The organism is Variovorax sp. PvP013 (genome assembly GCF_050435945.1).
GTDB lineage: Bacteria > Pseudomonadota > Gammaproteobacteria > Burkholderiales > Burkholderiaceae_C > Variovorax.
Genome location: NZ_JBNDLF010000001.1, coordinates 221717 through 277313, shown reverse-complemented (window position 1 = coordinate 277313; position 55597 = coordinate 221717). Strand labels below are relative to the sequence as shown.

Annotated in this window: 58 protein-coding genes, 1 pseudogene and 1 riboswitch (2 of these 60 cut by a window edge); of the genes and pseudogenes, 29 read left to right on the top strand and 30 right to left on the bottom strand. The window is 63.6% G+C overall.

Going from position 1 to position 55597, the window contains the following annotated elements; all coding sequences use genetic code 11:
- A protein-coding gene (locus ABID77_RS01410; protein ID WP_429589772.1) for a malto-oligosyltrehalose synthase crosses the window boundary here: on the top strand, positions 1-4308 show its 3' portion. Its footprint begins 885 nt before the window's first position; 4308 of the gene's 5193 nt are visible here — the last part of the coding sequence; its start codon lies off the left edge, out of view; it ends in the stop codon at positions 4306-4308.
- A gap of 4 nt (positions 4309-4312) precedes the next feature.
- On the opposite strand, the gene ABID77_RS01405 is transcribed toward ABID77_RS01410, so the two are convergent.
- The 3 genes from ABID77_RS01405 to ABID77_RS01395 all read right to left on the bottom strand — a co-directional run bounded on the left by ABID77_RS01405 (position 4313) and on the right by ABID77_RS01395 (position 5560).
- Complete coding sequence (locus ABID77_RS01405) at positions 4313-4732, bottom strand: type II toxin-antitoxin system VapC family toxin (protein ID WP_429589769.1); 420 nt, start codon at positions 4730-4732, stop codon at positions 4313-4315.
- The gene (locus ABID77_RS01400; protein ID WP_429589766.1) at positions 4729-4998 is read right to left on the bottom strand and encodes an antitoxin; all 270 of its coding nucleotides are present in this window, start codon (positions 4996-4998) and stop codon (positions 4729-4731) included. The genes ABID77_RS01405 and ABID77_RS01400 overlap by 4 nt, the downstream gene beginning before the upstream one ends.
- 97 nt (positions 4999-5095) lie before the next feature.
- Complete coding sequence (locus ABID77_RS01395) at positions 5096-5560, bottom strand: CBS domain-containing protein (protein WP_429589763.1); 465 nt, start codon at positions 5558-5560, stop codon at positions 5096-5098.
- A gap of 149 nt (positions 5561-5709) precedes the next feature.
- Between ABID77_RS01395 and ABID77_RS01390 the strand changes: the two genes are divergently transcribed.
- On the top strand, positions 5710-7020 hold the full coding sequence (locus tag ABID77_RS01390; protein ID WP_429589760.1) for an O-acetylhomoserine aminocarboxypropyltransferase: 1311 nt from the start codon (positions 5710-5712) through the stop codon (positions 7018-7020).
- Position 7021: 1 nt separating this feature from the next.
- Positions 7022-7834, top strand: coding sequence for an alpha/beta fold hydrolase (locus ABID77_RS01385; protein ID WP_429589757.1), 813 nt, complete (start codon positions 7022-7024; stop codon positions 7832-7834).
- Here the strand turns inward: ABID77_RS01385 and ABID77_RS01380 are convergent.
- On the bottom strand, positions 7802-8215 hold the full coding sequence (locus ABID77_RS01380; protein WP_429589754.1) for a thioredoxin family protein: 414 nt from the start codon (positions 8213-8215) through the stop codon (positions 7802-7804). The two genes, ABID77_RS01385 and ABID77_RS01380, sit on opposite strands and share 33 nt — an antisense overlap.
- A 162-nt stretch (positions 8216-8377) precedes the next feature.
- Here ABID77_RS01380 and ABID77_RS01375 point away from each other — a divergent pair, with 162 nt between their 5' ends.
- The 7 genes from ABID77_RS01375 to ABID77_RS01345 all read left to right on the top strand — a co-directional run bounded on the left by ABID77_RS01375 (position 8378) and on the right by ABID77_RS01345 (position 14515).
- Entirely contained in the window at positions 8378-8797 is a 420-nt protein-coding gene (locus tag ABID77_RS01375) for a DUF2069 domain-containing protein (protein WP_429589751.1), read from the top strand.
- Positions 8794-10263, top strand: coding sequence for an FAD-binding oxidoreductase (locus tag ABID77_RS01370; protein WP_429589748.1), 1470 nt, complete (start codon positions 8794-8796; stop codon positions 10261-10263). Before ABID77_RS01375 ends, ABID77_RS01370 begins: the two co-directional genes overlap by 4 nt.
- A complete protein-coding gene (locus tag ABID77_RS01365; protein WP_429589746.1) occupies positions 10260-10979 on the top strand; it encodes a thymidylate synthase in 720 nt (239 codons plus the stop codon). Before ABID77_RS01370 ends, ABID77_RS01365 begins: the two co-directional genes overlap by 4 nt.
- Before the next feature lie 351 nt (positions 10980-11330).
- Positions 11331-12170 (top strand): hypothetical protein, encoded by an 840-nt coding sequence (locus tag ABID77_RS01360; RefSeq protein WP_429589743.1) that lies wholly within the window; start codon positions 11331-11333, stop codon positions 12168-12170.
- Positions 12167-13309: a hypothetical protein gene (locus ABID77_RS01355; protein ID WP_055839801.1), complete on the top strand. Its 1143-nt coding sequence runs from the start codon at positions 12167-12169 to the stop codon at positions 13307-13309. Before ABID77_RS01360 ends, ABID77_RS01355 begins: the two co-directional genes overlap by 4 nt.
- The gene (locus ABID77_RS01350) at positions 13306-13977 is read left to right on the top strand and encodes a hypothetical protein (RefSeq protein WP_236698427.1); all 672 of its coding nucleotides are present in this window, start codon (positions 13306-13308) and stop codon (positions 13975-13977) included. Before ABID77_RS01355 ends, ABID77_RS01350 begins: the two co-directional genes overlap by 4 nt.
- 343 nt (positions 13978-14320) lie before the next feature.
- Positions 14321-14515 (top strand): hypothetical protein, encoded by a 195-nt coding sequence (locus ABID77_RS01345; RefSeq protein ID WP_055839804.1) that lies wholly within the window; start codon positions 14321-14323, stop codon positions 14513-14515.
- A gap of 88 nt (positions 14516-14603) precedes the next feature.
- Here ABID77_RS01345 and ABID77_RS01340 read toward each other — a convergent pair whose 3' ends face one another.
- Both ABID77_RS01340 and ABID77_RS01335 read right to left on the bottom strand, forming a co-directional pair.
- Positions 14604-15248: a hypothetical protein gene (locus tag ABID77_RS01340; RefSeq protein ID WP_156362720.1), complete on the bottom strand. Its 645-nt coding sequence runs from the start codon at positions 15246-15248 to the stop codon at positions 14604-14606.
- A 512-nt stretch (positions 15249-15760) separates the two neighbouring features.
- Positions 15761-16141 carry a hypothetical protein gene (locus tag ABID77_RS01335; RefSeq protein ID WP_156362722.1) on the bottom strand — a complete coding sequence of 127 codons (381 nt, stop codon included), beginning with the start codon at positions 16139-16141 and terminating at the stop codon, positions 15761-15763.
- 58 nt (positions 16142-16199) lie between these two features.
- On the opposite strand from ABID77_RS01335, the gene ABID77_RS01330 reads away from it, so the two are divergent.
- Positions 16200-16592 (top strand): helix-turn-helix domain-containing protein, encoded by a 393-nt coding sequence (locus ABID77_RS01330; RefSeq protein WP_156362724.1) that lies wholly within the window; start codon positions 16200-16202, stop codon positions 16590-16592.
- Between the two features lie 310 nt (positions 16593-16902).
- Here the strand turns inward: ABID77_RS01330 and ABID77_RS01325 are convergent, their stop codons facing one another.
- Positions 16903-19110: a sigma factor-like helix-turn-helix DNA-binding protein gene (locus tag ABID77_RS01325; RefSeq protein ID WP_429589741.1), complete on the bottom strand. Its 2208-nt coding sequence runs from the start codon at positions 19108-19110 to the stop codon at positions 16903-16905.
- Positions 19111-19414: 304 nt separating this feature from the next.
- Between ABID77_RS01325 and ABID77_RS01320 the strand changes: the two genes are divergently transcribed.
- Positions 19415-19957, top strand: a complete 543-nt coding sequence (locus ABID77_RS01320; RefSeq protein ID WP_156362728.1) for a hypothetical protein — start codon at positions 19415-19417, stop codon at positions 19955-19957.
- A 543-nt stretch (positions 19958-20500) separates the two neighbouring features.
- On the opposite strand, the gene ABID77_RS01315 is transcribed toward ABID77_RS01320, so the two are convergent.
- The 3 genes from ABID77_RS01315 to ABID77_RS01305 all read right to left on the bottom strand — a co-directional run bounded on the left by ABID77_RS01315 (position 20501) and on the right by ABID77_RS01305 (position 25222).
- The gene (locus ABID77_RS01315) at positions 20501-20806 is read right to left on the bottom strand and encodes a hypothetical protein (RefSeq protein WP_429589738.1); all 306 of its coding nucleotides are present in this window, start codon (positions 20804-20806) and stop codon (positions 20501-20503) included.
- Positions 20807-20873: 67 nt separating this feature from the next.
- Entirely contained in the window at positions 20874-22805 is a 1932-nt protein-coding gene (locus ABID77_RS01310) for an FTR1 family protein (protein ID WP_429589735.1), read from the bottom strand.
- Between the two features lie 101 nt (positions 22806-22906).
- A complete protein-coding gene (locus tag ABID77_RS01305; protein ID WP_429589733.1) occupies positions 22907-25222 on the bottom strand; it encodes a heavy metal translocating P-type ATPase in 2316 nt (771 codons plus the stop codon).
- An 86-nt stretch (positions 25223-25308) separates the two neighbouring features.
- Between ABID77_RS01305 and cadR the strand changes: the two genes are divergently transcribed.
- On the top strand, positions 25309-25752 hold the full coding sequence (gene cadR / locus ABID77_RS01300; protein ID WP_429589731.1) for a Cd(II)/Pb(II)-responsive transcriptional regulator: 444 nt from the start codon (positions 25309-25311) through the stop codon (positions 25750-25752).
- A 142-nt stretch (positions 25753-25894) separates the two neighbouring features.
- Here the strand turns inward: cadR and ABID77_RS01295 are convergent, their stop codons facing one another.
- Positions 25895-27193 carry a Y-family DNA polymerase gene (locus ABID77_RS01295; RefSeq protein ID WP_068629683.1) on the bottom strand — a complete coding sequence of 433 codons (1299 nt, stop codon included), beginning with the start codon at positions 27191-27193 and terminating at the stop codon, positions 25895-25897.
- Between the two features lie 18 nt (positions 27194-27211).
- On the bottom strand, positions 27212-27652 hold the full coding sequence (locus ABID77_RS01290) for a LexA family protein (protein WP_429589730.1): 441 nt from the start codon (positions 27650-27652) through the stop codon (positions 27212-27214).
- Between the two features lie 28 nt (positions 27653-27680).
- Here ABID77_RS01290 and ABID77_RS01285 point away from each other — a divergent pair, with 28 nt between their 5' ends.
- Both ABID77_RS01285 and ABID77_RS01280 read left to right on the top strand, forming a co-directional pair.
- Complete coding sequence (locus tag ABID77_RS01285) at positions 27681-27905, top strand: hypothetical protein (protein WP_082754867.1); 225 nt, start codon at positions 27681-27683, stop codon at positions 27903-27905.
- Positions 27866-28591: an SOS response-associated peptidase gene (locus ABID77_RS01280; RefSeq protein ID WP_068629681.1), complete on the top strand. Its 726-nt coding sequence runs from the start codon at positions 27866-27868 to the stop codon at positions 28589-28591. The genes ABID77_RS01285 and ABID77_RS01280 overlap by 40 nt, the downstream gene beginning before the upstream one ends.
- Before the next feature lie 83 nt (positions 28592-28674).
- On the opposite strand, the gene ABID77_RS01275 is transcribed toward ABID77_RS01280, so the two are convergent.
- Positions 28675-28890 carry a hypothetical protein gene (locus ABID77_RS01275; RefSeq protein WP_082754865.1) on the bottom strand — a complete coding sequence of 72 codons (216 nt, stop codon included), beginning with the start codon at positions 28888-28890 and terminating at the stop codon, positions 28675-28677.
- On the opposite strand from ABID77_RS01275, the gene ABID77_RS01270 reads away from it, so the two are divergent.
- Complete coding sequence (locus ABID77_RS01270; RefSeq protein WP_135148873.1) at positions 28880-29197, top strand: DUF6691 family protein; 318 nt, start codon at positions 28880-28882, stop codon at positions 29195-29197. The genes ABID77_RS01275 and ABID77_RS01270 overlap by 11 nt on opposite strands.
- A gap of 7 nt (positions 29198-29204) precedes the next feature.
- Here ABID77_RS01270 and ABID77_RS01265 read toward each other — a convergent pair whose 3' ends face one another.
- On the bottom strand, positions 29205-30566 hold the full coding sequence (locus tag ABID77_RS01265) for a chloride channel protein (RefSeq protein WP_236698428.1): 1362 nt from the start codon (positions 30564-30566) through the stop codon (positions 29205-29207).
- Positions 30536-31486 (bottom strand): LysR family transcriptional regulator, encoded by a 951-nt coding sequence (locus ABID77_RS01260; protein ID WP_055839817.1) that lies wholly within the window; start codon positions 31484-31486, stop codon positions 30536-30538. Before ABID77_RS01260 ends, ABID77_RS01265 begins: the two co-directional genes overlap by 31 nt.
- 120 nt (positions 31487-31606) lie before the next feature.
- Here ABID77_RS01260 and ABID77_RS01255 point away from each other — a divergent pair, with 120 nt between their 5' ends.
- The 9 genes from ABID77_RS01255 (at position 31607) to ABID77_RS01215 (ending at position 38728) form a co-directional block, all read left to right on the top strand.
- Entirely contained in the window at positions 31607-32722 is a 1116-nt protein-coding gene (locus tag ABID77_RS01255; protein ID WP_055840464.1) for a YeiH family protein, read from the top strand.
- Between the two features lie 66 nt (positions 32723-32788).
- Positions 32789-33841, top strand: a complete 1053-nt coding sequence (locus tag ABID77_RS01250) for a YncE family protein (protein ID WP_082448433.1) — start codon at positions 32789-32791, stop codon at positions 33839-33841.
- On the top strand, positions 33786-33917 hold the full coding sequence (locus ABID77_RS01245; protein ID WP_429589728.1) for a substrate-binding domain-containing protein: 132 nt from the start codon (positions 33786-33788) through the stop codon (positions 33915-33917). Before ABID77_RS01250 ends, ABID77_RS01245 begins: the two co-directional genes overlap by 56 nt.
- Before the next feature lie 36 nt (positions 33918-33953).
- Complete coding sequence (locus ABID77_RS01240) at positions 33954-35225, top strand: molybdopterin-dependent oxidoreductase (protein ID WP_055839820.1); 1272 nt, start codon at positions 33954-33956, stop codon at positions 35223-35225.
- A gap of 9 nt (positions 35226-35234) precedes the next feature.
- Positions 35235-35915: a c-type cytochrome gene (locus ABID77_RS01235; RefSeq protein ID WP_429589726.1), complete on the top strand. Its 681-nt coding sequence runs from the start codon at positions 35235-35237 to the stop codon at positions 35913-35915.
- Between the two features lie 66 nt (positions 35916-35981).
- Positions 35982-36302, top strand: a complete 321-nt coding sequence (locus ABID77_RS01230; RefSeq protein WP_055839826.1) for a high-potential iron-sulfur protein — start codon at positions 35982-35984, stop codon at positions 36300-36302.
- On the top strand, positions 36299-36703 hold the full coding sequence (locus ABID77_RS01225; protein ID WP_201781860.1) for a DUF305 domain-containing protein: 405 nt from the start codon (positions 36299-36301) through the stop codon (positions 36701-36703). The genes ABID77_RS01230 and ABID77_RS01225 overlap by 4 nt, the downstream gene beginning before the upstream one ends.
- A gap of 31 nt (positions 36704-36734) precedes the next feature.
- Positions 36735-38129 (top strand): beta-propeller fold lactonase family protein, encoded by a 1395-nt coding sequence (locus tag ABID77_RS01220; RefSeq protein WP_055839832.1) that lies wholly within the window; start codon positions 36735-36737, stop codon positions 38127-38129.
- A complete protein-coding gene (locus ABID77_RS01215; protein WP_156362734.1) occupies positions 38126-38728 on the top strand; it encodes a hypothetical protein in 603 nt (200 codons plus the stop codon). The genes ABID77_RS01220 and ABID77_RS01215 overlap by 4 nt, the downstream gene beginning before the upstream one ends.
- Here the strand turns inward: ABID77_RS01215 and ABID77_RS01210 are convergent.
- The 15 genes from ABID77_RS01210 to ABID77_RS01140 form a co-directional block, all read right to left on the bottom strand.
- On the bottom strand, positions 38701-39537 hold the full coding sequence (locus ABID77_RS01210; RefSeq protein WP_055839838.1) for an anti-sigma factor family protein: 837 nt from the start codon (positions 39535-39537) through the stop codon (positions 38701-38703). The genes ABID77_RS01215 and ABID77_RS01210 overlap by 28 nt on opposite strands.
- 1 nt (position 39538) lies before the next feature.
- On the bottom strand, positions 39539-40063 hold the full coding sequence (locus tag ABID77_RS01205; protein ID WP_055839841.1) for an RNA polymerase sigma factor: 525 nt from the start codon (positions 40061-40063) through the stop codon (positions 39539-39541).
- Positions 40064-40099: 36 nt separating this feature from the next.
- The gene (locus ABID77_RS01200) at positions 40100-40477 is read right to left on the bottom strand and encodes a COG4315 family predicted lipoprotein (protein ID WP_055839844.1); all 378 of its coding nucleotides are present in this window, start codon (positions 40475-40477) and stop codon (positions 40100-40102) included.
- 79 nt (positions 40478-40556) lie between these two features.
- Positions 40557-41282, bottom strand: a complete 726-nt coding sequence (locus tag ABID77_RS01195) for a 2,3-bisphosphoglycerate-dependent phosphoglycerate mutase (protein ID WP_429589724.1) — start codon at positions 41280-41282, stop codon at positions 40557-40559.
- A 185-nt stretch (positions 41283-41467) separates the two neighbouring features.
- Positions 41468-42259: an ABC transporter permease gene (locus ABID77_RS01190; RefSeq protein WP_055839847.1), complete on the bottom strand. Its 792-nt coding sequence runs from the start codon at positions 42257-42259 to the stop codon at positions 41468-41470.
- Positions 42256-42897, bottom strand: coding sequence for an ABC transporter ATP-binding protein (locus tag ABID77_RS01185; RefSeq protein ID WP_429589723.1), 642 nt, complete (start codon positions 42895-42897; stop codon positions 42256-42258). Before ABID77_RS01185 ends, ABID77_RS01190 begins: the two co-directional genes overlap by 4 nt.
- Positions 42898-42905: 8 nt before the next feature.
- Positions 42906-43265, bottom strand: coding sequence for a DUF190 domain-containing protein (locus ABID77_RS01180; protein ID WP_055839853.1), 360 nt, complete (start codon positions 43263-43265; stop codon positions 42906-42908).
- Between the two features lie 57 nt (positions 43266-43322).
- Entirely contained in the window at positions 43323-43763 is a 441-nt protein-coding gene (locus ABID77_RS01175; RefSeq protein WP_429589720.1) for a hypothetical protein, read from the bottom strand.
- Positions 43763-44191: a hypothetical protein gene (locus ABID77_RS01170; RefSeq protein ID WP_201781861.1), complete on the bottom strand. Its 429-nt coding sequence runs from the start codon at positions 44189-44191 to the stop codon at positions 43763-43765. Before ABID77_RS01170 ends, ABID77_RS01175 begins: the two co-directional genes overlap by 1 nt.
- 29 nt (positions 44192-44220) lie before the next feature.
- A complete protein-coding gene (locus ABID77_RS01165; RefSeq protein ID WP_429593212.1) occupies positions 44221-45525 on the bottom strand; it encodes a voltage-gated chloride channel family protein in 1305 nt (434 codons plus the stop codon).
- A gap of 81 nt (positions 45526-45606) precedes the next feature.
- A riboswitch (Fluoride riboswitch) is annotated at positions 45607-45679 on the bottom strand.
- A gap of 584 nt (positions 45680-46263) precedes the next feature.
- Positions 46264-47097, bottom strand: a complete 834-nt coding sequence (locus ABID77_RS01160) for a thymidylate synthase (protein ID WP_429589717.1) — start codon at positions 47095-47097, stop codon at positions 46264-46266.
- Between the two features lie 16 nt (positions 47098-47113).
- Positions 47114-47542, bottom strand: coding sequence for a hypothetical protein (locus tag ABID77_RS01155; protein ID WP_429589714.1), 429 nt, complete (start codon positions 47540-47542; stop codon positions 47114-47116).
- Positions 47539-49419, bottom strand: a complete 1881-nt coding sequence (locus ABID77_RS01150; RefSeq protein WP_429589711.1) for a site-specific integrase — start codon at positions 49417-49419, stop codon at positions 47539-47541. Before ABID77_RS01150 ends, ABID77_RS01155 begins: the two co-directional genes overlap by 4 nt.
- Positions 49420-51519 (bottom strand): hypothetical protein, encoded by a 2100-nt coding sequence (locus ABID77_RS01145; RefSeq protein WP_429589709.1) that lies wholly within the window; start codon positions 51517-51519, stop codon positions 49420-49422. It lies immediately after the preceding gene.
- Positions 51500-52768: a tyrosine-type recombinase/integrase gene (locus ABID77_RS01140; RefSeq protein WP_429589706.1), complete on the bottom strand. Its 1269-nt coding sequence runs from the start codon at positions 52766-52768 to the stop codon at positions 51500-51502. The genes ABID77_RS01145 and ABID77_RS01140 overlap by 20 nt, the downstream gene beginning before the upstream one ends.
- A gap of 153 nt (positions 52769-52921) precedes the next feature.
- Here ABID77_RS01140 and ABID77_RS01135 point away from each other — a divergent pair.
- The 4 genes and pseudogenes from ABID77_RS01135 to ABID77_RS01120 form a co-directional block, all read left to right on the top strand.
- A pseudogene (locus ABID77_RS01135) lies at positions 52922-53098 on the top strand (thymidylate synthase); the annotation flags it as partial.
- Between the two features lie 14 nt (positions 53099-53112).
- Positions 53113-53622 carry a dihydrofolate reductase gene (locus ABID77_RS01130; RefSeq protein WP_429589703.1) on the top strand — a complete coding sequence of 170 codons (510 nt, stop codon included), beginning with the start codon at positions 53113-53115 and terminating at the stop codon, positions 53620-53622.
- A 7-nt stretch (positions 53623-53629) separates the two neighbouring features.
- The gene (locus ABID77_RS01125) at positions 53630-54694 is read left to right on the top strand and encodes an NAD(P)H-dependent flavin oxidoreductase (RefSeq protein WP_429589700.1); all 1065 of its coding nucleotides are present in this window, start codon (positions 53630-53632) and stop codon (positions 54692-54694) included.
- A 120-nt stretch (positions 54695-54814) separates the two neighbouring features.
- Positions 54815-55597 carry the 5' portion of an NAD-dependent succinate-semialdehyde dehydrogenase gene (locus ABID77_RS01120; RefSeq protein WP_429589697.1) on the top strand. Its footprint extends 657 nt past the window's final position, so only the first 783 of its 1440 coding nucleotides appear in the window; it begins with the start codon at positions 54815-54817; its stop codon lies beyond the right edge, outside the window.

The window sequence follows — 55597 nt, the reverse complement described above, 5'->3', positions numbered from 1 at the left end:
AAGTTCGAGGTGCTGGAACTGCTCTACGCGCACTTCCGCACCCAGCGCGAGGTCTCGGTCGGCGCCGGCACGGCACCCGGCGCTGCCTTCGACGCCTTCCGCGCCGCGCGCGGCTCGGCCCTGCGCCGGCACGCCGTCTTCGAGGCCCTGCAGGCGCACTTCTTCGCCACCGACGAGGCGATCTGGGGCTGGCCGGTCTGGCCCGAGACGCACCGGGACCCGGCCTCCGAGGCGGTCGCGCGCTTCGTCGAGACCCACCTCGAGCGCGTCGAGTACTACGAGTACCTGCAGTGGCAGGCCTCGCGGCAGCTGGAGCGCGCCGGCGCGCAGTGCGAGGCATTGGGCATGGCCGTGGGCCTGTACCTCGACCTGGCGGTGTCGGTCGACCGCGCCGGCTCCGACGCCTGGAGCGAGCAGCACCTGTTCGTGCACGGCGCCAGCGTCGGCGCGCCGCCCGACGAGTTCAATCCTAACGGCCAGGGCTGGGGCCTGCCGCCCCTGCGCCCCGACCGGCTGCGCCAGGACGGCTACCGCTTCTTCATCGAGACGTTGCGCGCCAACATGCGCGGCGCCGGGGCGCTGCGCATCGACCACGTGATGGGCCTGATGCGGCTGTTCTGGATCCCGCCGGGCAAGACGCCGCACGACGGCGCGTACGTCCACTACGCCCTCGACGAGATGCTGGCCGTGGTCGCCATCGAGAGCCAGCGCGCGCGCTGCATGGTGATCGGCGAGGACCTGGGCACGGTGGCCGACGAGATGCGCGGCGCGCTGGCGCGCTTCGAGGTGCTGTCGTACCGGCTGGTGTACTTCGAGCGCCACGCCGACGGCCAGTTCAAGGCGCCCTCGGAGTACCCGCGCAACGCCCTGGTGGCCATCAGCACGCACGACCTCGCCACGCTCGCGGGCTGGTGGAGCGGACACGACCTGCGCCTGCGGCTGTCGCTGGGCCTGTTCCCGGACCAGGCGCTGTTCGAGAAGCAGCTCTTCGACCGCGCCCAGGAACGCATCCGGCTGCTGCTGGCGGTGCAGCGCGAGGGCCTGCTGTCGGCCGACGCCGTGGCCCACGCCACCGGCGCGCAGACGCTGTCGAGCGAGGTCATCGCCGCCATTCACGCCTTCGTCGCCCGCACGCCCTCGCAGGTGATGATGGTGCAGCTCGAGGACGCGATGGGCATGACCGAGCAGGCCAACATGCCCGGCACCACCGACTCGCACCCGAACTGGCGGCGCAAGCTCTCGCTCGACCTGCGCGAACTCGCCGCCGACGAGCAGACGCTGGAACTGTGCCGCGCGCTGTCGGCCATCCGCCCGCACCCGGTGCTGCGGACCCTGCCGCGCCGCTCGGTCGAGACGGTGATCCCGCGCGCCACCTACCGGCTGCAGTTCCACAAGGACTTCGACTTCGACGCCGCCATCGCCATCCTGCCCTACCTGGCGCGGCTGGGCGTGAGCCACGTCTACTGCTCGCCGATCCAGCGCGCGCGGCCGGGCAGCATGCACGGCTACGACGTGGTGGCGCACGATCAGATCAATCCCGAGCTGGGCGGCGCCGAGGGCTTCGAGCGCTTCTCCGCCGCCCTGCGCGCCCACGGCATGGGCCAGCTGCTCGACCTCGTGCCCAACCACATGGGCGTGCTGGGCGCGGACAACGCCTGGTGGCTCGACGTGCTGGAGAACGGTCCCGCCTCGCCCTACGCGCAGCACTTCGACATCGACTGGCAGCCGCTCAACGTCGAGCTGCGCGGCAAGGTGCTGCTGCCGGTGCTGGGCGACCACTACGGCGACGTGCTCGAGCGCGGCGAGCTAGCCCTGGCCTTCGACGCCGTCAAGGGCGCCCTGGTGGTGAACTACCACGAGCACCATTTCCCGCTCGCCCCCGAGACCTACACCCGCGTGCTGGAGCGCGCCCTGCCGCGCCTGTCGGACCCCGACGTCGTGGCCAGCCTGGCGAGCGTCTCGACCTCCTTCGGCCACCTGCCGGCGCGCTACGAGACCGAGGCCGAATCGGTCGCCGAGCGCGCGCGCGACAAGGAGGTCATCAAGGGCCGGCTGGCCCGACTGGTGGCGCGCCAGCTCGACGTGGCGCAGGCCATCGCCGCGGCGGTCGCCGACTTCAACGGCGCCTCCGAGCGCGACGCGCTGCACGCCCTGCTCGACGCCCAGGCCTACCGCCTGGCCTACTGGCGCGTGGCGGCCGACGAGATCAACTACCGCCGCTTCTTCGACATCAACGAGCTCGCCGCCCTACGCATCGAGCGCGAGGAGGTCTTCGAGGCGACGCACGCCATGGCGCTGGACTTCGCCGCCTCGGGCGCCGTCGACGGCCTGCGCATCGACCACCCGGACGGGCTGTTCGACCCGGCCGAGTACTTCGAGCGCCTGCAGCAGGGCTACGCGCGCCGCGCCGGCCTGGTGCTGCCCGGCGTCGACGCCCACGGCCGCAGCGCCCGGCCGCTCTACGTGGTGGCCGAGAAGATCGCCGCCTCGCACGAGGAGGTGCCGGTGCAGTGGGGCATCCACGGCACCACCGGCTACCGCTTCGCCACCGTCGTCAACGGCGTGCTGGTGGACACCGAGGCGGCCGAGCGCTTCGACCGCATCTGGCGCGGCTTCACCGGCGTGCAGCAGCCCTTCGACGAGCTGGCCTACGAGGGCAAGCGCGCCATCATGCGCAACGCCCTGGCCTCCGAGCTGAACGTGCTGTCCACGGAACTGCTGCGCATCGCGCGCGCCGACCGCCGCACGCGCGACTACACGCTCAACTCGCTGCGCCGCGCGCTCAGCGAGATCGCCGCGTGCATGGCGGTCTACCGCAGCTATATCGTCGAGTCGCCCTCGCCGCAGGACCTGGCGTACATCGACCAGGCGGTCGACGAGGCGCGCCAGCGCAGCCACGACGCCGACGGCTCGGTGTTCGACTTCGTGCGCCTGACCCTGCTGGGGCAGACCGTGCCGGGCGCCTCCGCCGGCCTGCGCGCCCGCGCGCTGCGCCTGGCGATGCGCTTCCAGCAGTTCAGCGCCCCGGTCACGGCCAAGGGCGTGGAGGACACGGCCTTCTACCGCTACTTCCCGCTGAGCTCGCTCAACGAGGTCGGCGGCGAGCCGGCGCACTTCGGCATGACGTTGGAGGACTTCCACGTCGCCAGCGCCGACCGCGCCGACCGCTGGCCGCACACCATGCTGGCCACGTCCACGCACGACAACAAGCGCTCCGAGGACGTGCGCAACCGCATCGACGTGCTCTCGGAGATGCCGGCGACCTGGCGCCTGGCGCTGCGGCGCTGGCGCGCGATGAACCGCCTCGCCGAGCCGGTCGAGGACGGGTTCGAGGGCGACCTCGACACCGGCCTGTACGTGCCCTCGGCGGCCGACGAGTACCTGCTCTACCAGACGCTGCTGGGCACGCTGCCCGCCGGTGGCCTGGGCGACGACCGGCGCGAGGCCTATGGCGAGCGCATCGAGCGCTACGCCCTGAAGGCGGCGCGCGAGTCGAAGGCGCACACCAGCTGGGTCAACCCGGACGAGGACTACGAAGCCGAACTGACCGGTTTCGTGCAGCGCCTGCTGGGCTCGGGCGAAGCCGGCACCGACACGCGCGACAGCGGGTTCCTGGCCGACCTGCACCACTTCGGCACCACGCTGGCGTGGTTCGGCGCCCTCAACAGCCTGTCGATGGTGCTCATCAAGTACGCCTCCCCCGGCGTGCCCGACCTCTACCAGGGCAACGAGCTGATGGACCTGAGCCTGGTCGATCCGGACAACCGCCGGCCGGTCGACTACGCCATGCGCTCGCGCTGGCTCGACCGCCTGGAGGCCATCGCCGCCGCCCCGGCGCACGGCACCGCCGACGCGGTGCGCGAACTGGCGACCGAGCCGCACGACGGCGGCGCCAAGCTGTGGGTGCTGTGGCGCCTGCTGGGCCTGCGCGCCGGGCAGCCGACGTTGTTCCGAGACGGCGGTTACGAGGCGGTCCACGCCCGCGGCCCGAAGGAGCGCCACGTCGTGGCCTTCGCGCGGCGCCAGGGCGAGGAATCGCTGATCGCCGTGGCGGGCCGCCTGTTCGTCGGCCTGGCCACGACGGCCGAGTCCGAGGCGGCGCAGCAGGCCGCCTCGCACTGGCTGCCCCTGGGCGAGGCGGTGTGGGGCGACACCGCCGTCACGCTGCCCGACTGGGCCGGCGAGGAAGGCGCGCGCTGGGAGAACATCCTCACCGGCGAGACCCTGACCGTCCGCTCGGGCGGCCTGCCGATGGCCGAGCTGTTCGCGAGCTTCCCGGGGGCGGTGCTGCGGCGGGTGGTGGACTGAGCGGTCAGTGGTCGCCGGTGGAAGGGCGCAGCCAGTTGTCGATCACGAGTCCGGGAACGAGCGAGAAGTGCCGGACGTTGTCGGTGACCATGACGGCGTCGGTCGCGAGTGCATGGGCCGCGATCATCTCGTCGAGATGACCGATCGGCTTGCCACGCATGCGCAGCTCGGCACGGAGCAGGCCATGCCGTTCGGCGGCACGAGCGTCCCACGCCAGCGTCGGCGCGATCCGCAGGAATTCGTCGACCAAGCGATGGAGCTTGACCGCCTGCGGCAACAACGCCGCACCGTAGCGGATCTCGGAACGGGTGATTGCGGAGATGCACCACCGCCCTGTCGCGAGTGCCTGCAGACGTTCGTCGAAAGCGCGGTTGCCACGAACGATCTCGCTGGCCGCGTTGGTGTCGAGCATGTAGAGGGTCATTCGGTCCAGCCTTCGAACGGCTGGCGCGCAGGGTCCCCCTGTTCCCGATCCATCAGGAAACCCTCGCATGGCGCCTCCAGTTGGTCTCGAAGACGCATGAAGGACGACCAGTCCGAGGAGTCCCGTGTCGAGAGGATCACGTCACCGGTGTCCGCGTCACGTCGGATGAAGACTTCGCTCGCCCCCTCGAAACGGAATTCGGCTGGCAGACGGACGGCTTGACTGCCTCCGGTCGCGAAGATCTTGGCAGTGGATTGCTGCGGCATGGTGGCCTCCTCGTGAATGTATCTACCATTGTAGATACACCGTGGAGTGGCCATGGCGCGGGATCGATGGCGATACCGCGACCCTTCCTGTCGCCGCTCAGCCCGGCCGCGCGTCCGCGCCCTCTTCCTCGCCCGGCCAGTCGCGGATGTAGGCCTTGAGCATCTTGTTCTCGAAGTTCTGGCTGTCGACCACGGCCTTGGCGACGTCGTAGAAGCTGATGACGCCCATCAGCATGCCGCGATCCATCACCGGCATGTAGCGCGCGTGGCGCTCCAGCATGATGCGGCGGATCTCGTCGAGGTCGGTCTCCAGGGTGCAGGTGACCGGGGCGTCGTCCATGGCCTTGCGCACCAGCGCGCCGCCGATCTGGCCGCCGTTGCCCACGATGGCGACGATCACCTCGCGGAAGGTCAGCATGCCGACCAGGTCGCCGTGCTCCATGACGACCAGCGAGCCGATGTCCTTCTCGGCCATCGTGGTGGCCGCGGCGGTCAACGGCTCGTCGGGCGTGACGGTGTAGAGCGTGTTGCCCTTGACACGCAGGATGTCGCTGACTTTCATGGGGTGTTCTCCGTGGGAAGCGCGCCGTGCGGCGGGGGATGTGCATTTTTACATGGCCGCGCCCCGTGGCCCGACACAATGACGGGTCCGTTCCCGCCTTTTCGAGGCCCTCGCGCCCCGCCCGAATCCCACCCGAGGAGACACCCCCGATGCCCGGTTATTCCGACCCCGGTTTCGACACGCTGGCGCTGCACGCCGGCGCGGCGCCCGACCCCGCCACCGGCGCGCGCGCCGTGCCGATCCACCTGACCACCTCCTTCGTCTTCGAGTCGAGCGACCACGCCGCGTCGCTGTTCAACCTGGAGCGCGCCGGCCACGTCTACAGCCGCATCAGCAACCCGACCAACGCCGTGCTGGAGGAGCGCGTGGCGGCGCTCGAGGGCGGCATCGGCGCCATCGCCACGGCCAGCGGCCAGGCCGCGCTGCACCTGAGCGTGGCCACGCTGATGGGCGCGGGCTCGCACATCGTCGCCAGCACCGCGCTGTACGGCGGCTCGCAGAACCTGCTGCACTACACGATGCGGCGCTTCGGCATCGAGACCACCTTCGTCGCGCCCGGCGACTTCGACGGCTGGCGCGCCGCCATCCGGCCGAACACCAAGCTGCTGTTCGGCGAGACCGTGGGCAACCCGGGCCTGGACGTGCTGGACATCCCGGCGGTCAGCGACATCGCGCACGCGGCCGGCGTGCCGCTGCTGGTCGACTCGACCCTGACCTCGCCCTGGCTGATCAGGCCCTTCGACCACGGCGCCGACCTGGTCTACCACTCGGCGACGAAGTTCCTCTCCGGCCACGGCACGGTGATCGGCGGCGTGGTGATCGACGGCGGCAGCTTCGACTGGGAGCGCTCGGGCCGCTTCGCCGAGCTGACCCAGGCCTACGACGGCTTCCACGGCATGGTCTTCAGCGAGGAGAGCACCGTCGGGGCCTTCCTGCTGCGGGCGCGTCGCGAGGGGCTGCGCGACTTCGGCGCCTCGATGAGTCCGCACACGGCGTGGCTGATCCTGCAGGGCATCGAGACCCTGCCGTTGCGCATGGAGCGCCACATCGACAACACCCAGAAGGTGGTCGAATTCCTGGCCGAGCACTCTTTCGTCGCTCGCGTGGGCCATCCGCTGATGCCCGCGCACCCGAGCCACGCGCTCGCCGGAAAGCTGCTGCGCCACGGCGCGCGCGGCGCCGGCGCGGTGTTCAGCTTCGACCTGAAGGGCAGCCGCGCGCAGGGCAAGGCCTTCGTCGAGGGGCTGCGCCTGTTCAGCCACCTGGCCAACGTCGGCGACTGCCGCAGCCTGGTGATCCACCCGGCGAGCACCACGCACTTCCGCATGACCGACGAGGCCCTGGCCGGCGCGGGCATCACGCAGGGCACCATCCGCCTGTCGATCGGGCTGGAGGACCCGGCCGACCTGATCGACGACCTGAAGCGCGCCCTCAAAGCCGCCGAGAAGGCGGGGGCCTGACATGCACTTCATCGTCCAGGGCCATCCCACCTACGCCTACACCGGCGGCAAGACCTTCGACGCCGCCCGGCCCACGGTGGTGTTCATCCACGGCGTGCTCAACGACCACAGCGTGTGGCTCCTGCAGAGCCGCTGGTTCGCCAACCACGGCTGGAACGTGCTGGCGATCGACCTGCCCGGCCACTGCCGCAGCGCCGGCGCGCCGCCCGCGAGCGTGGAGGACGCGTCGCGCTTCGTCGTCGACCTGCTCGACGCCGCCGGCATCGAGCGGGCGGCGCTGGTCGGCCACAGCTTCGGCTCGCTGATCGCGCTGGCGACCACCGCCCGCGCGCCGGAGCGCGTCACGCACCTGGCGATGGTCGGCACGGCCTATCCGATGAAGGTGTCGCCGGCGCTGCTGGCGGGTGCGCTGGAGACGCCGCTGCGCGCCATCGACCAGATCAACGTCTTCTCGCACTCGTCGCTGGCGCCGCCGCCCGCCTCCGGCCCCGGCACCTGGCTCCCGGGCGGCGCGCGCGCGCTGATGCGGCGGGTGCTGGCCTCCAACCGCGAGGCCAACGTCTTCCACACCGGCTTCAAGGCCTGCGACGACTACGCCGGCGGCGACGCGGCGATGGACGCGGTGGCCGCCACCGATCGCCCGGTGCTGTTCCTGCTGGGCGCGGCCGACCAGATGACGCCGCCGCGCGCCGCCCGCGCCCTCGCCGCGCGGGCGCCGCGGGCGAAGGTGGTGACGGTGCCGGCCGGCCATGCGCTCATGAGCGAGGCGCCGGACGACGTGCTATTCGCGCTGAGGGACTTCCTGAGCGCTTGAGACCGCCACCTCGAAGCGCCCCGGCGCCGCTTCCAGCGCCGCCAGCAGCGCGTCCACGTCGGCATCGGACGGCCCCGCGGCCTGCAGGGCGGCGAGCGTGCGCGCCAGGGTCGCGGCGTGCGGCAGCAGCGGCCCCATGAAGCGGGTGCCCTCGGCGCCGGCCACCAGCAGGGTCGGGAAGGTCTCGATGTCGAAGTCGCCGGCGACGTCGGCGTCGTCCTCGATGTCGACCCAGGCGAAGCGCAGCCGCGGGTGCGCGCGGGCGACCTCCTCGAACAGCGGCCGGTAGTCGCGGCAGGTGCCGCACCACTGCGCGCACAGGCAGACCACCCAGGGCGACGGTGCGCGGGACGGATCGTCGGGCGGCGGGGGAACGGTCATGGGCGCGGAGGGGCCGGAAGGCAAGGGGCGGGAGGCCGGAGGACGGGGATCGGTCGCGCCGACCGCGCAGCGGCCGCGTCGGCGCGGGGGTCGGAACGCGGCCGGTATCATGCCATCGGACCTTCTCCACGGCCGTTCCGGGCCTTCTTCCCCCTCTTCCGCATGCCCTCCTCGCCCCGCCCGACCGCCTCCGTCGCCGCCACCCGCGCCCTGGCGGTGGGCAGCCTGGTCGGGCTGATCGTGCTGGGGCTGGCGTGGGAGATGTGGCTGGCGCCGTTGCGCCCGGGCGGCTCGGTGCTGGCGCTCAAGGTGCTGCCGCTGGTGCTGCCGCTGGCCGGTCTGCTGAAGCACCGCATGTACACCTACCGCTGGGTCAGCCTGATGGTCTGGCTCTACTTCACCGAAGGCGTGGTGCGCGCCTGGAGCGACACCGTGCCGCTCAGCCGCGCCCTCGCCGGGCTGGAGATCGCGCTGTGCCTGGCGCTGTTCGCCGCCTGCGCGTGGCACGTGCGGCTGCGGCTGCGGCACGCGGCCGACGCCGCCGCAGCGCCCGCGCCCCGACTGGAAACCTCGAAACCATGACCCTTCCCTCCTCCCCTTCCTCCCTGCTCGACGCCCTGCGCGCCATCGTCGGCGCGCCGCACGTGCTCACCGACGAGGGCGGCGCCGACCTCACCGCCTACGAGCGCGAATGGCGCGGCCGGCTGCGCGGCAAGGCGCTGGCCGTGGTGCGGCCCGCCACCGCGCAACAGGTGGCCGACGTCGTCAAGGCCTGCGGCGCGGCCGGCGCCTCGCTGGTGCCCCAGGGCGGCAACACCGGCCTGGCGGTGGGCTCCACGCCCGACCAGAGCGGCACGCAGGTCGTGCTGACCCTGCAGCGCATGAACGCGATCCGCGCCATCGACGAGGCCAACCTCACGGTCACGGTGGAGGCCGGCTGCGTGCTGCAGACCCTGCAGGAGGCGGCCGAGAAGGCCGGCTTCCTGTTCCCGCTGAGCCTGGCGGCCGAGGGCAGCTGCACCATCGGCGGCAACCTGGCGACCAACGCCGGCGGCACACAGGTGCTGCGCTACGGCAACGCGCGCGACCTCTGCCTGGGGCTGGAGGTCGTCACGCCGCAGGGCGAGATCTGGGAAGGCACCAACGGCCTGCGCAAGGACAACACCGGCTACGACCTGCGCGACCTGCTCATCGGCAGCGAGGGCACGCTGGGCATCATCACCGCCGCGACGATGAAGCTCTACCCGCAGCCCGCCGCGCGGCTGACCGCCTGGGCCGCCGTGCCCTCGCTCGACCACGCCGTCACGCTGCTGGGCCTCGCGCACCGGCAGCTGGGCGCCGGGCTCACGGGCTTCGAGGTGATGGGGCGCTTCGCCCTCGGCCTGGTCGGCAGGCACATGCCGCAACTGCGCGTGCCCTTCCTGGACGACGACGCCGTGCCCTATTGCGTGCTGCTGGAGAACTCCGACAGCGAATCCGAGGCGCACGCCCGCGCGCGCTTCGAGACCCTGCTGGAGACCGCCTTCGAGGACGGCTGCGTGAGCGACGCCGTGGTGGCCGAGAACATCGCGCAAGCGCGCGGGCTCTGGCACGTGCGCGAGAGCATCCCGCTGGCGCAGGCCGAGGAAGGCCTGAACATCAAGCACGACATCTCGATCGCGGTCTCGCGCATCCCGGCCTTCGTCGCCGAGACCGACGCCCTGCTCCAGCGCGAGATTCCCGGCGTGCGGCTGGTCAACTTCGGCCACCTGGGCGACGGCAACCTGCACTACAACGTGCAGGCGCCGGCCACCGGCGACACCAAGGCCTTCCTGCGCGAGCAGGAGGAGCGCGTCAACACGCTGGTCTACGACGCCGTGGAGAAGTTCGGCGGCTCGTTCTCGGCCGAGCACGGCATCGGCGCGCTCAAGCTGCACAAGCTGGAGAAGCACAAGTCGCCCGTCGCGCTGGGCATGATGCGCGCCATCAAGCAGGCGCTCGATCCGCAGGGCACCTTGAACCCGGGCCGCGTGCTGCGCGCCGAGGGCCACGAGGAGGTGGTGCGATGAGCGGCATCGGCATCGGCAACGGCGGCGTCCGCCCCGTCCGCTCGCAGTACGAGGACTTCATGCGCCTCGTCGCGACCACCGGCGTCCACAAGGCCGACCGCACCGGCACCGGCACGACGAGCGTATTCGGCCACCAGATGCGCTTCGACCTGAACGAGGGCTTCCCGCTGGTGACGACCAAGAAGGTCCACCTGCGCTCCATCATCCAGGAGCTGCTGTGGTTCCTCACCGGCTCGAGCGACAACAACTGGTTGAAGGAGCGCGGCGTCACGATCTGGGACGAGTGGGCGCGCGAGGACGGCGACCTGGGCCCCGTCTACGGCGTGCAGTGGCGCAGCTGGCCGACGCCCGACGGCGGCCACATCGACCAGATCGCCGAGGTCGTCCGCACCCTGAAGACCAACCCCGACTCGCGCCGCATCATCGTCAGCGCCTGGAACGTGGCGGACCTCTCGAAGATGGCGCTGATGCCCTGCCACGCCTTCTTCCAGTTCTACGTCGCGCCGGCCGCCGAGCCCGGCGGACGCGGCCGGCTCAGCTGCCAGCTCTACCAGCGAAGCGCCGACATCTTCCTGGGCGTGCCCTTCAACATCGCCAGCTACGCCCTGCTCACGCACATGATGGCGCAGCAGTGCGACCTCGACGTCGGCGACTTCGTCTGGACCGGCGGCGACTGCCACATCTTTTCGGAACCTAAAAAAGTATCAATTCATTGAAAATCAACGGGTTAGCGTCTCATTCCGTTGACACTTTTCCAAAAAACACCAGCCCGCACGGTCGCTTTAGGTTCGCCAAAGCCCGCAAGGTGTCCTCACGTGGCAGCACCAAATGGGGTCAATTTTGCCCCGACTGTCGCAAAGAGTTACGAATGCTCCGCCAGCATGTAGCATGCGTACGAAACATGGGGTCGCATCTTGGCAGAAAACGAACATACGGCCCATCAGGCCGAAATCCTGGCGAGTGAACTTTTTTCAGAGTTTTTCTGGTCGCGGCTCGGGCCAACCAATCACGATTGGCCGTGCGAGGACACGGAGCGACACGGGGCCGCAACGCACCCGTGCGACGTCGTGTACTACTACGATGAGCCGTATGCCGCGCGTCAGACGTACGTGCACTGTGATCTCAAAAGCTACGCGAAAGGCACGATTACAGCCGCAGCTGTGAAAGCTGCCGTTGAAAGTCTCGGGAAGCAGGTGGCTTGTGCGGAGCGAAGCGACGAGTGGCGCAAATTGCACACCCACGACAACGTCACGTTTTCGGTCAGTGGTCTGTTATTCGTCTACAACCACGATGGGGAGTACGAGGCGGACTTTCAGAAGAATTTGGTGCACATCGCCCCCGAGAGTCTTCAACTACCACGTGGCAGCAAGCTCTTCGTACTAGGTCCGAGAGAGATCTTTTGGCTCGATAACATACGCGCTGACATCCAGCGAATGCGGGGCAAGGCGACCCCCGAGGTCCCTGCGCCCGAACACTGCTTCTTCTTTCACCCCCAATTGATGCGGCGTGCAAACTTGCAAGTAAAGAAGGCGAAGGCTGCGACGCTTGAGACGCTAACGTCCCCGATCATCATCCTTGAGCACCGCGACCCTCGTCGGCCAGTCAGCCGAGGGGTGCTGATTTTCTATTCAAGGCCGGGCGACACGGTCGACGAATTCATGTACCTCATCGACACAATGCGCAAGTATGACTTACTTGATGAGAACACTACTGTGACGGTCAAGACGCTTGGAGCATCGCCGATTTCGTCGCCTACGTTTCAGAAAGCGCAACTCCAGTACATCGAAGGACTCACCGGCAGCGGCGTATATACGGATCTTGGCGAGTACGTAAAAGCAATCCGTTATGAACCCATGAGGGAGACACGCACTGTGTACTCGAACATTGACCTGGGGACGTGGGGATGAGCGAATTTCTCGATCATTTGAGCGCGAACGACAACGACATCTACGATCTGCTGCTCTCAGGAAAGCAGAAGATTACTGAGAATGTGCTCAGGGAGCTCGCCCGAGATCGAGGCATTTTTTGCTCTTCACAGGACTCCCGCGAAGAACTGGCGGACTACCTGTCAATCCTGCCGCATGCCTTCCAGGATGTGGCGACCATCGTGCACAAGCGCGAACCAGGCGGTCGCAAGGAGAAGACGACTTCAGTACGGTTGAACGCTGTGATCTCCCAGGAGGACCTCAAAGCCGCTGTCGAAGAATACATTAGCGCGACGGGAAAGGCAGAGCGCGTAGTTCACCGTCCAACAACCGCGGATGGGCTCATCGTCAATGTGAAGTACGAGGAGTTCAACCATTCGCGTGCCCGACTACTGCAGCGCGAACGGCAGGAGGCCGAGATCGAGTTTTTTATTGTGGACGGACAAACGGTCGTCCGCATGCCCGCGACGGAAAAGGCTAAACGGATCGTTCAAGCGCTGAAAGACAACGTCGAACGCCGCCGCAGGGAAGTGATTGAGGAAGAAGTGATTGAACTCCGTGGCCTTACGTCGGTAGGCCTCCGGTCAAAGTTCTTCACGCGGCTTATCTCGACGTTGCAGGGATTCAAGCTGAGAAACGTGATGAGTTTGCGCGTTTCCTCTCACCTATCCGAAGACGGCGAGGATGACGAGTCACTTGACCTAGACGATGTGGATGAAAGCGAGGCCCGTGCTGAGATGTTTGCGGTGGTCCACAGCATGGCGCTATCGGGCCAGAATCTTGTCCAGTCGCAAGAGTACAAGGATCTAACCGCGCGCGGCTTTTACATTACCTCCATCTCGTGGCGATCGGAACAAGACGCCAATCCCCCTGACATTCTTCAGTTTGAAGCCGGCTTCCAAGACCGAAAACTTGGTACCGGGTTCAAGTACAACGTTCAGGGTGCCTTCCGCGCTTATAAAGGGAGCCACCGCAAAACCATCGTTCCGGTAGGACCCTCGGAAAAAGCACAACTGCTTGGGTTGCTCGAAACAACAGCTCGCGAGGTTTTGGCCGCATTGGTCGCGGAGACAGATGCGCTTTCTCCTGACGACATTACTGAACTGGGAGAGCAGCCTTGAAGCGATACCGATGGCTGCAGGCCGACTGGCCTATCTCGATGCGTGCTCTGGGCAGGCGCTTGAAGGCACGACCGTTTGGCCCTGAGGTATCTCACGGATTCGTGATTGATCGAGTGCGCGACGACTTTCTGGAAGGACGATACGTAGAACGCATCGAATTTACAGAGACCGTGACCGATCCTTTTGGCCTCGAACTGTCGTTTGACCGCGTTGAATTTCGGCAAAGTTCATTCCGGGCTAGTCCCTCAGGCGCTGGATTAGAGTTGCGAGATCCTCCACGTAGCGTTCAGGCGCTTTTGAATCGTCTTTCGGAGGCCTCTGACTTTGAGGTAGCAATCATCGCGCAGACGGTGGATGTGCTCCGATGGAGTGCGAAGTTCCAGGAGATGGCTAATCTGAGCCCCATCGTTGATTCTCTTCAGATCAGCGCTTTAGAGCTCGAGCCCGGCATCAAGGCGAAGATAGTGGTTAAAGGAGATCGAGACGTCCGTTCGGCTTGCAACTCCCTGACCGGGGCACGGAAATTCGAGGTCGAGAAGATCCAACTTCGACTTGCGGCTCCCAGCTCCGGAACAATCATTCTTGGAAGCTCCGCATCAGCATCAATTGGGGTCGATGATCCAGAAGAGCGGACGCTTCAAGCGCTTCGTGCATCGTTGCCGGACTAGATTGAGCAGCTACAGCTAGTGAGACTGTGCGCTGCAGCGCGATGGCCGGCCCAGCCGCCCCGTCTTGGGCTCCGTCGGCCCACCTGCAGGGCGGTGCGTAAGTCATTCGCGGGCCACAGAATCGAGCCTGCCGCTGGACAACAGGTAATGGTTGATCAGGTTGCATCGTTTTTCGCCGGAGGCGGCCCCGGCCATAATTTTCATACACGCCATACTTTCCATACTTCACCAAGATGGTTCGTCCGCGCGTCCGCTCTCCGTCTCGGTGCGCCTGTCACGAACCCCTAATGCGGCCGCAAACAATCTGGCCTTCGGACCGCAGGCTCATTCGTGTGCGCCAGTGATGACCAACGTCCAATGTCTCAGCCCGCGATTCGATAGGCCGCAGGCCTACGGCATCACGCACGGGATCGAAGTCGCCGTGCGGATCCCCAAAGAAACGATTTTTAGTCGGTCCGCCGATGCGTTTTTCGGCCTGGGATTGGACTCGGAAGCCGTCTTTTCTTTCAAGCGGGCGATGCCGGATTGCGGGTCATGAGGTGTCGGTGCGCAGAATCGAATCGGGTGCAGCGTGAACCTTCGCAGAAGAAACGCCTCGGCCCCGTCGCGGTGCGTGTGTGGGACGGCTAATCCGTTCCGACAAGCACGGCCAGTGCGAGGTGATTGAGCCTTGGCACGAGCCGCTGCCCTTGTACCTGCCTGATAACGGCTTGCACCAGGGCCACCGGCAAAGAGAATAGAAATCCGAAGATCACGCCTGCGACGATGAAAGAAACATCCGTGCCGGCGGAGATGGCACACAGCACCCCAATGCCGGTGCCAATGATCAGCCCCCATTTGATGCGCTTTTTATAAAAGCCCGGCGGAAGGTAGAGTCCGAGCGGCCGCAGGCGGTCGCAGTGAATCGACTTGTCGAAGTTGAATTTTCCGGTGGTGTTGTTCAGGGCGCCGAACACGGAACCTTCTTCGATGCCTTCGGCGGCACCGTACACCAGCGACATGTCGTGGCCAACTCTCGAGTCGACGGGAAATTCGCTCAGGTCATGGGCGGACTCCTTCCCGTCGGGCGAGCGCAGCCAAACCTTGTTGATTGACACGATCTCGGAGTGCAGACGTCCAGGACGAACAATCGCCGTACCTCCAATGTACTGCCGTTGGTCGCGATCTTGGTGGACGACGGCGACTGAAGTTTCGGAAGCATCGATGACGACACCGCGAGCAACATCAAGCCAGATGCGTCGCTTGCCGGGTAATGTGATCGTGGTGGGCATGAGCGGGTGTTGGGTGGAGTTAAAGGGCCGAGGTGCTAGCTTCGGAGCCTTTGGCAAGTCGCAGCGAAACTCATCCGTTGCTTCGGCTCCCGACTGGCTGAAGTTGATTGGGATCACAAAGCCAGAGAAGGCGAGCCGGCCTCAAGCGTCTATGGATTTGCTCAGCTAACCTGAGATGACGCACGTCGGCCGACCCCGGAGCGACTGAAGTTGGCCGGAAGTCGGCGGCGAAAGAAGCGGGCCAATCACCAGGAAGTCAGTCGCCTCCGCGGCTTGAACAACGAGGAAGGGTGGCTTGCCCGAACTCACACTCCAGGGGTTGCCCTCGGCGTCGCTCAGGTACACGCTCTCGATCGAACCCCGAGCTCGTTTCGGGCAGCCTTTCAGGATCGTGGCTTTGTCGGCAGCGTGTTCGAACGTCAGTGGACGTATAGCCCCGTGGGCGGGTAGCCAGCACGCGAACGCGAGCAAAGTTGCGAGGCATCTCAAGAGTTGGGCACGAGAGCGGAGGTTCACAGCACCTCCCTGGACAGGCGATCGGATTGCGCCAATTTGCTTGCGCATGCATTGCGCATCCATTCGACCGCAGAAGGCAGGGGCGTGCCCAGGCCCGTCAATGCTGCGGCCAACATCTCGCCATAAACCCGGCCCGCGCCATCAACCGCATAGTCGGCGCCGCCGATCAGAACAGCACAGTGCGTTGGATTGGCCAAGAAGGCTGAAACCGCAGCGGGTACGGGGCCGCGATCCTGAGCCTGCGCACCGTGCATGCAGGCGAGCGCGAGCGCGCAAAGTGAGAGCGATGGGTATTTCACAGGTTCCATTGGTTGCCCGCCCGCGAGGGCGAAGGATGCGGATCGACACCAACGAAGGATGTTGAGTATCGCGTACACGATAAAATTATCGCATGCTAGGGAATGATAAAAATCAATCGGTCGCGACAATTTGCGGATGCCCTCCGCCGTTGACCCGAAAGCCTTTGGCACGCGCTTTCGTCAAGCGATGCAACGCAAGGGGCACGGCGGTCTCGGTGCGACCCAGTTGGCAGAGGCTCTGGTGTCGGAGTTCCCTGAAGGGCTGTCCGTCCAGAGCGTGCACAAGTGGGTCAACGGCACAGCAGTGCCCCGCCCGGATCGATTGGCGATTTTGGCGCGTTGGCTAGACGTGTCCGAGCATTGGTTGCGTTTTGGGCCCGACCCGAAGGCCTCGAACCGGCAGACCGGCGGTTCGGATCGGCCTCTTAACGCCAAGGACCTCGCTCGTCGGCTGCAAGCGCTGTCAGAACCCCAGCGCGAAATTTTGGAGGCCCTGCTCCTGGAGTTTGAGAGGATTCCTCCAGAGTGACGCTGAACGTGTTCTTGGGTGCCGGGTAGCGTGATGCGCCTTGGCCTTGGGGCCCGAGTCTTCCAAAGCCGGCCTACGGGCACTCCGGTCAACGGACTGTTTTGCGCCGAGATCTTCGCTTCCGCTGCGTGCCAAGATTCGTGCACTTTGATGCTGGTCAGGACTGACGATTTCCGGCACGGGCGCGTTTTCGGGACACGAACGGCAGCTGCTGCGAACGACGATCGGTCAAGGACCAGAAATGGACCCCGATCGCGCGAACGAGGTGGTCTCGACCATCAGCTACCAGGCGCTGCTCGAGCAAGGCTCATTAGAGCGGCGGCGGGGTTGCTTTCGCCGGGATGATCTCGTAGTTCTGGTTCGGCATGTCGATCACCAGGTCGAACCGATCGCCGGGAGCGACCCCGGCCTTGTTCGCGGATAGTGCCAAGCTGAAGAATTGCTGGCTGTTCGCCTTGATGTTGATCGGAGGGAGGCTTTCGCCTTTGTGCGCGAAGGTGCCATAGATCTTCCCGAGAAGGAATTTCGGCAGGTAGACGACCTGACGCCGTAGCGGTTCCATCGACGCCGATTGCGTGACGCTGAAGCGGTAGGGACAAGTCAGGTCGACGGCCCCTTCCAAGGGAGCATTGCGGCCGACCTCGACTTCCCTTCGCCGGCGGGCATCGATCAGGCCTTGTGCAGGGATCGGCCGACCACGGATCGCATAGATCGAGTGCTCGAGCTTCTGAATCGCAGGTGAACTGCTGAGCGCCACCGAAACCGCCATGTTCGAGACGCCACCTAGTACCACCAAGCGGGCTGCAATTTCTGTGCGCGTGGCCGCGCCGCCGTGTTCCTCGATGATGCTGACGATCGTGGCCTCTGTCGGCGAAAGAGCGTCGCGCGCGACGGTGGCTTTCGGTGTGTACTTGTTGTGCGCGTTGGCCGTGAGCCAATTCCAGCCTCCGATGAGGGCAGTCATCACGTGCAGCGGCGGCATGGCCAGCCCACGTCCGGCGCCGTCACGATAGAACCAGGCATCGTCGGTGACCAGTGCCGAGATCACGGCGTCGATCTCGACGCTACCCACGGCGACGCTCATGAGCTTGCGCATGCGCGCCGCGGCGGCACTGATGTCGCTGTCGATGAGGGTGAACCATCCAGACTCGGCGTCCAGGATGCGAAACCCAGGTGCGCGCTCGAACAGCGAGCGCAGCGTGTCCTCGTTCTGCGCCACGCCCTCTTTGATCGCCAGAATCCCCGCAATGCGGATGAAATTGGTGCAACCCACGAACGTGCAATCCCGGCGCGCTTCCGACAGGGCCACTCTCATCCAGGTCGACGGCTCGACAGCGAGGTCCAGCATCGCGATGCTTCTGATGCCATCACTCGTGCTCGTGCGCGTGGCGACAACCTGGATCGGCGGTGCGACGCCAAGCTCCTTGGCGAAGTCGATCGCTGCAATGATCCCGGCGCCCTCCCCGAGGAAGCGCTGCAGCTGCTCGTTGGCCGCTGTGGCGGACAGGGGCATGACGCGCGAGGCCGACGCGAAGAGGCGGTCCAGCGCCGGCAGCGCGAGCGGCCGCGCACGCAGCGAGGCCAAGAGGCCTTCACAGATCTGCCGCACGCGCTCACGGGTGAGGTCATGCACGTCGGCCACCGCCTGCAAAGTCGCTCCCTCCAAGCCAGCAAAGCGGCCGAGAAAGAGTTCTCGGCGGCGCTGCAGGCCTGCGTGATCTGGGCGCAGGCCGGCGTCGACCAGCGCGTGGCGCAGAAGGTCTTCGAGTTCCTCGGCCCAAGTCGCCTTGTGGGCAGCGATCAGGCGCACGCAGAGTTCGTGGGCGAATCCTGAAAGGGACGGCTTTGCGATCTGCTGCGTGAGCCACGGCGCGAGCGCGGAACCCGCGACGCCCGGAAACCTCAGGTCGTCGATGTCCAGGCCTTTGACCCAGGCTGCGTTGAGGCAATCTTCGACGGCGGCGCGGAAGGTGTCGTCCACGCAGACATTCGGCGAGACCTGGGGCGCCAGCGCCACCATCCTGGCGCCTACAGGCTGGCCAACCCAGTAGGTCGCCTCGATGCGTGCGAGGAGGCCGAGCAGCTCGGCCACCGGCATTTTGAGGGCGTCCTTCACCTGGCGAAGCGTCATCGAGGGGAATGCCTGCGTGAACCCCGCGCTTCGCGTGAGCGCCAGCAACCTGGCCCGCTCCGTGCCGCTGGTTGCCAAGTGCCATTCATCGGTCAGGCGCACACCGATGGGCGAATTCCAGATCACATCGAAGCTGGCGCGCCGGCGTGCAACGATCATCTCGCGCATCTCGGCGGCAAACCGCGCACTAGGAAGGCCCTGGCGCTGCCAGTTAAAAAGCTCGTGCGCCTCGACGTCGCCGTGCACCGAAGGCAAGGCGCTCTTGACGAAGGGCCTCATGAAACTCGGCACTACCCTGGCATGGCGGACGATGGCGCCGGCTGAAGTTGGCGCAGGCTGGCCGGAGCCTGCGACTTCGGGCTGGAGGGCGGCGTCGAGCTGTTTCAATGCATGCCCTTATTCGAGGTCGTCCTCTTCGGCGTGATCGTAGGTCTCGGTGGCCTGCGCGCTCTCGCGCATGCGGGGAGACAGCCGCGGCAGTTTACCGATTCGACAGCGCGCCCTCCAGGCTGCAATGCATCAGCCAGGGCGGTGCAGGCGCCGTTGCCATCGGGGGGGACGCTTCGCCCAGCGCCGGCGAGGCACCACCGTGGCGACTCGCCCATGCGCGAATAGGCCCCTTTTTGAGAACTTGCTGCCGTGACGACAGCCGCTCAAAATTGCATGGCTCGAAACGAAGAACGCCCGATCCATGAACCAACCGACCTCGACAGCGTGGAGCGACTCCTCTCAACTTCGCGCCCTGCTTGCAAGGTTTCAGTACATGTTTCCATTGACGGGTGTGGAACGGAAGCGGGCGTACATTTTCTTTCGCGGATGGATGCCAACATTCGCGCTGCTGTGCCAACACATCGATGAGGCCCTCGGGAGCGAAAAACGCACTTTCCGGTGGACGCGCGTTCGAGAAAAGTTCGGTGCACCGACCTTCGCATACGAAATGCAAGGACGGGCACGGCACGTGATTCACGCGCATCGCCCAACTGACGTCAGGCGAATCATTTGTGAGCCAAGCGAATCATTTGACCCTACAGCAGTTGCGATCCAAGAAGCTGTGCTGGAAGCTGAGGTGAGGTTGCGAGAGACATGCATCGTCTGTGGGACGAGTTCAACCATCACCAATGATGTCGGGCCATGGGTATCACTTTGCGTCGCTCATCGGAAGTGGACATTCGTGAAAAGCTTGGAAAACGAGGCTGCGTCGGTATGGGGAGCTGCCCAGCTTCGCGAAGCATGAACGGACGACCGACAATGATTACCATCGGCGCCTCGTTTCCCAACGGACGTGTCCAAATGCCTTACCCGCTTGAAGCAAGCCAAGTAGCCGGCGCGTTTGGAAGTGATGCTGACATCTGCTAGGTCCCCCACGCTAAGTTGTAGTCCATACGACAAACCCACGCTTGGATCGGGGCGCGCGTCAGACGACCGAGATTCGCCGAAGCGGTCGTTCTACACCGGGCGGCGGTCGGCAGCTTCAGACTGGTTTCGGTCGTTCAGGACGATTCGATCGAACGATAGCTTTGAGCCCAAAGCAGGCACCCGCGTTAGAAACCGCAGCGCCCAAAAGCGGACCTTGGAAGGTCTCTCGTCTGCCACATCAGAAAAAAAAGGCTGGCACACCGTGCCAGCCTTCAGGTCGCCAGACTAGCTGGCTTACCTACCGCTTATTCGCAGCAAGGCATCGTCACCTCATCACAGCAGTCTGCGCCGTCGCAGCAGGGCTCTGCAGCGAAGACGGCGCCTGACGCGAGCATGAGGGCAAAAATGGCAAGTAGCTTTTTCATGTTGATCCTTGGTCGAAATGGGAAAAAAGACGGGTTGCGGCGATTTCCCAAGGGGGTCGCCAGATGTCTTTGATTCGGGTCGCGAGCATCACCGATGAAGCTGTAGGCGCCAGAGCTGCAGGCACCGACAACAGCTGCGCGCTGGGCAGCGATGGTAAGGCCAACGGCTGGCAAATGCAGCTTGCGATCACGCAATGGATGTCGCCGCACTCTTCGCAACAGTCGGGCGGACGCGGGCTTGCTGCGTAGGCGGTGTGAACCGCGAACAGCAAAGCAAGGACAAATCCAAGGACCGCGCGCATGGAGGCAGGGTAGCAGAGCAGGCTTAAAGCGGAGGGGCTTGGAACGCTGCCCCCCATGCCAACGAGCTCAGGCGTGCCGCAACTGGCGAGCCCTGTACGCATTCATCACGAAGCCAAATAGTGCGATCGCCAAAACGACGACTTGTGCACTGACCGTCTCGGCAGACGGATACACCCCCAGCAGGTCGATGCGCGGCGCCATGATCGGGGTAGCACCGAGCCAACCCGCCTCCTGCAGGCCGGCCATGCCCTTGCCGGCCAGGACTACCGCCAGCACGGCAACCAAGATCGAGCTGATGCTGAAGAACTTCCCGATCGGCATCCGGGCGCTGGTCTTGAGCAGCACCCAGGTGAGTATCGCCAGCAGTGCGATGCCCACGCCGAGCCCGCTGAGCAAGGCATTGCCGTTTCCATCGGCAGACAGTGCCGAGTAGAAAAGGACCGTCTCGAACACCTCACGGTAGACAGCGATGAACGACAGGCCGAACAAGGCCCAGGCCGATCGCTTCGACATGGCTGAGGAGAGCTTTTCCTTGAGGTAGGCCTGCCAGCGGCCTGCGGCACTCTTCTGATGCATCCACAGCCCGACGCTGAGCAGGACGAGGGCTGCAAAGAGCGAGGAGAGCCCTTCGGTCACTTCACGGCTCGCGCCGCTGATGTTCACGAAGTACGTCGCAACGCCCCAGGTGAGCCCGCCAGCGGCCAGGGCTGCGATCCAGCCTCCGTGCACGTAGCGCAGAACGTCTGGACGATTGGCCTTCTTCAGGAAGGCGATCATGCCGACCACGATGAGCAAGGCTTCAAGGCCCTCGCGAAGCAGGATGGTGAGCGAGCCCAGGAAGGTGGTGAGCGGCTCCGCGGCCTGGCCACCCAGCTCTTTCTCCACCTCGCCAAAGAGGTAGTCGAGCTTTTGCGCAGCGGCCTCTGTCTGGGCCAGCGTGCCGTTGGCGATCGCTGAGCGATAGGCCAGCATGCCGTTTTCGACCTCCGTGAGGAGCGCCTTGTTGCGCGCGCCCAGCGAAGGCTCCAAGGGCTCGAAGCCGTCCAGGTAGGCCGAGAGCGCCAAACGCGTTGCTGACGCCTTGTCGCCCTTGCGGATCGCTGCCAGGCTTTCGTCCAGGCGCGTGCGAGACAGCGTCAGGCCGCCGGCGTTTGCAGCCGCCGAAGCTGCTTCGGGCTGGCTACGCAGGAATGCGGTGATGTCGCGAGCGGCTTCCGGGGAGATCTTGCCGGCGGCGGCAACTTCGGTGGTCGTAGTCACGGCGGCCAGGTCTGGGAATGCCTTCCGGGCAGCAAGATCTTGCTTCCACAGCTGCTCGCCCCGCTCACGCATGCTGCTGTCATAAGAGAGCGTTCCGGCAAAGAACGCCAGCGCCCATCGATCCTCGTCAGGCAGCGTGGCAAAACTCGGCATTGACGTACCGGTGACGCCTTGGGTGACGACCTGGTAGAGCGCCATGAGGCTTCGCGAGCGCGCGCGTTCACGGTCGGTGAAGGCGATCGGGGGTGGGTCAAGCTTCGCAGCCAGGGGGCCATCACCGCCACCCGCGGCGCCATGACAGGAGGCGCATTGGGCCTGGAAGAGCGCGGCGCCTCGCTTCAGATCCGGGAGCGCCTTGGGCGCCACCGGGATCGGGTAGGCCGCAATCAGGAGCGCCTCGGCTTCATGTGCGAGTCGAGCCACGTCAGCTCCATCGGCCTTGTTGGTAACGGCCTCTTGCAGCTTGGTGGCCGCGGCGACCACGGCGTCTTTCGAAGCGTGCGTTGGCAGGCTGCGCGCCTGGTTCACTGCGTTGGCCGTGAAGTCGCGCATCTCGGCGTACTCGGATTCGCTGACGACGGCGCCCTTTTCGACGGCCCCCCCGTAGTCCACGGCGACATAGTCCAGCAACTGCCAGAGCTGGCGAGGGCCCTCGTCAGCACCTGGCGATGGCGTCTGAGCTACTGCAACGCCCCAAAAACACATCCACACCGAGAACACCAACAGCAAGCGCTTCATCTTCAACCTAAATAAGAACGACAAAGATTTTCGTTCAACTACTGAGAGGGACTGCTCCCTCGGATGGCACTGCATCATCACGATGCAGTGCTGGTCAGCCCTCAGGCCTGCGTTTTTGCCTTCATGAGCCGGAGGCCGTTGGCGACCACGAGCAAGGTGGCCCCCATGTCAGCAAAGACGGCCATCCACATGGTGGCCGTGCCGAGAACGGCGAGCACCATGAACACCGCCTTGATGCCCAAGGCGAGGGAAATGTTCTGCATCAAGACCGTGTGGGTTTGCCGGGACAGGCGGATCGTCTCAGGGATGCGTCGCAGGTCGTCGTTCATGACGACGACGTCGGCCGCTTCCATGGCGATGTCCGTGCCCATGCCACCCATCGCGAAACCGATGTCGGATTGAGCAAGCGCGGGGGCATCGTTGATGCCATCGCCCGTCATGCCTGTCATGCCGTGCTGCTTCTTCATCCCTTCGATCTGAGCGAGCTTGTCCTCGGGCAGCAGATTGCCGAGCACCTGATCGATGCCCGCTTGCGCGGCGATCGTCTTGGCGGTGGCGACGTTGTCACCGGTCAGCATCACAGGGACGACGCCCAGCGCTTTCAGTTCGGCAACGGCTTGCTTCGAGGACTCCTTGATCGTGTCCGCCACAGCAAAGATCGCGAGGACGCCGTCGTCATCCGCCAGTAGCGTGACGGTGCGGCCTTGTTCCTCGTGCTTCCTCAGCTCCGACTCGAGTTCTGTGGAAAGCTGGCCTCGTTCTTGGACAAGGCGAAGGTTGCCAAGGGCGTATTTCCGCCCGCCGATCACGCCTTCCGTGCCGCGGCCTGGCAGAGCTGTGAACGAAGCAACATCGCTCTTTGGCAAGCCCAGGCCTTGGGCGATCGCCTTGGAAACGGGGTGGTCGGATCGATCGGCCAAGCTCATGCCGATGCGCCCGATCGGACCCTCATCGTCACCGCCGCGCAGAGACCTCCACTCCACCAGCTTAGGCTTGCCTTCGGTGATCGTGCCCGTCTTGTCGAGCGCCAGCGCCTTCAGATTACGAGCTTCTTCCAGGTAGGTTCCCCCCTTGATGAGGATGCCTCGGCGTGCGGCCGCGGCGAGCGCGCTGACGACTGTGACGGGGGTTGAGATGACCAGCGCACAGGGGCATGCCACAACCAGGAGAACCAAGGCCTTGTAGATCGCGTCCAACCAGGCGAAGCCAAAGAGCAACGGGCTCAGCACGGCAACCGCCAACGCCAATGCGAAGACGGCGGGCGTGTAGATCGCGGCAAAGCGATCGACGAAACGCTGTGTGGGAGCGCGCGTGCCTTGCGCCTCCTCAACGGCGTGGATGATCCGGGCCAAAGTTGTATTGGAGGCGGCGGCGGTCACGCGGAACTGCAGCTCCGCCGTCTCGTTGATAGTGCCTGCGTAGACCGGATCGCCAACCGTGCGATCGACCGGCAAGCTTTCACCGGTCACGGGAGCCTGGTTCACTGCGCTTCGCCCTTCGGTCACGATGCCGTCCAGCGGCACCCGCTCACCAGGGCGAATCCGCACAACGGCCTCTAGGGGGACGCTCTTCGATGGGACCGCCTTCCAGGTCCGGTCCACCTGCAGCACATCGGCTTCTTCGGGCGCAAGCGCGATCAACCCCTTGATGGCGTTGCGCGCTCGATCCGCGGCACGCCCTTCGATCAGTTCAGCGATCGCGTACAGGGCCATCACCATCGCAGCCTCTGGCCACTGACCGATGAAAAACGCGCCGGTGACAGCGACGCTCATGAGTGCATTGATGTTCAGACGGCCGCGAACCAGGGCCTTCATGCCTTTGGTGTACGTCTCGACGCCAGAGAGCCAGATGGCGAGCACCGCCACCACCAGGCCGGCGTACTTCAAGGCAGGGGCGTCGCCCGAGAAAAAGTGGAAGGCTTCAGCACCGACGGCCAAGACCAAAGCCGCTGCCAGCCGCTTCACGCCTGCGCCATGCTCATGGTCATCTTCGTCTTCCGCTCCTGCCTTCGCCCCGACGGCTACAGGCGTCGGCTCGTAGCCAGCCTTACGGATGGCGGCGACGGCAGCTGCCAGAGCGTCAGCTTCGGCTTGGATGGCCACAGTTCGCGCGCCGAGTTGAAAGTTCAGGCTGCGGATGCCGTCGACCTTGTCCAGCGCCCGGCGGATGTCGCTTTCCTCAACAGCGCAGTCCATGGCGGGGATGCGAAAAACGCTAGCGCCGGCAGGAATCGCGGCGACTAGCACAGCCGCCGCCGCTTGAGCGCAGCACGCGTCCGCGGCGCAGCAATCGTTCGAAGAAGCAGATTCCGACACAGGCTCAGAACATGAGGTCTTCGAGGAGGCAGTAGCAGGCGCAGACGAAGGCGAAGGCGAGCAGCAAGACGCTTGGCTGCAGCAATCTTCAGCAGCAGGCATGGCAATCTCGCGAGGGTGGGTATTTGACATCCAAGCATTTGAAACCTTGAAGTGGGTTTAGAGTCAAGGCTTTCTTGGAGGTCCAGATGAAGATCGGCGAGCTGGCCAAGGCGACGGGTACGAGCGTGGAGAACATCCGCTTCTATGAGCGCGAGGCGCTGCTGCCAGCGCTGATGCGATCCGAAAACAACTACCGGTCCTATGGGGACGAGCACATCGAGCGGCTCACCTTCATCCGGCATTGCCGATCGCTCGACATGGCACTGGGCGAAATTCGCGCCCTCCTGCGTTTCAAGGAGACGCCGCAGGCGAACTGTGAGGGCGTCAACGAACTGCTGGATGAGCACATCGGACACGTCGCCGAGCGCATCCGAGAGCTGCGGGCGCTTGAAAAGCAGCTGAACGTGCTGCGTGCGCAGTGCGCAGAAACGAGCGCCGCGGGCTGCTGTGGGATCTTGAAAGAGCTTTCGACTGAGATACCCGCAGCTACCGAGAACTCGGTGCGAAAACACATCCACGGAACGCACTGACAGGGCAAAGCCGCTCAGCGGCGTTGCCCTGTAGCAGACGTTCGCTGATGTCTGCTACTGGCCGTTCTGCACCGTCTACCGCTAGATTGCAAAGGACAGCAATCGCTGCGAAGCGGTCCTTTGCTTCACCGCGAATCCGAACTTAAGCCAACACCCTCGGCACATCCGCCCACCGCGTCGTGTACTCCGGCGTCTTCAACGACTGCTTCATCGTCCAGGTCCGCTGCCCGTTCGATTTCCCCGTGCTAGCCAGTGCAATCGATCCCCGCCCATACCGTTCGTTGAGCCGGTCCATCGTCTCCATGAGCGCACTGCGATCCGGTGGCCCTTCATCGAGTGCCAGCTCGTGCTGCTCCACCGAGGCATCCTGCAGGTCGAGCAGCATCACGCCGGCCTTGGCGTAGTTGAAGCCGGGCCTGAAGATGGCCTTGGCCCCGTGAACCGCCGCCTGTACCAAGGCCGCCGTATCAGAAGTTGGTCTTCGCAGCGGAACAGTCACTGAGCGCGAATACTGCTTGTCGTCGCGCCGGAAGGGACTGGTGCGGATGAAGCACAGCACCTGGCCGGCACGGCTGTCTTGCTTACGCAGCTTCTCCGCAGCGCGGCTGGCGAACTGGCTGACCGCTTCGATGAGGTCGGCCAGCTGGGTCACCGGCTGCCCGAAGCTTCGAGTGCTGGCGATTTCCTTCTTGGCCGGTGCTTCGTCCTCGAAGCCGACGCACTGCTGGCCCTGCAGTTCTCGCACCGTGCGCTCCAGTACCACCGACCAGCGCCCTCGCACCATGGCCGGATCGAGCCGCACAACATCCAGCACGCTCTTGAGCCCGGCTTCCTGCAACTGCGCACCGATGCGTCTTCCAATGCCCCAGACCTCGCCCAGCGCCGTGGCAGCAAACACGGCCTCCAGATCGCTGGGCGGGAGTGCGCTGAGGTTGCACACGCGGGCAAACTCAATCGGGTAGCTGCCGGGCTTGCGGTCGGCGGTCTTGGCCACGTGGTTGGCCAGCTTGGCGAGGGTCTTGGTGGCGCCGATGCCGATGCCCGTGGGGATGCCGGTCCACTGCAGGATGCGCTCGCGCACCCGGTGGCTGCGTGCCACCAGATCACCGCGCATGGTGCTCATGTCGATGAAGGATTCATCGATGCTGTAGATCTCCTGGCCCGGCCCGAGACCGGCGGCGATCGCCATCATCCGGTTGCTCATGTCGCCGTAGAGCGTGAAGTTGGCACTCAGGGCGACCACCCCCGCGTCGGGCAAGGACTGGCGGATCTGGAACCAGGGCGCCCCCATCGCAATGCCGAGTGCCTTGGCTTCATTGCTGCGGGCGATGGCGCAACCATCGTTGTTGCTCAGGACGATGACCGGTCGGCCCTGCAGGCTTGGGCGAAACACGCGCTCGCAGCTCACATAGAAGTTGTTGCCGTCGATCAGCACGTACATGGCGTATCCGTGGACCTGCTATTTCACGAACCGCTTGATGGCGGCGGTGACGACGCCGCAGATGATCAGCTGTTGGCCTTCCTTGAAGGTGATCTCGGGGAAAGTGGGATTGGCTGTGGTGAGCTTGATGCGGCCGCTGCGCTTGTACAGGTACTTGACTGTGAAGTCGCCATCGACCTGGGCCACGACGATGTGACGGTGCATCGGGGTGATGGCCCGATTCACCACCAGCAGGTCGCCGTCGCCGATGCCGGCTTCGACCATCGACTGGCCGCTGACCTGCCAGTAGAAGGTGGCCAGCGGATGGGTGATCAGCAGGTCGTTGAGGTCTTGGCGCCGAATGGCGAAGTCGTCTGCAGGAGATGGAAATCCGGCGCGCAGCTTGCCTTCGACCACAGGCAACGGGAGCACCACAGGCTCCACTGCGACCTCGGCGGCAAAAGGCGGAATACTGTACATGCATCCAGTATATAGCTAGGATGACGCCATGAACGACACCACCGCTGAAATCTGGATCGCGGCCTGTGCGCACCGGCTGCAGCAGCACTGGCGCACGGTCGATCCGGACGTACTGGAGGAGTTGGCGACGGACCTGTCGAACGACTCACACCTTCTTGCGCTTTCGCCCGCCCAGGCTGCCGCTGAATGGCTGCAGCCCGTAGCATGTGGTCCATGTGCACCCGCTACATCTCCCCTGAGACACGAGAAATAGAAGCGTTTTGGCACATCGGCGCACGCACCCCCAACAACCCTTTCCCGAGCCCGCGTAGCCTCTTTCCGCTGGCGACTGGGCCGTTCCTGCGCAACGCTGCCGACGACGGCTCGCGCGAGCTGGCATGGGGCCAGTGGGGAATGATTCCGCCCGAGAGCAATACACGCATCCCGATGACCCGGCCGCGCGGTCCGGGCGAAAAGCCCAAGAGGCTCAGCACGGTCAATGCGCGCATCGAATCAGTCAACAGCCGGCCCACGTTCAGCGGCGCCTGGCGTGCCGGGCAGCGCTGCATCGTGCCGGCCTCGAGCTTCGACGAGCCGAACTGGGAGACCGGCAAGAACGTCTGGTGGCAATTCCGCCGGGCCGACGGTGCGCCGTGGGGAGTGGCAGGTCTGTGGAGCCGGTGGATTGACCCGGAGACGGGCGAGACTGTGGACAGTTACACGATGCTCACCCTCAACGCGAACGCGCATCCGCTGATGAGCCGCATGCACAAGCCCGAGGTGGATCCAGCGACCAAAATGCCGTTACCGCCTGAGAAGCAGGACAAGCGCAGCCTGGTGCTGATCGAACGGGAACATGTCGACCGGTGGCTCCAAGGCACGCTCGACGATGCGAAGGGGCTGCTGGTGCCGACGCCGGCCGAGAGGTTTCTGGCAGGGCCGCACGCGATCGATGCTTGAACGGCCATGCGAGTATTCATCACCCTTGCCTGGTTCGCCGGCGCGTCTCGGCAGTGCTTGCAAGCTTCGAGCCGGATCCGTATCTAACGCATGTTCGTCGCGTTCCCCGCTTTGCTGTCCGCTTCAGACTGACTGCAGTCGGTCGACCTGGCCCGATCAATGTCGGCGCTTGCACAAAGCAGCATCACGCTGGCCCCTCGCGCGCGCAAAACTTCGGCCTGGTTCGCCAGCGGCACTACATCGATGCCCAGTTGCTCCATCAACGTCGCATTGCCGATGGCAAGGGTCTTGACGCTCACGACGCCCTTGATTCCGATTCCCGACGCGGAGTCAAATTGCTCGGCCTTGTCCAACTTCAGCTCGCGATCCCTTCTGGGCGAACCAGTGAGATGGCCAAACGCGCGAGCGATCGACCGCCTGGCGTTCGGCAGCCTGCTGTTCGGTGTCAGTTGGGGCCTTGCGGGCTTCTGTCCTGGACCGGGTCTGGTGGCGCTCGGAATGGGGGAAAGCGAGGCGCTTGTCTTCACCGCCGCGATGCTCACCGGAATGATCGTCTTCGAAGGCATTGAGCGTCGCAAGTCGCTGCGTGCAGAACCCGCGATCTAACACAGGCTCAGGGATTCGGCTTCTGCGCCATCGGCGATTCGATCGGATTGCCATAGAGCGGTCGCGCGCCGAATTGTGTGCTGATGGCGTAGGCCACGCCGCAGGCTAGCATCACGGGAACGGTGAGCTGGAATTGATTTGTCATCTCCAGCACCATCACGATCGCCATCAGCGGTGCATGGGTGACTGCGGCCAGCACCGCCGCCATGCCGACCACCGCGAGCAGACGCGGATCGCCCACCCACACCGCCGGCAACCAGAGCGCCGCCACTTGGGCCAAGACACTTCCAGCGGTCGCCCCGACGAAGAGCGATGGCGTGAACACACCGCCGATCGCGCCGCTGCCCGAACTCAGCGTCGTCGCCACCACTTTTGCGAGCAGCACCCACGCGAGCCATTGCCAGGCGTGGTCACCGTGAAGCACCTGCGACACCACGCTGTAGCCATTGCCCCAGACCTGCGGCACCCAGGCCGACAACAGGCCCACGAGCAAGCCCCCGAGTCCCAGGCGCAGGACTGGCGTACGGATGCGCGCGAACCAGCTTCGCCCTGATTCCAGCAGCGCCAGCAACCCCCAGCCCAACCCCCCGAACAGCACGCCGGCGAGTAAGGCGATACCGAGGCTCGTCGGTGCCATGACGACAGGCGGAACGTCGTAGAGCGGTTTGGGTTCGACCAGCCAGTAGATCAGTGAACTGGCCGTGGCCGACGCGATCAGCACCGGAGCGACCGTGTGGCGCGCGAGGAAACCGAGCGCCAGTTCCAGAACGAAGACGACGCCCGCAATGGGTGCGTGATAGGCCGAGCCGATGCCTGCGGCGATGCCGCACACCAGCAGCGTGTTGCGTTGTTCCGGCGCCGTCGCGACGAGTCGTGCCAGCCGCGCACTGACCCAGGCAGCCAGTTGGACCATCGGCCCTTCGCGTCCGATGGAAGCGCCCGTGCCGACGGATAAGAGCGCGGACACGGTGCGTGTCAACGTCGTTCGATCGTTCAGGTCGACTCTTCCTGCGCGCGCGGCATCGATGTAGTCGAGGTTCGCCGCGCCGCCCGGGCCCCGCCTGGCCCAGGCCGTTCCGCCTTGCAGGACCAGCCCTGCGAGCAAGCCGCCCAAGGTGCAGACCAGCGCGCGGTGCCAGGGCGACAACGACAACGCGGCTTCGACCAGTCCGCCGCGCTGACCGGTCGCGAGTTCCTCGACCCATTGCGTCAACCACCGGAAGCCCAAGACGGCAGCCGCAGCGAGCGCGCCCGTCACGGCCGCCCACCACCAGACGCGCAACGTTTCGGCAGCCGGTCCCATGGCCCACAGGCGCGCACGACCGCGTCTGGGAGACGCTACTTCTTCGGGAAATTCGTTGGCAGCCACGGGGATTCCATTTCAAGACGCTCGCAGTGCGCCACGAAGCGTTGCAGGTTGCCCGAAAGGCGCTTTTTCTGATGGTGCACCAGATAGAAGCGGCGAGTCAGACGAGGCAACGTGGTTCGCAGAACGACCAGTCTGCCGAGTGTCACCAGGTCCTGCACCGCGCACAGCGACAGGCAAGCCAGCCCGAGGCCTTCGGCCGTCGCCTGCTTGATCGCCTCGGTGCTGCCCGGCTGCATGTCGCCGTCCAGGTGGTGGAGGTGCGGCAGCAACACGTGCTCCACGGCCTCGCGCGTGCCGGAACCCGGCTCACGGAGCAACCAGCGTGCCTGCCGCAAGGCCTTCAACGGAACGCGTGCCTGCACGCCCTCCTGCACCAGCGCATGCGTCGGTGCAGCCACGATGACCAACTCGTCCTGAAGCCATGGCGTCACTCGAAGCTCGGCCTCGTGGCAGGGCCCTTCGATCAGACCAATGTCGACCTCCAGGCGGGTCACGGCCGCAGCGATGTCGCGCGTGTTGCCGATGACGACATCCACTGCGGCACCGGGCCACGTCCTGCTGTAGCCGGCGATCAGCGCCGGCAGCACGTAATTGCCGATCGTCGTGCTGGCACCGACGCGAAGTCGCGTGACCAGCGGCGCGGTGTCAGCGCCCGCGCTTCCGAGACCGAACCGGCTTTCGATCTCCTGTGCGCCGTCGAGCAATGACCTGGCTTGCGGCAGCAGCGCACGGCCGTTGTCGTTCAGCAGCAAGCGCTTGCCGATGCGGTCGAACAGTTGGGCGCCGAGCAGGCTCTCCAGTTCGTTCAGTGCGCCACTGGTTGCCGACTGGGACAGTGCGACGCGCTCACCGGCGGCCGTGGTGCTGCCGGTGTCCGCCACGGCCGTGAAGATCAGGAGTTGACGCAATGTCAGGCGCATCCAAACGCTTTCGTTACCTGTTCGATGGCTAGGTTATAGCGGAAGTATCCGTTTGTCGGATAGATCGTGCCGGTTCAAAGTTCGTTCATGCCTTCCGAAAACGACGTGATGGAGAAAACGATGCACACCGCCACTTCCGCAGCCCACCTGACGCACACCCCCGCAGCGATGCACCGTGTACGCCTGTTGGTTCCTGGTCTCGCACTCACGGGCGCTCTGGCTTTCGTGTCGATCCAACTGGGCAAGATCGGCTGGCTGCAGTCCAACGGCATCAGCGCGCTGACCCTGGCCATCGTGCTGGGCATGGTGGTCGGCAATACCGTCTACCCCCGCATAGGCGCCGCGGCCGGCGGCGGCGTGACCTTTTCCAAGGCCAACCTGCTGCGCCTGGGCATCATCCTGTACGGCCTGCGCCTGACCTTCCAGGACATCGGTAACGTGGGCTGGACCGGCGTCGCGATCGACGCCACGGTGCTGTGCAGCACCTTCGGGCTCGCCTGCTTCCTCGGCACCCGAGTCTTCGGGCTCGACCGCAAGACGGCCATGCTGATCGGCGCCGGCAGTTCGATCTGCGGCGCGGCAGCTGTGATGGCGGCCGAACCCGTCGTGCGCGGTCGCGCCGAGCAGGTGATGGTCGCGGTGGCCACGGTGGTGGTGTTCGGCACGCTGGCGATCTTCCTGTATCCGGTGCTGTATCACCTGGTCGCTCAATACCGGCTGTTCGACCTGTCGCCGACCGCTTACGGCGTGTTCGCCGGCTCGACCATCCACGAAGTGGCACAGGTGGTCGCTGCCGGTCGTGCCGTCAGCGAGCAGGCTGCGAACACCGCCGTCATCGCCAAGATGGTCCGCGTGATGATGCTGGCGCCGTTCCTCATCATCCTGTCGGCTTACCTCTCCCGCTCCAGCGCCAAGGATGCCGATGCTGTCGACGGCGGCGACGAAAGCAAAGCCTCGCCACGCGGCGGCATCGTGATTCCCTGGTTCGCCCTCGGTTTCGTGGCGGTCGCCGGGCTCAACTCGCTCGCGTTGCTGCCCCATGCGGTGGTGACGCAGGTGATCGACATCGACACCGTGCTGCTGGCGATGGCCATGGCCGGCCTCGGGCTGACGACGCACGTCTCGGCCATCCGCAAGGCCGGCATCAAGCCGCTGGCGCTGGCGGCCGTGCTCTTCGTCTGGCTGGTGTGCGGCGGCTTCGCCATCAACGCGGGAATCACTGCACTCCTCAAATGACAGGGCGGACCTGGAATAAATCGCCCCCGCCATTCGTCCATCCATCCAGACAACCGAAAGAATCTCATGAAACTCCGTCCTCTTGCACTCTCGCTGTGCCTCGCCCTCTCGACACTCGCCTCGATCCCTTCGACGGTCACGGCACAGCCGGCGCCTGTCGCAGCGTCCGCAAGTGCGACGCAGCGCTGGACCTTCGACGGTGCCATCCACAACAATTCGCTGGCGCTCAGCCCGGACGAGGGCACGGCCGTGGTGTCGTACAGCGAACGCCCGGACGTCGTCGTCTACGACCTGAAGACCGGCAAGGTGCGCAAGGTGCTGGATGGCTTCGTGACGCCACGCAACATCGTGTTCGCGCCGTCTGGCGAGTTCTTCTATGTTTCGGACAGCAGCCTGGGCACCGTGGCGAAGATCGCCACGTCCAGCCTGAAGACGGTCAGCAGCCTGCCGGCAGGCCCCGGTGCCTTCGGCACCGTGCTGAGCAAGGACGGCGCCACGATGTACGTGAACAACCAGGCCGCCAGCACCGTCACGCGTTTCGATCTCGCAAGCGGCGAACCGCGCGCCGTCATCACCGGCTTCGCGCAGCCGCGCCAGGGCGTGCGCCTGAGTCCCGACGGATCGGCGCTGTACGTCACCAACTTCATGGGCGACAAGATCACCATCGTGAACACGGCGACCAACAGGATCGACGGCGAGATCACCGGGTTCAACAAGCTGCGCGCGATCTCAGTCACCGCCGACGGCAAGACGCTCTTCGCTGCGAACAGCGGCAGCAACACCATCGCGGTCGTCGATCTGGACAAGCGCGCCATCGAGTCGACGATTCCCGTCGGAAAGGACCCGTATGGTGCGGCGCTGTCGCCCGACGGCAGGCGCGTCTACGCCGGCAACCTGGGCGACAACTCCCTGTCCGTCATCGATGTAGCGAGCAAGAGCGTGGTCGCCACCATCACCGGATTCAAGGAGCCGCGGCAAGCCATCGTCTTCACGCGCGACGGCAAGACGGCCTATGTTCTGAACGAAGACTTGGGAATCGCCAAAGTGGACTTGGCGAGCAACCGTGTGGAGGCGACGCTGGCTGCGCCTGCGGCAAAGATGCAGAAGGCCGCGCCGTGAAGAAGCGCTCGTGGACTACCTGAGATCGCCTGCAGCACAAGCAATCTTCGAGAAGTGGGGTTGGAAGACACCCTGAATAGCCACTGTATTTATCTAACAAACGAGACAAACCATGAGATCAGGTCGCGAAGCCACACCCACCGCGCAGCACGACGCCAAGCGCCCTCCATCCCGTCGGCGCTTCGTCCAGGGCGCCGGTCTTCTCGCGCTGGGTGCGTCGCCGCTCGCCGCGCTGGCGGCTGGTCGCGATACTGGCGAAGGCGTGACCTTTGCCGACGGACCGCGCCCCATGGTGACGTACCCGCAAAAACGGCCGCTGATTCGCGTTCACACCCGGCCGCCGCATCTGGAAACGCCGTTCTCAGTCTTCAACGAAGGGCCGATCACCGCCAACGACGCTTTCTTCGTGCGTTACCACCTGGCCAACATCCCGCTGGCGGTCGACCCTGCTACCTACCGGCTCACCGTCAAGGGAAAGGTCAACACGCCGCTGAACCTGTCGCTGGCCGATCTGAAGGCATTGGCAGAGCCTGTGGAAGTGGTGGCGGTCAATCAGTGTTCCGGCAACAGCCGCGGGTACTCGTCGCCGCGCGTCTTCGGCGCCCAGCTCGCCAATGGCGCGATGGGCAATGCCCGCTGGGTCGGCGTGCCGCTGCGCAAGGTGCTCGAGAAGGCGGGTGTGGCTGCGGGTGCCCGGCAGGTGACCTTCAACGGCCTCGACACGCCGGTGCTGCCCGCGACCTCGGACTTTCGCAAGGCGCTGGACATCGAACACGCGCTGCAGGACGAACCGATGCTCGCTTGGGGCATGAACGGCAAGGACCTTCCGTTCCTCAACGGCTACCCGGTCAAGCTCATCGTACCGGGCTACTTCGGCACCTACTGGGTCAAGCACCTCTCGGAAATCGAGGTCATCGACCATGTGTTCGACGGCCATGACGCGCTGTTCATGACGACCGCCTACCGCGTGCCCGACAACGACTGCCAGTGCGTGGCACCGGGTTCCGCAGCGGCGAAGACGCGGCCGATCTCGACGCTGCCCGTGCGCAGCTTCATCACCAGCGTCCAGGCCGGTGGCATCCTGCCTTCCGCTCGCTCGATCGAACTCAAGGGCATCGCCTTCGATGGCGGTGCCGGCATCAAGACGGTGGAAGTCTCCATCGACGGCGGCCAGAGCTGGAAGGCGGCGACGCTCGGCAAGGATCTGGGGCGCTTCTCGTTTCGGGAATGGCGGGCACCGGTGAGCTTCGCGAAGAAGGGCCGAGCCGTGCTCATGGTCCGCGCGACCAATCAGAAGGGCGAAGGCCAGCCTGCCACGGTGGACTGGAATCCGGCAGGTTACCGCCGCCATGTGGTCGAGTCCACGCCGGTCACCATCGCCTGAGGACACGCCATGAAAACCACCACTTTTTTGGCCCGCGCCGTTCTTGGCTGCTGCGTGTTGATCGCGTTCAACGCGTTGGCCGCGCCGCCCGACATCAAGCTGCAGCCCGACACGTCGAAGCTGCGCCCGTCGAAGCTGCCGGGCTACGCCATCGCGATGCAGAAATGCGCGATCTGCCATTCGGCGGACTACGTCAACTACCAGCCACCCGGCATGACGCAGACGCAGTGGACCGCCGAGATGGCCAAGATGCAGCACACCTACGGTGCGCCGATCAGTGATGACGAAGTCAAGCAGTTGGGTGCCTATTTGGCGGTCGCCTACGGGTCTGCGAAGGCCACAGACGCCAGTGTGATCGCCGCATCCACACCAGCGTCTGCGCCGCCCGCTCCGCCAACGTCACCGGGTGCTGCGGCCGCGCCACCAGCTGGTGGCGGGAGTGTCAACGTCCAAGCGCTTCTTGCGAGCAACGCGTGTCTGAGTTGCCATGGCCTGACCCAGAAGATCGTCGGTCCGGGCTATCACGACATCGCCGAAAAGTTCAAGGCCGATCAGCAGGCGCAGTCGAAGCTGGAGGCCAGCATCCGTGGCGGCAGCGTCGGCAAGTGGGGCAGCGTGCCGATGCCGCCTTTCGCCGCACTGAAACCCGAAGAGGTGAAAGCGCTGGCTGCGTTCGTCTTGAAGCAGTAAGCACGCCCCCGATCGCCGGAGCGATGACTCCGGCAACGACTAAAAACCCCCCACGAGATTAAAAAAATGACCCCCACGAATCGCCGCTTTTTCATCTTGCAAGTTGCCGGCGCGGCAACTGCGCTGTCCGTCTCCGCCGCCCACGCACAGTCCGGTGGCCCGAAGCTGGCCGAGACCGATCCTCAGGCCGTGGCGCTCGGCTACAAGGAAGACACCACCAAGGTCGACGCCAAGAAATTCCCCAATCACGCGGCCAGCCAGAACTGCGCGAACTGTCAGCTGTTTCAAGGCAAGCCCAAGGAAGCGACGGGCGGCTGCCCGCTGTTCGCCGGCAAGCAGGTCGCTGCTGCGGGCTGGTGCAGCGCATGGAACAAGAAAGCGGCATGAGCAGCGGCTTCGTTCGTGCGGGGTTCCTCGGGTTGCTGGTCGCAGGGAGCACGTTGACGCAGGCGGCCGACATGCACGCGCACAGTATGAAAGCCGAGGGCGTCGTGCCTCCCAGCTTCATGGCCAGCACGGCCAAGCCCTTCGATGCGCTGATGGGCGATGCCATGGCCGTAATGGACCACGACATGCGCACCGCACCCATGAACGGCCAGCCCGCGCACGACTTCATGACCATGATGATTCCCCATCACCAGGGCGCCATCGACATGGCCAAGTCGATCCTGCTCAACACGCAAGACCCGGAAGTGCGCAACCTCGCGCAGGGAATCATCACCGAGCAGTCCAACGAGATCCGGCTGATGCAGGCCTGGCTCGCACGCCACGCATCACCCGCCAAGTAGTCGCTCCAGACACGTCGAAGAAGGACCTTTCATGAATTCACTCAAACCCCTTGTCCTTGCCACGGCGCTGGCCGTTGCATCTTTCGGTGCATCGGCCGCTTCCAATCCCGGCGACCGCGTCTACACCGCAGACCAGAACACCAACACGGTGTCGGTGATCGACCCGAACACCAACACATTGCTCGGCCAGATCAAGCTGGGGAACCAGCGCCCCGACGTGCTGTCGCCGATCTACAAGGGCGAGATCAACGTTCACGGCCTCGGTTTCTCGCCCGACCACCGCGCGCTGGTCGCCATTGCCAACGGCTCGAACTCGGTGACCTTCATCGACACGGCGACCAACAAGGTCAAGGGCGTGACTTACGTCGGCCGCTCGCCGCACGAGGCCTTCTTCACGCGCGACGGCAAGGAGGTCTGGGCCGTGGTGCGCGGAGAAAACTACGTCTCGGTGATCGACGCGAAGACCTTCAAGGAGAAACGCCGGATCGAGACCGCGCCGGGTCCCGGCATGGTGCTGTTCACGCCGGACGGTGGGCGCGCCTTCGTGGTGTCGAGCTTCACGCCCGAAGTGGCCGTGGTCGACACGCGCTCGTACAAGATCGTGAAGCGCATTCCGGTCGTGAGTCCGTTCTCGCCGTTCCTGCAGTTCACGCCGGACGGCAAGGAAGTCTGGATGGGCCACAAGGACGTCGGCAAGGTCACTCGCATCGACGTGAAGTCGATGGCGGTGACGAGCGTGATCGACACCGGCTTCATCACCAACCATCTCGGCTTCGCCAAAACCGCGCGCGGCACGCTGGCTTACGTCGCCGTGGGTGGCGAGAACGTCGTGAAGGTCTACTCGACCGATGGCGAGGCGAAGCTGCTCAACACCATCGCGACTGGCGCGCTGCCGCATGGCGTCTGGCCATCGGACGACGGCACGCGCATGTACGTCGGACTGGAGAACGGCGATGCGGTCCAGGTGATCGATACCGCCAGCGACAAAGTCATCGCGGCAGTGCCGATTGGACAGGCTCCGCAGGCGCTGGTCTACGTTTCGAACGCCGTGCCGTCGGGTGCCGGCACGGACAACCTGAAGCCGCTGGCGAACGCGGCGCCGGTCAACATTCCGCTCATGCCCGATTCCGGCGACGCCAAGGGCTTCGTGGTGGCACGCAATTTCGGCGTGGTCGATGCGCTGGAACTGTTCCTCTACAAACTCAAGCCGGAAACGGTCTACAGCATCTACGTGGGCGATCAGAAAGTGCCCGTCGCCAGCTTCAAGACCAATCCGATGGGAATGGCCGACGGCACGGCGATCGGCGAAATCCGCGAGGTCACTCGTCTGCAGTCGGAAGCCAATCCGAAGACCGCATCGATCGTGGTCATCGAAGGCGATGGGCCGATGGATGCAGCCAAGGTGGTTCTGCGCAGCCCGATGTGATCCAAGGCCCGCGCATCTTTCGTTACGTCGTGCGGCAAGACCGCGGCGGGTCGCCGAATCCTTTTCACGGCTGGTGCTCGCTCGCTGTGTGCAAGCCGCAGATTCGTCGCTCGGCACGTGTCGGCGACTGGATCGTCGGCCTGCGCAGCCGCCACAACGACCAGCTCGTCTACGCGATGCGCGTCGATGAGGTCATGGCGCTGGGCGACTACTGGGCGGACCCGCGCTTTGTCGCCAAGCGACCTGGCGGCGATGGCCCCCCGGACAACTTCTATCGGGCGATGGCGAACGGCTCGATAAAGCAGGTGGCCAACACGTTGCACGACGACAGCGAGGCCGCGCGAGACATTGCGGGCCTCAACGCCCTGGTGTCGTGGCATTTCTGGTACTTCGGCGACCAGAGCCCACCGCTGTCGACCGATCTGGTGCACCTGACGCATTCGGGCCAGGGACACTCGCTGCACCGGCGGCGTCGAGCGGATGACGTCGCCGTGCTGCAGCACTGGCTGGACCACTGGCCGATGGGCCGCAACGGAAATCCCGTCGATGCCTGGCCCATCGGGCGCCAAGACTACTTGTGCACTTCGAGCTGGCTGTAGACCGCCTCCGCGACCCGCAGCATTTCGGACTTGCTGTCGCCTGAAGAGATGGCGTAGCCGAATTCCTTGTCGACCCAGTAGAAGACATTCACCGGGCCATCCTGGCCGAACTTGAAGGCCGTCTCGCGTCCGGCGTCCTCGCGGGTGACGTACAGCGTCAGACGCTCGCCCTTTGCGCCGCCGAACATGAACTGCGCCACCGGCCCCTTGTCGCCCGGCAGCAGCCGCCCGCCGATGAGCTCGTAGCCCAGGGCGCGCAGGTCGGGCGGCTTCACTTCGGTGCCCATGCGCTTGGTCAGCCAGGTGACGAGTGCCTGCTCCTGGTCGGCGCCGACCTCCACCGGACGACGCACGTCCGGGCTGTAGACCACGTGGGCCACGGCTGCACGGTGAGCGAAACCATTGAGCGTGCCCACTCGCGCCGCCGCCAGCGTGGCACTGCGCTGCAGTTGCCCATCGTAGGCGCCACGGCCCCACCAAGCCGACCCGGTGCTGACGACCGCGATCGCCACGCCGGCTGCCAGGGAGCGCCACGGCCATTCCTGCCAGCCCGCCCCCGGCGCCGGCTTCAGCGGCAGGCGCAACGGCAAGGGCTCGGACAGGACCGGGTCGAGCAACTGCTTGAGCGCCAGATTCTGGGCACGCCAATCGTCCACGCGCTGGCGTTCGGCCGGGTGGGCATCCAGGAATTTATCGATTTCGACATGCCGCGAAGAGTCCAGAAGCTGGTCCGCGTAAGCATGCAGATCGGCTTCGGTCACCGGCTTGATGCCGTCGGTGGAAATGGGTTTGAGTGGGGGAGAGTCCATGTCACTTGATCCTGCGCAGGGGCGCGGCAACTTGGGCTGATGGCGCGCGGCCTTGCAGTTCCTGTCGCAGCTTGTCACGGCCGCGCGCCAGGCGGGACATCACCGTGCCGATGGGCACGCCGAGCGCGGTGGCGGCTTCTGCATAGCTCATTTCTTCGACTGCGATGAGCAGCAGCACCTCGCGTTGCTCCACGGGCAGCCGCTGCAGGACGCGGTCCAGGTCGCGGACCTCGATGCCGTCGGACTGGCTGGCTCGTTGTGGGATTTCGGGCAGGTCGTCGCCCGCGCTGTCCTCGGGTCGCCTGCCCTTGGCGCGTACACCGTCGATGAAGTGGTTGTGCATGATGCCGAACATCCAGGCGCGGATGTCGCCGCGTTTCTGCCAAAGCGAGAACCGACTCCAAGCCCGTTCCAGCGTGTCCTGCACCAGGTCGTCAGCTCGCTCGGTGTCTGCCACCAGCCCGCGCGCGTAACGGCGCAGGCTGGGAATGCAGGCGACGATCGAGGCTTCGTCCTGTGCGCGCATGGGATGAAGCGTCGTGCTCTCTTCCGTTCTGGTCGGTCAGGGCTTGATGACGTGCCAGACGTTCTTGAAGTTGTCGCCAGTCATGTCGCCGACCTTCATGTCGGACTTGTACAGGTACACCGGCTTGCCCTTGTAGGCCCACTGCTTGGTGCCGTCGTCGCGCACAACGATGGTCATGTCGCCTTCGGGCTTCGCGTCCGCTTCTGCCATCACCGGTGGCCACAGTCCGGCGCACGGGCCGTTGCAGGCACTCTTGCCGCTGCCCGCCGTGTCGTTGTCGAAGGTGTAGAGCGTCATGCCGCTGGTGTTGACCAGCATGCCGCCGGCTGTCTTGACAGGAGCGGCGGCCATAGCGGCGCCAGAGGCGAGCGCGGCGAGCGCAAGAATCAGGGTGGGCAGAAGGGAAGATTTCATGGGAAGTCCTGTGGAAGATGGAATTGGTCAGAGTTGACATCCAGACAGACGCTTGGCCGCCTGCGTTTATTCCGCTGTCTCAAAGAATTTTTGAGATGGGCGCCAGCGCAGATGGCTGCCAGATGCATTGCAGATGCAGTGTGCGACCAGCGCCTGACTCATAGGCACGCATTTCGCCGTTGGCGATCTCCAGGCACGAGACCGCTTGTTCACTGAGTTCTTCAAGCTGCATCACCAGCGCCCGCAGGCTGTTGCCATGACCGACGACAGCTACCGTTTGGGCCAACGCCAATGATGGTTCGATCAGTTCCTGCCAGAGCGCGGTCACCCGCAGAACGGTTTGCGCGAGTGATTCCGCCAAGGGCAGGGGTTCCAGCCCTGCGCAGGGTGGTTCCATCGATGGATCCGTCGCCACCCGACCGACATCGTCCTGAGTCCACGGCGGCGGTACCGCGCGGTACGACCTGCGCCAAGCTTGCACCTGATCGGCACCGTACCGCGCGATGGCTTCGGCCTTGGATGACCCCGTCAATGCACCATAGTGCCGCTCGTTCAACCGCCAGTCGGCTGTGCGTTGCGCCGATGGACTTCCCGCTGCGAGCAGCAAGCAGTCGACAGACCGTACGCAACGGACCAGCATCGAGGAGAAGACGCGGTCGACGACCAGACCTGACCGCCGAATCGCACGGCCGGCCTCCTGCATCTGACGCACACCCCGCGGCGTGAGGCCCACGTCGGCCCAGCCGGTGAAACGCTGTGCCAGGTTCCATTCGGACTCACCGTGTCGGATGAGCAGCAGTTGCACCTGCGATCGTGGCGCCGACACGTTCAATTGCCCTGCCTGTCGGCATGCGGATCCAGTGGCGTGGGTGTTCTCAGCCGGGCCATCGAACGTCGCAGATGCAGCGTCGATGCCCAAACGAGCGCGCAAGCAAGGTGCCTGTTCATGATCTTCTTTAGATTCGGGATTTTTGAAACATGATCTGAGTGTTACTTCAGTCGATCTGCGCGCAGGCGCTGTCGGTCGTCGGTGACGGCCCTCGCCGCCAGATAGACCGCGCCCGCCGACGCGAGACCGCCGGCGCCTGTGAGCAGGAAAAGCAGCAGGATCTGGTATTTCACGGCCTCGAGTGGATCCATGCCGGCCAGCAACTGCCCCGTCATGATGCCGGGCAGCGTGATGACACCCGCGGCCGACATCTGGTTGATGATCGGAATCATCCCGCGGCGGATCGCATGGCGGATCGGTGCGGCCAGCGCTTGGTGGATGCTGGCGCCGAGCGCCAGCTGCGCCTCGATCGCCGGGCGCCCGGTGCTGATGCCTTCGAAGAAGCTGTCGAGACCCAGGCTGGCCGAATTGAGCACACTGCCGAGCACGATGCCCATCAGCGGGATGGCGTAGCGCGGGTCGTACCAGGGCTGCGGGCGGATCGCCGTCATCAATGCGAGCAACACGGTGGCGATGCTCGAGAAGCCGACGACCACCGCCGCGATGCGGTGACTCCCGGCACCCTTGAGACGCCGAGTTGGACGCACTGCGACTTCGCGCGCGGCCGCCAGCAGCATGAGCGCGACGATCCCGAGAGTGGCCGCCGGCGACGCCGCCTGGAACACGAAGCGCAGCACCAGGCCGACCAGCAGGAGCTGGACGACCATGCGGGTAGCGGCCCAGAGCACCTGCCGATGCAACTGCAGGTGCAGGAGCACGGACGCCAGGGCGTTGATCAGCACCAGCAACGTGGCGAGCGCCACGTCCGTGGCGTGAAGATGGATGGTGCTCATGGCGCGTGCAGCTTGCCGTCGCGCATCTCGAAGTGGCGATGGCTCATCCGCACAGCCTGCTCACGCGAGTGCGTCACCATCACGATGCCGAGGCCGGAGCGGAGCTGTTGCAGAAGCAGGGATTCCATCGCCAGCGTGGAGGCGCCGTCGAGCGAGGCCGAAGGCTCGTCGAGCAGCAGCACGTCGGGCTCCCGCACCATCGAGCGGACGAGCGCCAGGCGTTGACGCTCGCCGGTCGAAAGGCGTGCGATGTCGGCGTCCAGCAGGTCCGGGCTCAGCCCGAGCGCCGCCATCAGTTCGGCGACCCGGCTCGACGCGGCAGACGGAAAGTGGGCTGCCGGCGTTGACGCCCACCAAGCGGGTTCGGCTGACTGGTAGATCACACGACCTCGCCACGCCGGCGCTGCAAACGTCTCCCGGCGTTTCCCGGCCAGGTTCACGCCGCCGGTGCCGGGGTCCATGTCGGCGATCAGGCGCAGCAGGACGCTCTTGCCCGATCCTGATCTGCCGAGCACGCAGACACATTCGCCGGCGTTCAAGGCCAGATCGAACGGACCGCCGAACGGCGACGCAAGACCGGAGATCGCCAGCAAGCAGTTGTCGACAGTCATTCGTAAACGGTCCTCGGCGAAGGTCAACGCTGCGGTCAATCGCCGGCATCAGTGGCATCACCGGCCAACGCGGGCGGCGTTGCTTTGCCGATCCGCCCGTAGACCATTGGCACCTGGATGTAGAACACCGTGACCGGCTCAAGCGCAATCGCTGCAAGCAGTCGTTCGGCGACCTCTTCCGTGGCCGATACGGTCACCGCCACAGGCTGCTGGGCCAGTTCGAAAAAGTGAGTGGAATGCATTTTTCCGGCGGATCCGAAACCCGTAGCCGCGCCCATCAAGCTTCCGCCCAACGCACCGTTGTCTTTGGCAAATTGCAAAAGCCAGTCTCCCATGGGGGTGTGGTCGTGTCGATGTTCCTGCTCGGCAAAGAACGTGATCTGGAAACCCTTCATGATGAACTCCTGGTGAGCGTGAACGAAAAAGAGAAACCGATGCCGTGACTGGCACTCTCATGAGCCACGTGCCGTTGATGGCGGCACTTGCGGTCGGCACGATTGGGCGTTGGTTGGCGACTCCGACTCGCCGTCGGTCATTGGAAGCTCGCAAGCGAAAAGAACGGCCCGCACCTTGCCCAACTCCTCCGCGTGCTCCTGCATGAAGGTCCGAAGCCGAGTTTCAGAGTCAAGCAACTCCAGACATTGCGGATGTCGCAAAGCATGGCCTTCAAGGTGGTGGTGCGTGAGCCGCTCCCCTGGCAGGTAGCCCGATCCGATGGGGTACAGCAAGGCTTGCTGAATGCCCGAGCGACGAGCAACCTCCAACAGATGCTGCGCCAGCGCGGGCGCGCCCAATCGGTGCCAGAAACGCGTGGCCTTGGCGCGGCTGTTGGCGGGAAAGTACAGACGCAAAACGGTCAGGTCGTACGTAGGAGTGGAGGCCTGAGTCGTCATTACTTCGTCTCCTGCAAAACGACGTCCTGCTTCTCCTGCTTCTGCTTGCGCCGGAACTGAGCGATGTCCGCCTGCCGAGGGTTTTTGGGCAAGGATTGGCGATGCTTGCCGGGGCGGACGCGCTGCGCGTGGCAGATGAACGCCCGTAGCTGCATTTCGGTGTCGATCAGCTCCAGGCACTGCGGATGCAGCATGTGGGAGCCGTCGATCTGGTGATGTGTCACGCGCTCTCGTTTGAGGTGGTCCGATGTGACGTGGTAGAGCAGCGCCGACTGCAGGTGCGCGCGCTTTGCCGAGACCAACAGTTGCTGCGCAAACCCTGGAACGCTCAGGTGATACCAGATACGGGTTGGGTTCGCATGGCTGCCGGCTGGGAAATACAGCTGCAGTGCCATCACCGTCGACGGATAGTTTTCAGCGCGACTCATGAGCGGTCATCTCTGGTTGCGGAGACGTGCTAAGTCTGCTGCTTTTTACGGAATTGCGGGACATCGGCGATACGCAGTTCCTCTGGGGGACCGCCATGGTGTTTGATGTGGCCGACGCGCTGCGAGTGGTAGATGCCGGTGTGGCCGGAGCAGAGGTAGCTGGTGATGCAGCCGATGGCTGCGAGCGGTCCGATCTGCGGCCCAAACAGTTCGATTGCCATGACGATGGTGGCCAGTGGCGTGTTGGCCGCGCCCGCGAACACGGCCACAAAGCCGATGCCGGCGAGCATGGCGAAGGGCAGCTGCAGCATGGGCGCCAGGACGTTGCCCAAGGTCGCGCCGATGTAGAACAGCGGCGTGACCTCGCCGCCCTTGAAGCCTGTGCCGAGCGAGGTGACGGTGAAGGCCAGCTTGCCAAAAAAATCCCACGGCGCCGAAGGTTCCTGGAAGGCGTTGACGATGCTAGGAATGCCCAGCCCGATGTAGCGATGCGCATCGAAGCCCGCTCTGCCGAGAGCCCAGAGGGCGAGCGCGATCACGATGCCGCCCAACATCGGGCGCAGCGGCGGATAAAAGATCCATCGCTTGACAAGCCCTCCGAGCTGGTGCGTCGCGGTCGCAAACACGAGGCCGACGAGACCGAAAATCACACCAGCGATCACGACGGCTCCGACGCTCCAAGGCGTAACCGCGACCACCTCTCCGATCGCGTAGTGCATGTGGTGCACGCCCCAGGCCATGCCGACCTGATCGGCCACGATGCCAGCGACCATGCAGGGAAATAGGGCGTCGTAGCGCATCCGGCCTATGGCCAGCACCTCGAGGCCGAAGAGTGCCCCCGCCAGCGGGGTCCCGAACACGGAGGCGAAGCCAGCGCTGATGCCCGCCATCAGCAGGATGCGGCGATCGGCAGGCTGCATTCGAAAGACGTGCGTGAGCTGGTCCGCCAGTGCGCCGCCCATCTGCACCGCCGTCCCCTCGCGACCCACGGACGCGCCGAAGAGATGTGACATGACGGTGCCGCCCAGGACGAGCGGGACCATGCGCAGCGGCACGACCTTCTTCGGGTCGTGGATCTCGTCGATCAGCAGGTTGTTGCCGGCCTCGACCTGCTTGCCGAGCTTGAAGTACACCCAGCCGACGGCGCCACCGGCGAGGGGCAACAGCCAGATGATCCAACGATGCGCTTCGCGCCAAGCCGTGGCGCGGTCGAGGGCGAAGAGGAAAAGTGCGGAAGCGCTGCCGGCCAGGAAGGCCACAACGGAGGCAATCACGAGCCACTTGCCGATGTACGGCAGCAGGTCGAATTGTTCAGGTCGTCTAAATCGGCTCATGCGGGTCAAGGAAACGAATCAATCGGCCTGACCAAGCAAAGAATCTGAGCGCGAACGCCTACAGCCCTGTAATGTGATCAGGTGTCTGTAGGCATCATTAGCCCCGGGCGATGCCAGGGCGGTTCACGGAAGGAATGCCATCTCCGTCGAAAAATTATAGCGAAATGGACTGGAAAAAGTAAAACGGCGCGGCATGCGGTTGAGGCTGCTTTCAGATCACAAGGCAAACATCAACTCGGCAAGTCATGAAGAGGTCGTACTTGCAACATACCCTGCCCGACATTTACATCACCTGGGGCAGCTGGTGCAGGGAGCATCGCACTCGCCGGCAGCAATGGCGACGTCAGGAACGTTGATGTGGGCGACGCCGCACAGTAGGGGTGTTCATCCGAAATAAGCCGTCAGCCGTCAGCAAACGGCAGCTACCCCGCCTAGAGCAGACACTGATCGGCCGACGGTCGCCGGCAGCAATCGCTGCTTAGCCGTCATCGGACCCCTCACAGCCGCTGCTCGGAGCCCAAGGCGGAAGTCCAGTCGTGCAAACAGCACGTTTAAAAACGGATTTTTGCCGAACTAACCTGGACTGATCGCTCGCCCAAACGCACCGACATGAGCGCAAGAAAGACGATGAGCCCCGGCCTCGGCTGTCTCGCCTTGAGTCGAATCGGTTCAAGACGCCATAAGAGCCGTCGCTTATTCACTTTCGCTCCGAAGAAGCGAGTCATGGCGGGTGCCGTCTCAGACCGCAATCGGAGCAGAAATGGGTGGATGGGGGTCGTATCCTTCGATCACAAAATCCTCAAAACGGTAGTCGTAAATCGAATCAGGCTTACGCGCAATGGTGATCTTGGGTAACTCTCGCACGTCCCTCTTCAACTGCGTGTGAATTTGGTCCATGTGGTTTGAGTATGCATGCAAGTCGCCAATGCTTACGATGATTTCGTGGGCAATCAAATCACACTGCTGAGCCAGCATGTGCGTGAGCAGCGCAAGAGATGCGATGTTGTACGGGAGCCCCAGGAAGCTGTCTGAACTTCTGATGTACAACTGTGCAGAAAGCCTCCCGTTTGCGACGTAAAACTGGTAAAGCAGATGGCAGGGAGGAAGAGCCATCTTCCCCAGTCTCGCATTGTCCTGAGGGCTCAATTTTTCATCTGGAAGGTATTCTGGATTCCAACCGTGAAAAAGAATGCGGCGGCTGTTCGGATTGTTCTTGAGTGCGTCCACGACATAATCAATTTGATTGATCGTGCCTCCATCTTTGGTCGGCCAAGCCGTCCATTGACTGCCATACACAGGGCCCAGGTCACCGGTTTCCGTTGCCCACTCATTCCAGATGCTGACGCCATGCTCCTTGAGCCATCCGACGTTTGTATCTCCCTTTAAAAACCAAATCAACTCATTGGCAATGCTTTTGAAGTGGAGTTTTTTTGTGGTAAGCAATGGAAAGCCTTCTGACAGACGGTGACGCATTTGCCTGCCGAAAACGGATTTGGTTCCCGTGCCGGTTCGGTCACCCTTTGCCACCCCATTGTCTAAGATGTCATTCAAAAGATCCAAGTATTGCTTCATAAATTTGCCGTCTAGTTCAAAGTAAAGTCAGGCGTTTACCCTGCAAGGCCAAAAGCGCGTCGTCCCGCTTCTTGACCTGACTTCTAAGCCACATGATTTCCTCAAAAAGTAGCGCGTTCTGGTTTAAAAGAGTGCGCAATCGATCACGCAGAGCATCTAAAGTCGGAACCTGCAAAACATCATCATGAGAATCCACAGAACTGAGTGCATTGGACTCATTCTTGGCCTCCAGCTTCATGTTTTTGAGCTTGATTAGCGCCCAACTTCGCGACCGCACAGTATTCGTCGTCAATCCAGTGAGCACGCAAATCGAACCCACCGTCAATTTTAACTTCTTTCGCTCAGCCGGGTTTTCCAAAGTGGCAAGTGCTTTGAGAATCGCCTCGTCGTTCTTGGCGGCAGTAGGGTTGACATCAGGCCCGGGAGCGTTGCGAGACGAGGTCATGCATCCTTCTCCACTAACTTTCCGGCATGTCGGCCGAGCTTGTCTGCAAGGCCAAGCCAGACTACCTTGAACTCGGCATTGCCCTCAGCTTGCGCTTGTGCCAGCGCATGCGTTCGCCTTGCGTTCAAAGCAATCCCACCCCGCTCTGTGATGACATGACTTCCGCAGTCTGGATCGCACTCGTAATCGCCGTAGCACGGCGGGCGCTTGTCTTCGATCGGCAATTCAAAGTTCTTCGTGCAGTTGCCAATGCTAGTAGGCTGTAGTTTTACACCGCGATTTGCCATCGCTTTGATGTACTTGACACGGTCCGCACCAAATAGGGCCATTCCCGCAAAGAAGGCGTCTACTCGCATTTTGTGAGCAACACCTCCGCCCCCTGCGAACTTGGCGTTCTCGTCATAAAGGTCGTTCAGCGCCGACTCGCTGGCCTGGGCCAGTCGGGTCGACACGCTCGTCATGAGCTGCGCGCGGTAATTTCCATAGCCAGCAGTCACCTCATTAGGCATCCCATGAAACCTGCTGTGGAAGTGCTTTAACTGCATACTTACGAACGGCAGCTTTACCTGCTGGCTTGCAAGTTGATAAACCAATGTCTCTCTGCACTGATGAATCGAAAACACCCAATCCTTGAATTTATCATCGATGTGGATAGTACCCAACCAACGGGAAAGCTTTAGACTTATAGCCTGAAGACTATAGCCTCTTGAAGTCCTAGCAAAACGAGCAAAGGGACTCGACATAAGAGATTCACTTCCGGTGAATTGACAGAAGAATGCGAGGACCTCGAATGCATCTCTAACAATGTCGATTGCAAGCCAGCCTTCGGTTGTCGGAGTATCTTTTTTCCGATGTTTAACGACTTTTGATTTGATGAACCAATAGCCTCGCTCAAAACTCAGCGCTTCATTGCGCACGTGCACAATCTCACTGCGGCGCATTCCGGTGAACAACAGCAACATCATGATAGATGCACATTGCACGTCGGCTATAAGGTTCTCAAGCTGATGGGTACGGATCTTAAACCGCAGATCAAACTTTGCGCGGTCGGCGGATCCTTGCGGGTTTCCTGTCAAGAATGCGTGAATGGCAACGCCACTTTCATCATCTAATGCATCGGCTGCCAAAGCAACATACTCTGAACAATGGACTGGCAACCCTACTGCCGACTTGAACCGTCCAATTGCATTGATGGCATAATTCTGAATGCGCAGGAAATACAGATCCGGCAAACGCTGAATACCTTCCCCCTCCTTACTTTCCGGCCACGCAATTGACGACTTCTCAATGTCCACCAATTGCCATTGCAAAGGTGCCGACAAGTTCCTCTGCACCATCGGAGATGACAGAAGTTTGAGCGCTCTTTTCAGATGTGCCCCACGGCCTGGGTGATCCTTGATGCATTCTTTCAACAGCGCGAAATCAACATCTTGCAGCCGCGTGACAACCTTTCCGTATTTCTTTTTAGCCGCAATTATCGTAGCGGAGAAAATGTGCACCAACTCTTCAATGCGGCCTTTAACCGTTTTCGGATCGAGCTGCTTTTTTGTCCGACGGGAGGCTTTTACCAATGCGGGGAAATAACCGTGAATGACAGCTGCGACCTTTAAATCATCAACGATTTGCTGTGTAAGGCAGTTGACGTAACGAGCATTTTTACCAGAGTTGTGGTGACCATGAGTTGAACCATGCCCGTGGATGAAATCGCTCCACATGATGGCGCTTGCCGTCTTACCCATGTGAAGTGGATCACTTAACGGCAACAGTGGCCAAACGTCATCACCGAATTTGCCGCACCAAACAGGTAAGTCGGGAGCAAATAACGCTTGCCCGCCAACCAGCGCTTCCAACGAGGGCAAACTTGAGACGGCTAGCATTTAGATTCCCTGGTAAATAAGTTGATCCACAAGAACATCGTCGAGCGCGACCGCTTTGTCGCGCGCTTCCTCAATGACGGGTTTCGGGAAAATCACGTCTTCTTTCAGGATTCCGTCAATGAGCGTGATCACATCATTGAAGAGACCAATTCTCGGACGAATAGCAGGTGAATCACCAGCCACAGCCTCGCTCAAACGTTTCCTGTACACAATGATCTTTGGGAGACTTGACTCGGTAACGATAGCCTGATCGCAAAAAAGGCACATGTTCCAGAATTTGCACACTGAACCTTTTTTGTACTTCGTAAGAGCTTGGACCCGTTCACTCGGTGCATACGGGTCCGAGCATCCGCATCCAGACAGGGTTTCGCTAAAGCCAGTTTGGGAACCGTTTGACTCCGTCTTTACCTGCTTTTCTTGCGCAGTGCCATTGCGGTGTTCATTAGAACGGCGGACGATCCGCTCCATCGCGCTTGTAACCTCTCTATTGAAGGCTGGTTGCAGTTGATGTTCGTCTAAATAACTGGCGCTGGTAACGATTGATCGGTGGCCAAGAGTTGCTTGAACTTGTAGCAAGCTTGCTCCCGCCAAAACCATGTTGGTTGCGAGCGTCGGTCGGCACCTGGAAATGTTAAAACTGAATTCTTTTCCAAAGTGAATCAGCAAGCCTTCCTCTCGCTTGAACCTGTTACCCCAAGTTATCACCTTGCCTTTCGGGTCGATTCCAAGAATAACCTTTTGTCCCGCTTTGCGCGACTGCTCAACGTCTTCAAAAATGAACAGTCGCCGCGACAGCTCTGGGGGAGCGTGATGCCGAATCCTCAGTGTAATTGCGAGGATCAGGTTGATTAATGTCTTAACCCGCTTAGCGATTTCCCCAGGGACAAAAACCTCTTCCGTTTCAAGCAAGCCTATGTGCAAACTCTGATCTTCAGACCGGGTTGCACTTCCAGAGCGCGGCTTCCGGTACGCAATTACAGGCTCGCCAGTGAGACCATGCTCATCTTGATACGAATCAACCTCAAGCTGCTTAAGTGCCTCAACGTTCAACCCAGTAAGTACGCAGAGTTCGGTGGCGAGCGGCATTACCAACCGGTCATCAACATGAGCCCACACACCCCAACGACTAAAGAGCGCACGCAAACGCTCCTGGGTACAAACAACACCTAGTTTTCGTCGATTGAAATGGGTCAGCATGGCTTCCGCATCGCATTCATAATCGTTCTCAAAAGCCCAAAGGAGCGCACGCTCGTCCGATTGAAGCACTCTGGTCGGCACGATGCCCACCGCTTGCTCAGGGGTGCCGCCTACGCGGAGGCGCAAGGCGACGGTTCCGGCAGGAACACCGTAGGCTTTTGCTGCCTCAGCGATGGATTGGTAGATCTGCCCCTCGACCTCAAGGGGTTGCGCGATGCCCGCATCACAATTGCCACGCTCGTCCAGACCAAGTGTCTCTCGGACAGTCCAACCCTGTTGCAGCCGCGTGGTGAGCTTTTGATGAGAGAGGTTGTAAAGGCTCGCAGCATCCGAGATTTCTACAACTGCTCCATCTATTTTAATTGAGCCAAAATTTCTCTTTTTATAGGGCACACCTTTGCCACTCCGCGCATAACCCGCTACAACGCTCGCAGCAAGGCCAAGCCACTTCGCCAAAGCCGCGTTTATAACTTCCTGTTCGTCTTCGCTATAGGCCGAACGACTATTCGTTTCACGAGTACCTTTAAACACTCCGGGTGAGTAGACCGCGGTATCTATCACACGAAGGGCATAAGCAAAATCCATGACCTTGCGCACACATTTGTAAAGGCTATACCGAGTTTTACTTGTCAACCTCATGCCTAGCCAGTCGCAAAATCGAACGAGCGCATCGGCTCCCCATTGCTCATGCAAATAGAATCGACCACGATCTTCCGACGATTTGCTATTCGCGTAAGTTTCCTCAAGGTACTTTAGGAACGAATTCTTGGCCCATCTATAATTGGCCGCCGTTGGCTCGTCGTACTCCCGCTCGACCTGGTAGAAAATCCAAATTACTTGGGCGTATGGATGACGGAGCGTAGGCTCGGGCGGACGGCTAATTTTATACGGCGCTGATGACATAATGCCCGCGTCTTTCTTTGTGCTGAATTGGCCCCAAATAGGTCTTCGCTCGTATCTCCTCAGCCTCTTCAAGGCGATTGATCAGTTTTCCGGCTTTTGTCAACTTATCAAGAATTTGAGGCGGCACTTGAGTATAAATCTCTGTAGTGCTCAAATTGTTATGCCCAAGCATTTTTTGGACGATCAGCATTCTGTCGACAAAGTCTTTTCCTGCGTCAGAACGGAGGACGGAAAATGCCATCCCGTGTCGTAGCCAGTGAGATCGAAATTCTGAGGGCAAGCCTGCTCTCGTTACGGCCGACTTGAACTGTTTAGTGGCATTTCTCAGGCTCCAACGAAGTTGATTTGTCGTAAGAAAAGCAGGTTTGTTCGCATCTGTGATGTCCCAATCGGGTGCGAGCCTATAATCTCGAGTATTGTGGTATGCCTTGATACGGCGGAGAACGGCTCTGGAAATTAATGTGATTCTTTCCTTGCCTTGGTCTGCACGCCCTTTTACGCCGTTGATGCAGATTGGAATACATTCGTGACCAGCATCATAGTTGCCGTCGTCGGGCAAATCCCCTCGTCTTAAATTGATTAATTCCGAAATTCGTAAGCCCATGTCGTATTGAGCGTGAAAAGCCGTCCTCTCGCACTCGCTGTACAAACCGCTTAGAACATCGATGACGTGCGAAGTTGTAATGAACTTTGGACTCTTTGCATTTGACTTTTTAGTAACGTAGCCTAAAGCGCCATCTCGCCCCCAAGGTAGATACTCGACGTCCCTCCGCCTTCCACCTTCCTCCGTGCACAACCACATCAGAAATTCGCGTACACAAGACTCCCTGCTGTGACGCGTCCTGCCGGTCACGCCTCGATCGCGCATGAAGTTCAACCATTGCACTAGGTCGTCTCTGTTGAGTTGGCAGATGTTCTCGTCAACGTTTAAGCCCGGGAGCGGTGGATTCGTATCGATCCAGTGGCAAAGGTATTTAAGGGTCTTCCCGTACTGGTGGACGGTGTCGGCAGCGTACGAGTGTCCGACTTCAGCCCAGAGCTTTCGGAGCCAGCTCGAAGCCGTTCTTACAATGACCCCGTGGCGGTCCGTGACCGTGAACACGGTTGTCCGAGATTTCGGAAAGGAAAGCTCAACCTCTTCTCCGGAAGACTGCAAAGCGAACTTATGACTTTCATGGGTAACAGCCACCGTCGTAAGGCTCGTTTCCAGGCACAAGGCAAGCTTCCGCACGTCGGACTTCTTGGGCATCTCTGATGGGTTGGGTTTGGTTGTCACAGTTCGTCCATTCTGCACGTTTGCATGCACATTTGGTTCTAAATAAAACATGCGAAGAATGAAAGCCAGTCGCTGTCTTCCCAAGGAACGAAGATGCTCTTGATACTTTGTCTTTGGTTCCGTAAACACATCTACGCCAACCACGCCGAGCAGGTCGCGCTGCAGCTCGCGCGCGCGCCGTACCCGTATCCGGTGCTGGAGATCAAGCGCCGGCCGGCGTCGATCTTCGACTACCGCTTCGAGGACTTCGAGGTCCACGAGTACCTGCATCACCCGGCCATCAAGGCGCCGGTGGCGGTCTGAACGAGGGCGCGACGATGGCCGGCCCGACGACGCCCCGCGTCCACCTCATCTACGCCCGCGCCGCCAACGGCGTGATCGGCCGCGACGGCGACCTGCCCTGGCACCTGCCGGAGGACCTGGCGCACTTCAAGCGCACCACCGCCGGCGCGCCGGTGATCATGGGGCGCCGCACCTGGGACTCGCTGCCGCCGCGCTTCCGCCCGCTGCCCGGGCGCGACAACATCGTCGTGACGCGGCAGGCCGGCTGGCAGGCGCCCGGCGCGCGCACGGCCGACGGCCTCGACGCCGCGCTGGCGCTGTGCGCCGGCGCGCCCGAGGCCTGGGTCATCGGCGGCGCGCAGATCTACGCCCAGGCCGCGGCACTCGCGCGGCGCGCCGTCGTCACCGAGATCGGCCGCGATTTCGAGGGCGACGCCCACGCGCCGGTGCTCGACCCCGCGCGCTGGCGCGAGACCGCGCGCGAATCGCACGTCGCCGCCGACGGCCTGCTCTTCGACTTCGTCACCTACGACGCCCACCCCTGACGCCGCCATGACCCGCTCCCGCCACCCCGACCTGCGCGACCTGCTGTCGATCGACCTCCCGCTGATCCAGGCGCCGATGGCCGGCGTCCAGGGCGCGGCGATGGCCGTCGCGGTCTCCGAGGCCGGCGGACTCGGCTCGCTGCCCTGCGCCATGCTCGCGCCCGATGCGCTGCGGGCCGAGCTGCAGGCCATCGTCGAGGGCACCGCGAAGCCGTACAACGTCAACTTCTTCTGCCACGTCCCGCCCGTGCCCGACGCCGCGCGCGAGGCCGCCTGGCACGCCGCCCTGGCGCCCTACTGCTCGGAACTCGGCATCGATCCGGCCGCCACCCCGGCCGGCGGCGGGCGCCGGCCCTTCGACGACGCGATGGCCGACGTGCTGGAGGATTTCAGGCCACCGGTGGTGAGCTTCCATTTCGGGCTGCCGTCGCCGGCGCTGCTCGCGCGCGTCAAGGCCTGGGGCGCGACGGTGCTGGGCTGCGCCACCACCGTGGCCGAGGCGCGCTGGCTGGCCGCTCACGGCGCCGACGCCGTGATCGCGCAGGGGCTGGAAGCCGGCGGCCATCGCGGCCTGTTCCTCACCGACGACCTCTCGACGCAGGTCGGCACGTTGGCCCTGGTGCCGCAGGTCGCCGCCGCCATCGAACGGCCGGTGATCGCGGCCGGCGGCATCGCCGACGCGCGCGGCGCGACGGCGGCGATGGCACTGGGCGCGGCGGGCGTGCAGGTCGGCACGGCCTACCTGCTGTGCCACGAGGCCACCACCGGCGCCCTGCACCGCGCCGCGCTGCGCGGTCCGCGCGCCGAGCACACGGTGCTCACCAACCTGATCAGCGGCCGGCCCGCGCGCGGCATCCGCAACCGGCTGCTCGACGAACTCGGCCCCCTGAGCACGATCGCGCCGGCCTTCCCGCTGGCCACCGCCGCGCTGACCCCGCTCAAGGCCGCCGCCGAGCGGCTCGGGCGCGACGACTTCTCGACGATGTGGGCGGGGCAGAACGCGAGCGGCTGCGACGAGGTGCCGGCGGCGGAGTTGACGCGGCGGTTCGCGGAGGCGTTCCGGCGTTCCTGAGATCCCGGACCGACCGACCGACGCCGTCGGGTCATCGCGCCGGAGCGTCCCGGCCCACCGTCGAAGAACGCTAGGATGTTCGACCACCTCAACCCTCTTCCCCGAAAGACGCAAGCGAACATGACCAGCTACACCGACACCCGGCTCCTGATCAACGGCGAGTGGTGCGACGCCGCCAGCGGCAAGACCATCGACGTGGTCAACCCGGCCACCGGCCGGACGATCGGCAAGGTCGCCCACGCCGGCATCGCCGACCTCGACCGCGCCCTGGCCGCCGCCCGGAGCGGCTTCGAGGCCTGGCGCAGGATTCCCGCCAACGAGCGCGCGACGACGATGCGCAAGGCCGCGGCCCTGATCCGCGAGCGCGCCGACGCCATCGGCCGCCTGCTGACGCAGGAACAGGGCAAGCCCTTCGTCGAGGCGCGCGGCGAGGCCCTGGCCGCCGCCGACATCCTCGAATGGTTCGCCGACGAGGGCCGCCGCGTCTACGGCCGCATCGTGCCCTCGCGCAACCTCGCGGCGCAGCAGCTGGTGCTCAAGGAGCCGATCGGCCCCGTCGCCGCCTTCACGCCCTGGAACTTCCCGGTCAACCAGATCGTGCGCAAGCTCGGCGCGGCGCTGGCCTGCGGCTGCTCGTTCCTGGTGAAGGCGCCGGAGGAGACGCCGGCCTCGCCCGCCGCCATGCTGCAGGCCTTCGTCGACGCCGGCGTCCCGCCGGGCACGGTCGGCCTGGTGTTCGGCGATCCGGCGGAGATCTCGTCCTACCTCATCGCGCACCCGGTCATCCGCAAGGTGACCTTCACCGGCTCGACGCCGGTGGGCAAGCAGCTCGCCGCGCTGGCGGGCTCGCACATGAAGCGCGCGACGATGGAGCTGGGTGGCCACGCCCCGGTCATCGTGGCC

Bases quoted from the DNA above. Each gene is read 5' to 3' on its own strand.
- ABID77_RS01405 (WP_429589769.1), bottom strand. From the start codon at position 4,732: ATGACCCTCTACATGCTCGACACCAACGCGGCCAGCGAGATCGTTCGT.
- ABID77_RS01400 (WP_429589766.1), bottom strand. From the start codon at position 4,998: ATGCCGCAGCAATCCACTGCCAAGATCTTCGCGACCGGAGGCAGTCAA.
- ABID77_RS01395 (WP_429589763.1), bottom strand. From the start codon at position 5,560: ATGAAAGTCAGCGACATCCTGCGTGTCAAGGGCAACACGCTCTACACC.
- ABID77_RS01390 (WP_429589760.1), top strand. From the start codon at position 5,710: ATGCCCGGTTATTCCGACCCCGGTTTCGACACGCTGGCGCTGCACGCC.
- ABID77_RS01385 (WP_429589757.1), top strand. From the start codon at position 7,022: ATGCACTTCATCGTCCAGGGCCATCCCACCTACGCCTACACCGGCGGC.
- ABID77_RS01380 (WP_429589754.1), bottom strand. From the start codon at position 8,215: ATGACCGTTCCCCCGCCGCCCGACGATCCGTCCCGCGCACCGTCGCCC.
- ABID77_RS01375 (WP_429589751.1), top strand. From the start codon at position 8,378: ATGCCCTCCTCGCCCCGCCCGACCGCCTCCGTCGCCGCCACCCGCGCC.
- ABID77_RS01370 (WP_429589748.1), top strand. From the start codon at position 8,794: ATGACCCTTCCCTCCTCCCCTTCCTCCCTGCTCGACGCCCTGCGCGCC.
- ABID77_RS01365 (WP_429589746.1), top strand. From the start codon at position 10,260: ATGAGCGGCATCGGCATCGGCAACGGCGGCGTCCGCCCCGTCCGCTCG.
- ABID77_RS01355 (WP_055839801.1), top strand. From the start codon at position 12,167: ATGAGCGAATTTCTCGATCATTTGAGCGCGAACGACAACGACATCTAC.
- ABID77_RS01345 (WP_055839804.1), top strand. From the start codon at position 14,321: ATGACCAACGTCCAATGTCTCAGCCCGCGATTCGATAGGCCGCAGGCC.
- ABID77_RS01340 (WP_156362720.1), bottom strand. From the start codon at position 15,248: ATGCCCACCACGATCACATTACCCGGCAAGCGACGCATCTGGCTTGAT.
- ABID77_RS01330 (WP_156362724.1), top strand. From the start codon at position 16,200: ATGCCCTCCGCCGTTGACCCGAAAGCCTTTGGCACGCGCTTTCGTCAA.
- ABID77_RS01320 (WP_156362728.1), top strand. From the start codon at position 19,415: ATGAACCAACCGACCTCGACAGCGTGGAGCGACTCCTCTCAACTTCGC.
- ABID77_RS01315 (WP_429589738.1), bottom strand. From the start codon at position 20,806: ATGCGCGCGGTCCTTGGATTTGTCCTTGCTTTGCTGTTCGCGGTTCAC.
- ABID77_RS01310 (WP_429589735.1), bottom strand. From the start codon at position 22,805: ATGAAGCGCTTGCTGTTGGTGTTCTCGGTGTGGATGTGTTTTTGGGGC.
- ABID77_RS01305 (WP_429589733.1), bottom strand. From the start codon at position 25,222: ATGCCTGCTGCTGAAGATTGCTGCAGCCAAGCGTCTTGCTGCTCGCCT.
- cadR (WP_429589731.1), top strand. From the start codon at position 25,309: ATGAAGATCGGCGAGCTGGCCAAGGCGACGGGTACGAGCGTGGAGAAC.
- ABID77_RS01295 (WP_068629683.1), bottom strand. From the start codon at position 27,193: ATGTACGTGCTGATCGACGGCAACAACTTCTATGTGAGCTGCGAGCGC.
- ABID77_RS01290 (WP_429589730.1), bottom strand. From the start codon at position 27,652: ATGTACAGTATTCCGCCTTTTGCCGCCGAGGTCGCAGTGGAGCCTGTG.
- ABID77_RS01285 (WP_082754867.1), top strand. From the start codon at position 27,681: ATGAACGACACCACCGCTGAAATCTGGATCGCGGCCTGTGCGCACCGG.
- ABID77_RS01280 (WP_068629681.1), top strand. From the start codon at position 27,866: ATGTGCACCCGCTACATCTCCCCTGAGACACGAGAAATAGAAGCGTTT.
- ABID77_RS01260 (WP_055839817.1), bottom strand. From the start codon at position 31,486: ATGCGCCTGACATTGCGTCAACTCCTGATCTTCACGGCCGTGGCGGAC.
- ABID77_RS01255 (WP_055840464.1), top strand. From the start codon at position 31,607: ATGCACACCGCCACTTCCGCAGCCCACCTGACGCACACCCCCGCAGCG.
- ABID77_RS01250 (WP_082448433.1), top strand. From the start codon at position 32,789: ATGAAACTCCGTCCTCTTGCACTCTCGCTGTGCCTCGCCCTCTCGACA.
- ABID77_RS01240 (WP_055839820.1), top strand. From the start codon at position 33,954: ATGAGATCAGGTCGCGAAGCCACACCCACCGCGCAGCACGACGCCAAG.
- ABID77_RS01235 (WP_429589726.1), top strand. From the start codon at position 35,235: ATGAAAACCACCACTTTTTTGGCCCGCGCCGTTCTTGGCTGCTGCGTG.
- ABID77_RS01230 (WP_055839826.1), top strand. From the start codon at position 35,982: ATGACCCCCACGAATCGCCGCTTTTTCATCTTGCAAGTTGCCGGCGCG.
- ABID77_RS01225 (WP_201781860.1), top strand. From the start codon at position 36,299: ATGAGCAGCGGCTTCGTTCGTGCGGGGTTCCTCGGGTTGCTGGTCGCA.
- ABID77_RS01220 (WP_055839832.1), top strand. From the start codon at position 36,735: ATGAATTCACTCAAACCCCTTGTCCTTGCCACGGCGCTGGCCGTTGCA.
- ABID77_RS01210 (WP_055839838.1), bottom strand. From the start codon at position 39,537: ATGGACTCTCCCCCACTCAAACCCATTTCCACCGACGGCATCAAGCCG.
- ABID77_RS01205 (WP_055839841.1), bottom strand. From the start codon at position 40,063: ATGCGCGCACAGGACGAAGCCTCGATCGTCGCCTGCATTCCCAGCCTG.
- ABID77_RS01200 (WP_055839844.1), bottom strand. From the start codon at position 40,477: ATGAAATCTTCCCTTCTGCCCACCCTGATTCTTGCGCTCGCCGCGCTC.
- ABID77_RS01190 (WP_055839847.1), bottom strand. From the start codon at position 42,259: ATGAGCACCATCCATCTTCACGCCACGGACGTGGCGCTCGCCACGTTG.
- ABID77_RS01180 (WP_055839853.1), bottom strand. From the start codon at position 43,265: ATGAAGGGTTTCCAGATCACGTTCTTTGCCGAGCAGGAACATCGACAC.
- ABID77_RS01175 (WP_429589720.1), bottom strand. From the start codon at position 43,763: ATGACGACTCAGGCCTCCACTCCTACGTACGACCTGACCGTTTTGCGT.
- ABID77_RS01170 (WP_201781861.1), bottom strand. From the start codon at position 44,191: ATGAGTCGCGCTGAAAACTATCCGTCGACGGTGATGGCACTGCAGCTG.
- ABID77_RS01165 (WP_429593212.1), bottom strand. From the start codon at position 45,525: ATGAGCCGATTTAGACGACCTGAACAATTCGACCTGCTGCCGTACATC.
- ABID77_RS01160 (WP_429589717.1), bottom strand. From the start codon at position 47,097: ATGAAGCAATACTTGGATCTTTTGAATGACATCTTAGACAATGGGGTG.
- ABID77_RS01155 (WP_429589714.1), bottom strand. From the start codon at position 47,542: ATGACCTCGTCTCGCAACGCTCCCGGGCCTGATGTCAACCCTACTGCC.
- ABID77_RS01150 (WP_429589711.1), bottom strand. From the start codon at position 49,419: ATGCTAGCCGTCTCAAGTTTGCCCTCGTTGGAAGCGCTGGTTGGCGGG.
- ABID77_RS01145 (WP_429589709.1), bottom strand. From the start codon at position 51,519: ATGTCATCAGCGCCGTATAAAATTAGCCGTCCGCCCGAGCCTACGCTC.
- ABID77_RS01140 (WP_429589706.1), bottom strand. From the start codon at position 52,768: ATGCCCAAGAAGTCCGACGTGCGGAAGCTTGCCTTGTGCCTGGAAACG.
- ABID77_RS01130 (WP_429589703.1), top strand. From the start codon at position 53,113: ATGGCCGGCCCGACGACGCCCCGCGTCCACCTCATCTACGCCCGCGCC.
- ABID77_RS01125 (WP_429589700.1), top strand. From the start codon at position 53,630: ATGACCCGCTCCCGCCACCCCGACCTGCGCGACCTGCTGTCGATCGAC.